This is a genomic window from Burkholderia sp. WAC0059, assembly GCF_002870125.1.
Classification (GTDB): domain Bacteria; phylum Pseudomonadota; class Gammaproteobacteria; order Burkholderiales; family Burkholderiaceae; genus Paraburkholderia.
Genome location: NZ_PNEO01000005.1, coordinates 114,866 through 172,536 on the forward strand (window position 1 = coordinate 114,866; position 57,671 = coordinate 172,536).

Sequence of the window (57,671 nt, forward strand, 5' to 3'; positions counted from 1 at the left end):
CGCGGCCGGCTCCCGATCGCCGTCGCCGGCTTCCGCCCTCTCTGGAACGACCATGCAGCGATCTCTGCAGCCGGCCTCGCGCGTGGCTCTGGTTCTTTCGCCCGCGCTCGGCGACTCCCTGTTGATGATGATCGTCGCGCGCAACCTGCACGCGAACGGCGTCGCGGTCACCGTGTTCGGACGGCAGGCGAACGAGCTCGCCGCCTGGTTCCCGGACGTCGACATCCGGCCCGATCTCTCGCACGCGACCGTGCAGGCCACCCTCGCCGGCTTCGACACCGTGATCCAGATGCACCTCGACCGGCCGTTCGCGCACCTGGAGCGGCTGCATCCCCGCGTCGTGCTGCTCGATTCGACCTATCGCGCCCGCTCGTCGAAGTCGATGGCGGAGCGGCTCGCGCAATTCTGCCGCGACGAACTCGGGCTCGCGTCGGTCGGCAAGAGCAACGGCATCATCGCGCCCGCCGCGCTGCAACATCGCCGGCATCTGAGCCGCGTGGCCATCCACCCGACCGCGAGCACGCTGGACAAGTGCTGGCTGCCGTCGCGCTTCATCCGGCTCGCGCTCAGGCTGCGCAAGCTCGGCTTCAGCCCGCAGTTCGTGGTGGCGCGCGAGGAGCGGCAAGCCTGGGCCTACGTCGAGCGCTACGGCATCGCCCTGCCCGAGCTCGACACGCTCGACAGCGTCGCCGCGTGGCTCTACGAATCGGGCTGGTTCATCGGCAACGATTCAGGCATCGGCCATCTCGCCTCGAACCTGCAGGTGCCGACGCTTTCGCTCTTCATGCGGCGCGGCCTCGCGCGCACCTGGCATCCCGGCTGGGGCGCCGGAAGCGTGGTGGTCGGCAGTGCCTATCTGCCGACAGGCCGCATGCGCGAACGCTACTGGAAATACACGCTTTCGGTTGCGCGCGTGGCCCGCGCGTTCGAGCAGTTGCGGGAAACGCTCGCATGACGGGGCCGCTGCGCAAGTGCCGGCGCGTCGTTCTCGTCTCGTCGAACGCGCTCGGCGACACGCTCGTCCTGATGGTGATCGTGCACAACCTGCTGAAAAGCGGCGCCCAGGTCGTCGTGTTCGGCTCGCACGCGTACGCGCTGCGGCCGTGGTTTCCCGGCGTCGACATCCGTCCGCTGCGCGGCGACGACGCGCGGCTGCGCGAAAGTCTCGCATCCTGCGATCTCGTGCTCCAGATGCATGGACACCAGCCGGTCCCGAACCTGACGGCCCTGCACGCGAACGTGCAGGTTCTCGCGCCCATGACGCTCAGCCGCACGGGCGGATCGATCGCCCGCCGCTTCGCCGAATTCTGCCGCGCCGAACTCGGCCTTGCCGACGCGGGCGCCGACAACGGAATCACGCCGCCGCCGGGCCTGCGGCACCGGCGTCATGCGCGGCGGGTCGCGATCCACCCCGAAGCCAGCACGCCGGACAAGCGCTGGTTGCCGCGCCGCTTCGCCGAACTCGCGCGCCGGCTGCAATTGCAAGGCTACGAAGTCGGATTCGTGGTGTCGCCGGGCGAGCGGGCTCGCTGGGAGTGGCTGACGCACCGGCACTTCGCCGTGCATACGTTCGACGACACCCATTCGCTGGCCGCCTGGCTCTACGAATGCGGATGGTTCATCGGCAACGATTCGGGCGTCGGGCACCTCGCCTCGAATCTCGGGATTCCGACGCTGAGCCTGTTTCGCCGCCGCGGCGTTTCGGAGCGCTGGCGTCCGGCCTGGGGAACCAACGAAGTGGTGCTGCCGTGGCAGTGGCTGCCGACGTCCTGGCTGAAGGAGCGCTGCTGGCGCGAGACGCTGACCTGCGCCCGCGTGCTGGGCGCGTTCGAGCGCATGGCGGCGGCCGATCTGCAACACTACGGCGCGACGCCCTCCCCCGCGCGCGACGGTGCCCGTACCGCGTAACGCCGCGCAAGCGGCCGGCACCGGACGCGTTCGCCCGCCCTTATTCGAGGTGACATTGGAGCCCAAACCCAGAGCCGTCTTTCTGCACACCGGATACCGCACCGCGGGCACGTGGCTATGGTCGTGCTTTCGCCGCCTCGAGAACGTCGTCGCCTATTACGAGCCGCTGCACGAAATGCTGGCGGGCATCGACGCGGCCACGCTCACGGCAAGCACCTCCGATAGCTGGCGCTCCGGGCATCCGCGGCTCGCCCAACCCTATTTCGCCGAGTTCGCGTCGCGGCTCCGGCAACCGGCGGGCGTGCGGGGCTACGACGAACGCTTCGCCGTCGACCGGCTCGACGCCGCGCCACAGCCCGAAGACGCGCCGCCGCTCGAAGCTTATCTGCGAGAACTGATCGAATCGGCCGAGCAGCGCGACGGCGTACCCGTCTTCAAGTTCTGCCGTTCGCTCGGCCGCCTGCCGTGGTTCACCCGGACCTTCGCCGACAGCGTGCACATCGCCGTGCTGAAAAACCCGGCCTCGCAATGGCGGTCGTGCTGGACGCTCATGGCGAAGCATCGGAACCCGCACTTCGTCGCGGTGCCGTTCGCCGTGCTCGCTGCCAATCGCGACGTGCCGGTCGTCGCCCGAACGCTCGACGCGCTGCAAATCGCCCTGCCGGCCGTGCCCGACGCGCCGCCGCAAGGCCGCGTCGGGCACGACCTCGCGTTCTTCAAGCGCCACGTCGCCGGCATCTCGCCGCTCGACGCCTATCGCGCGTTCGTCGCGCACTGGCTGCTGACGCTGCGCCACACGGCCGGCCACGTGGACGCCGTTTTCGACTGCGATCTGGCGGTCGAGTCGCCGGCCTGGCTGGCCGACGCGGAGCAATGGATGGCGCAACTGACCGGACTGCGCCCGTCGTTCGCGACGGTCGCGCAGGCGGACGGCGGGCGGCGCGACTACGGGTTCTCGCCGGCCGGCGGATTGCGCCTCCATCTCGACGCGCTGACGCTGGCCGAAGCCCTCGCGCGCGAGGGCGCGGCCGATGCCGGCACGCTGGCGCTATGGCGCTGCAAGCTCGCGCAGGCGATGCAGGTGCAGGCGCTCGGCGAGCCGGCGGACACGACCTGGATTCGTCGCTACGCAGGGCCCAAAGGCAATCGCGGTGTTCCGCCAACCACGCCGCAGCGGGACGCCGGGGCCGACGCCGTGCTGGCCCGCGCGCGACGACGCCTCGCGGAGCTGGAACGGCCCCCCGCCGTCAGGATGTTGGCCTTCGCCCGGCGGCTCCTCGGGCAGCGAGCCTGAGCCTTATAAGCCCGCGCCCCGCCGCATTCCGTCCCGCCGTCCCGCCTATTGGCCGATGCGGGGCTGATAGAGGAGATAGCAGTTCGCGCGGATGATCTGCACGGCAAGCATGCTGCGGGTATTGCGCGTCCGCCTGCGTGTGCAGGCTTCGCCCGAATGAAAGCGCGCGAACCACCCCGACTGTTTCCCGACGAGCCCCGTGTTGCCGAATGCCTGCCGGCACTGGCCGACGCGCTGCTGCGTGACCATGTCGTTCGGAGAGCCCGACAGTCTGTCGATGAGGCATTCCTGAAGGTTACTGGGCCCGAACAGCCCTGCCGCGGCATTCGTGGACTGCACCGTCAGCGCGATCAGCGCAAGACATGCAAGGACTGGCCTGGCTGAGCGCATCTGTCGTTTTCCTTTGTCCGGGTTCTCTGGTGTTTTCCGAAAGTCGTACCGTCGGCGAGTTCTAAAACCACGCGGCCATGGTACTGCCCTTCGACGCGCATCGAAGGGCTGTATCTTCGCAACGATCGACAGGCGTTCGCCTGTATCTCGCCCCGGCCCCGCGCGCCGCAGTCAAATAACGCCTACCTCAACCATCGAGCGAGAACCAGATCATGGGTGTTCCGATCTATCGTCCAGCGCCAGAACAGCGATATGCCTCCCGCGAGGATTCCGCGCACAACGCGGCGAATGGCGGCGCAAACCCGTCCGTCCGCCCCGACCGGACAACCACGCAGCAGAACGTCCCGGCTCACCTGGCCGCCCTGTCCCCGTCGAACCGGCGGCCTCTTCCCTATCCGGACGATCGACTCAATCCGCCTTCACTACGCTTCCCGGAGGCTCCCCCCCGATAACGCGACGCCCCCGGCCAGCCTGGACCGAGGGGCATGGCGTCAATGGCGTCGACCATGGGCGACGCCGCTGCGGGTGCGATACGTCCCGCCCCGCTTCGCGGCTCGCCCAATCACTGCGCCGCCAGCCAGTCGACGAGATCCTGCAGCGCCGACTCGTTGATTTCGTGCCTCATGTCCGGGTAGAGATGGAACGACGGGTGGATGCCTAGCTGCTGCAGCCGCTGGTCGGCCTCGATCGCATAGGCATGAGGAATCACCGGGTCGTCCTCGCCGTGGGAAATGAACACGCTCAGGTGCGAAAGCGCGAACGACGGCTTGATCTGCGGCACGAGCGAATCGAAGATCGCCCCGCTCATCACGCCGATGCCGCGCACTTCGCCGGGATCGGTCAGCGCCACCTCGTAGCTCATGATGGCGCCCTGGCTGAAGCCGACCAGATACACCGCCTGCGGATCGAATCCGTAGCGCTTCACGAGCTGGTCGATCAGGCGCTCGATCCTGGCCCTCGACGCGTCGAGTTCGTCGGGCTTGCCGTCGAGCCGGCCGCCCACGTCCGTGCCCGCGAACCACTGATAGCTGCCTTCGCCGAGCGTATAGGGCGCGCGCGCCGAGACGACGCCGTAGCGCGACGGGAAGTCGTCGCGCAGGCTGTAGAGGTCCTGCTCGTTGCTGCCCATGCCGTGCAACAGCACGATGAGCGGTGCGCCCGCCGCCCCGCGTTGCGGCAGGTGGATCAGGTACGGCAGCGCGAGATCCCGGTGCAGCACGCTGTCCGGGTCGGCCGGCTGTCCGTCGGCCAGCGCCAGCGCCGCGAACGCGAACAGCAGCGACGCGAGCAGGCATTTTCGTAGCAAATTCATAAAGTCTCCGGCCGCTGGCCTGTCGTCGTCGAGGTCATCCGTGGCCGTGCGAACGACGGACCATGACGGGCGCCCCATGCTGGGTAGCGCCGGGGTTCTCCTCGATGGCCGTATGCGCTTTCTGGCGAATCGACTTCAGCAACCCGAGACCGTGCTCGAGCAATTCGACGCCGCCGTTGCGCGCGAACGCGTCGTGCCCGGCTTTGGCCGCCGCATCGCCGGCAGGCGGCGTCCGGAACCCTTCGTAGGTGTGGATGTAACCCGCGCAGACGAAGACGATTTCGCGCGCGTCGCCGGCCGCGATCGCGGCGCCGAGCACCTCGAAGTTGTGCAGCGCCTCGGCGAGCCAGCGAATGTCCTCGGATGCGTGAGGCCGATGTTCGGCCGACGCGTCGTAGGCCGGGGTGTTGTTCCGGATATGCACGGCCACCTCGGCGACGAACTCCAGAAACGAGGCGAATTCCTGCTGGTAATCGATCATCGGCGCTCCATCGGTGGGTGGGGTTCGGCATCGCCCGCGATACCCGGCGAATCGAAACCAGTCGAGAGTCTAAAGGAATGTGAATGGCACCGCTCGCGGCGGCAACCGGCGCGGCACGCGCGGCATTCACGAATGCAGACGGCACCCGGCGCTTTTATCCCAATAAATATCAAAATGTGATATTTTTCGTTTCCCGATCCGAGCCGCCGCGCTGCGCCCCATGACCCGACGCCGTTCCCTTCTCGCGAAAGCCGATTTCGAACAGCTTTCGGAATTCCGCTATCAGATGCGCCGCTTCGAGCGCTTCTCCGAAGAGGCCGCGCAAAACGAGGGCCTCACGCCGTTGCAATACCTGTTGCTGCTGCACGTAAAAGGCTATCCGGGCCGCGCGTGGGCGACGATCGGCGAGCTGGCGGAGCGGCTGCAAGCCCGGCATCACGGCGTCGTCTCGCTCGTCTCGCGCTGCGAGGCGCTCGCGCTCGTCGAGCGCCGGCCGAGCGAGACGGACCGGCGCCAGGTCGAGGTCCATCTGCTCGAAGCGGGCGAAGCCCTGCTGTCGAAGCTGGCGCAAATCCATCGCGCCGAACTCCGCTCGCTCGCCGGCTCGTTCAGCGTCCCGCAAATCGATTCGTAGACCGCCATGTCCACCCTCCGCCACGCGCACCGGCGCGACTTCTCCGTCAACGACCGCCTGCCCGTCATCGGCGCGCTCGCGGCCGGCATCGGCGTGCTCAGCACGGTCGCCGCCTGGGTGCTCATGAATCTCATCCACCTGTTCACGAACCTGTTCTTTTTCGCGCGCTTCTCGTTCGCGGACCGCTCGCCGGCCCACAACGGCCTCGGCGCCTGGGTCGTGCTGGTGCCGGTCGCGGGCGGACTGATCGTCGGCCTGATCGCGCGCTACGGCTCGGAGCGCATTCGCGGCCACGGCATTCCCGAGGCCATCGAGGCCATCCTGTTCGGCAGAAGCCGCATGTCGGCAAAGGTCGCGCTCCTCAAGCCGCTTGCCTCGGGCATCGCGATCGGCAGCGGCGGGCCGTTCGGCGCGGAAGGGCCGATCATCATGACGGGCGGCGCGCTCGGCTCGCTCGTCGCCCAGCGCGTGAGAATGAGCGCCGCCGAGCGCAAGACGCTGCTCGTCGCCGGCGCGGCCGCGGGCATGACCGCCGTGTTCGGCACGCCGGTCGCGGCCGTGCTGCTCGCCGTCGAATTGCTGCTGTTCGAGTGGCGTCCGCGCAGCCTGATTCCGGTCGCGCTGGCCTGCGCGGTCGCGGGCTTCGTGCGCAGCGCGTTTTTCGGCACCGGCCCGCTGTTTCCGCTGCAGACGGCGCCGGCCTCGCCGCTCCTGATGCTCTCGTGCGTCGTCGCGGGCCTCGTCTCCGGCGCGCTCGCGGCCGGACTCTCGGCGGCGCTCTACCGGATCGAGGACGGGTTCGCGCGGCTGCGGCTGCACTGGATGTGGTGGCCCATGCTCGGCGGGCTCGCCGTCGGCGCGGGCGGACTGATCGAGCCGCACACGCTCGGCGTCGGCTACGACGTGATCGGCGGCCTGCTGCATCGGCAATTCGCGCTGCAGGTCGTCGTCGCGATCGTCTCCGTGAAGGCCGTCATCTGGCTGATCGCGCTCGGCTCGGGCACCTCGGGCGGCGTGCTCGCTCCGCTGCTGATGCTAGGCGCCGGCCTCGGCGTGCTGCTGGGCCACGCGCTGCCCGCCGACGAGGCGGCGCTGTGTCCGCTCCTCTGCATGGCGGCGACGCTGGGCGCCACGCTCGGCGCGCCGCTCACGGCCATCGTGTTCGCGTTCGGCCTCACGCACGACGGCAACGCGCTGCTGCCGCTGCTGGCCGCCACGCTGGTTGCGCACGCGTTCTCGACGGCGGCCATGCGCCGTTCGATCATGACCGAGAAAATCGCGCGGCGCGGCCGCCACATCTACCGCGAGTACGGCGTCGATCCGCTCGAGCGCCATCACGTCGAGGAGGTCATGTCGTGCGAAGTCGAGACGATCGACGCCACGCTGACGGCCCGCGAGGCGCTCGCCCGGTTCTTCGGCACCGACCAGCGGCATCGCGCCTATCCGGTCGTCGAGATGGGGCGCGTGCTCGGCATCGCCGATCGGGACTTGCTGAGGACGCTAAGCGAAACGCAGTCCGAAATAAAAATCGGCGCTTCGATACAGACGCATCAACCCGTCGTCGCGCTCGAGAGCGAGACCTGCCGACTCGTCGCGACGCGGCTCGCGGTGCACGACATCGAACGCATGCCGGTCGTCACGGACCGGCAGACCATGCGGCTCGTCGGCATCGTGTCGCGCAGCGATCTCGTCGGGTTGTCGCTCGCGCACTTCGACGAGGAGCATCGCCGCGAACGCTTCGGACGCCTGCTGCCGATCGGGCGCAGACTGCGCGCGCGACACGTGCCGCGTTGACCGGCCCCGGCGCTTCTCCCCGCGCCGTCTCTCCCCGCGCCGCCTCGCGGCCCAGCCCCGCGCTACGCCGCGAGCCGTTCCAGATACGCGCAGAGCATCTCGCCCATCTCGTCCGCCCACGCGTCCATTTCCGCCTTCGAGCGGGCGCGTCCTGAAACGCCCTCGCCGACCGTCGTTATCGTCGTCATGAGAACCTCGGCCGCGAATGCGCGCTTCGCTTTCGGCGCATGCGGCAGCACCTCGTCCACGAACGCGAGCGCGAGTTGCCGGGCCGCCTCCCGATGCCGGCTCGCCTCGGGCGCGTCGCGATAGAGCGGCGCTACGTCGCCGAGCGCGACGCGCAGCGCCGCCTCCTCGTATTCGCTCCGGAAGAACGCGCGCACCGCCGCGCGCAACCGTTCGAGCGGCGGCCGGTCCGTGTCGCCGAGCATCCCGGCGATCAATTCGCCCGTCTGCCGCCACTCGTCCGACTGGAGCCGGAACAGGATGGCCTCCTTGTTCGGAAAGTACTGATAGAACGAGCCGACGCTCACGCCGGCCTCCTCCGCGACGCGCGCCGTCGTGAAACGCCGCGCGCCCTCGCGGATCAAAACGCGAACAGCGGCCTCCAGAATGTCCGCGACGAGACGCGTGGAGCGCGCCTGGCTCGGGTGCTTGCGGGCCGAAACGACGGGACCTGGCCGTTTTTTCATGGGATATCTGACCGAATGCGAATAGAAAACGCGACGAATTATTCGTATTCTAGCTAGATGCGCAACGTTGCGCGATCCACGAGGAAAACCCCGATGAATACGCTCGCTTCTCCCCCGCTTTCGGCCCTGCTCGCGCAGCTCTTCGCCGATGCCGACGCCAGCGACGCGCGCCTGCGCGACGAACTGGCGAAGCTCTCCGACGACGAACGCGCGAAGCTGATGAGCCCCAGCGCCGACTATCGCGCGTTCTACTCGCGCGCGAAGGACTTCCATCTCGCGATCTCGCGCGAAACGGGCACGCTGCTCTACCTGCTCGCGCGCACGAATCGCGCGCGCTCGATCGTCGAGTTCGGCACGTCGTTCGGCATCTCCACGCTGCATCTGGCCGCCGCGCTGCGCGACAACGGCGGCGGCAGGCTCGTCACGACGGAGTTCGAGCCGTCGAAGGCCGCGCAGGCGCGCGAGCATTTCGCGCGCTCAGGGCTGGCCGACCTGATCGAGATTCGCGAAGGCGACGCGCTCGACACGCTCGCGCGCGCGCTGCCTGACACCATCGACCTCGTGCTGCTCGACGGCGCCAAACCGCTCTACGGCGACGTGCTCGCGCTGCTCGAACCGCGTCTGCGCACGGGCGCGCTCGTCGTCGCCGACAACGCGGACTGGAGCCCCGCCTACCTCGAACGCGTCCGCGGACCGCAGTCGCGCTACGTCTCGGTGCCGTTCGCGGCCGACGTCGAGCTCTCGATGAAGCTCTGATCCCCGTTCCACGGTCCCCTGGCGCGAGAACGCGCCAATCTGGCCGCAGAACGCCCCTCGCGGCGGTTCACAGGCAACGGCCCGGCATCCAGAATTTCGTCAGGCGCGCGGCATTCCGGCCCGCGCATCCAACGGAGAGTGGAAGATGAGCGAAATTCTTGCGACGGCCGAGCGCGTGGGCCCGGCCTTTTCCGTCGACGGCATGCTGCTGGCGCGCCAGAAAACCCGCGAGGCCATCCGTCGAATCGCGGCGCGCGTAACGCCCGGCATGGCCGAAGAAGAGGCGGTCGAAATGGCGAAAGGCATGCTCGTCGAGTCCGGCCTGGCGCTGAGCTGGCACCCGACGCGCGTGCGTTTCGGCGCGAACACCATCAAGCCGATGAAGCAGGCCTCGGTGCCCGGCGTCGTCCTACAGGAAAACGATATTTTCTTCATCGACATCGCGCCGCGCGTCGATGCCTGGGAAGGCGACGGCGGCGCGTCGTTCGTGGTCGGGCGGCACGCGGACTACGAGCGCTGCGCGCGCGACGCCGAACGGCTCTTTCACGAGGCCCGTGCGGTCTGGGAAAAGGAGCGGCTGAGCGGCCAGGCGCTCTACGCCTGGGCCGACAAGACGGCGCGCGCGATGGGCTGGGAGCTGAACTTCGACCTGCCCGGCCATCGCGTCTCGGACTTCCCGCACGCCACGATCTACACGGGCTCGCTCGCCGACCTCGACGCGACGCCTTCGGCGATGCGCTGGATTCTCGAGATCCACCTGCGCGACCCGCAACGGCGCTTCGGCGCATTCTTCGAGGACATGCTGCTCGACGACGCGTTCTACCGCTGAGCCCCGCGGGCGGCCGGCTGTGCCGCCCGACTCGTCCGACTTCATCCGACATCCGCCAGGAAACCCCAGACCCATGAAAACCAGCCGCATCGTCATCGTCGGCAGCGGAGTGGGCGGCTATTCGGTCGCCCAGGCGCTGCGCAAGCGGGACGGCGCCGTGGACCTCGTCCTCGTCACAGGAGAAGCCGGCGCCGGCTATTCGAAACCGCTGCTCTCAAACGCCATCGCGCAAAAGCGGTCCGCGGCGCAGTGGATCACGTCGCCGCCCGAAGCCATGGCGAGCCGCCTGAACCTCACGCTGAAATCGCGCGAGCCGGTCACGGCCATCGACGTCGCCAACCGCTGCGTCGACACGTCGGGGGGCCGTTACGGCTACGACGCGCTCGTCCTCGCAACGGGCGCCGAACCCGCGCGGCCGCCCATCGCCGGAGACCGCGCCCGCGAAGCGCTCGCCGTCAACGATCTCGACGACTACGCCCGGTTTCGCGCCGCCATCGAGGGCGCGCGGCGCGTGCTCGTGATCGGCGCGGGCCTGATCGGCTGCGAATTCGCCAACGATCTGCTGGGCGCGAACGTCGTGCCGTTCGTCGTGGACCCCGGGCCCCGGCCGCTCGCCTCGCTCGCGCCCGCCGGAACCGGCCTCGCGCTGCAGCGCGCGCTCGAAGCCGGCGGCGTGCAATGGCGGCTCGGGCGGACCGTGCGATCGATCCAGGCGGCCGGTACGGGTTACGCGGCGACGCTCGACGACGGCGAAGTCCTCCGCGTGGACGCCGTCCTCTGCGCGACAGGCCTGCGCCCGCGCACGCGGCTCGCCCGGGACGCCGGATTGCACGTAAACCGCGGCATCGTCGTGGACGACTACGGGCGCGCGAGCCGGCCCGGCATCCTCGCCGTCGGCGACTGCGCCGAATACCCGGACGGAGTGCATCCGTTCGTGCGTCCCGTCCTCATCGCGGCAAAGGCGATGGCGGCCACGCTGCTCGGCACGCCGACGCGCATCGCGTTCCCGCCGATGCCCGTCTCCGTGAAGACGCCGCTCTACCCGGTGACGGTGCTGCCGCCACCGGCGGACACGGCGGGCGACTGGACGCCGCTCGCCGAGGCCGGAAGCGACGGCTTCGTCTTCAGGGACAGCCGCGGCGCCGTGCGAGGCTTCTCGCTCGGCGGCGCGTCGGCCGCCTCGCGCGCCCAGGCACTGCTCGGGCAGATCGACACGCCGGCGACGACGCCGGGCCCGGCGACCGCCCCCTGAAATCCGTTCGCGCGCCGGCCGTGCTATATCTGTACGCCCGATCCGCCGACGGCCCGTCCCCGCCCTGTCCCGACCGATGCGCAGCGTTGCCCTACTCGTGTTCCCCGGCGTCCAGGCGCTCGACGTGTTCGGCCCGACCGACGTTTTCTCGGAAGCGAACCGCTTCCTGCTGCCCGACGCCCAGTACCGGCTCGAACTGATTTCGACCGGGCACGACGCGCTGCGCTGCTCGAGCGGCCTGCGGATTCAGGCCGACCGGCACTTCGGCGAGGCGGACGGCGACTACGACCTGCTGCTCGCCGCCGGCGGCCCGGCGCTCGTGCAGACGCCGCTCGGCGACGACGTGCACGCCTGGCTGCGCGACGCGAGCCGGCGCGCGCGGCGCTTCGGCTCGATCTGCAACGGCGCGCTGACGCTCGCGCGCGCCGGGCTGCTCGACGGCCGCGTCGTGACCACGCACTGGAACGACGCGGCCGCGCTGGCCGCGCTGTGTCCGACGGCCCGCGTCGAGTTCGACCGCATCTTCATCCAGGACGGCAATCTCTACACGTCGGCCGGCGTCACGGCCGGCATCGACCTCTCTCTGTACCTGCTCGCCCAGGATCACGGCCCCGAGGTCGCGCTGAACGTCGCCAAACGGCTCGTGGTCTTCGTCCAGCGCGCGGGCGGGCAGTCGCAGTTCAGCCCCTACCTGACGCCCTACGCCGAGGCCTCGTCGCCGATCGCCCAGGTGCAGCAATACGTGCTCGGGCATCTCGCCGACGACCTCGGCGTCGCCGTGCTCGCCTCGGTCGCGAAGATGAGCCCGCGTAACTTCTCGCGCGTGTTCGCGCGCGATACGCGCGTGACGCCGGCCGAATTCGTCGAACGCGCGCGCATCGACGCGGCGCGCGTCATGCTCGAAAACGGCACCGAGCCGCTCAAGACCGTCGCGTGGCGATGCGGGCTGCGCGACGCCCATCATCTGCGCGACGCCTTCCGGCGTCGGCTCGGCGTCACGCCGCAGCAATACCGCCTGCACTTCGGCGCGCGGCCGACGCCGCCGGATCGGGACATTCAGGGCATGACGGGCGGGTGATAGGTCAGCGTCGGCGCGAGCGCCCAGAGCATGAAGATGACGAGCGGAAAGTGCACGACGAGCTGGGTGAACGTGAAGCCGACCACGTCGCGCGCGCGCAGGCCCAGCACGCCGAGCAGTGGCAGCATCCAGAACGGATTGACGAGGTTGGGCAGCGCCTCCGCCGCGTTGTAGACCGTCACGGCCCATCCCAGATGCACGTGGAGCGCGTTGGCGGCCGCCATGACGTAGGGCGCCTCGACGACCCACTTCCCGCCGCCCGACGGCACGAAGAACCCGAGCACGGCCGAGTAGATGCCCATGAGCGCCGGAAACGAGGCGTGCGACGAGATCGCGACGAAGAAATGCGACAGATGCGTCGCCAGCGGCACGCCCGACGCCGGAGCCGCCTTCGTCAGGATGAACGCGATGCCGCCGTAGAGCGGAAACTGGATCAGCACGCCGGCCGTCGAGGGCACCGACTTCGCCACCGCGTCGAGAAACCGGCGCGGGCGCCAGCTCAGCAGCATGCCGATCATCAGGAAGACGAAGTTATAGGTGTTCAGGTCCGAGATCGCGACCGCCGGATTCTTCGTGCCGAATGTGTGGCCGATCCAGAGCGCGCCGAGCAGCACGAGCAGGACCGTCACGACGGGGCTGTATTCGAGCCAGTCGCCGGGGCGCTTCGGCTTCTCCAGCGCGCCGGCCGGCTCCTCCAGCGGTACGCCGAGCTCCTGCGCCGTGCGTGCGCGCGCCCCGGCCGGCGCCGAGAGCGCGGCGACCAGCACCGACGCCACGGTCAGCACCGCCAGCATCAGCATCGATTGCGGCAGGAAGATCGTCTCCGAGAACGGGATGACGCCCGTGATCGCGTACAGCGCCTTCGGCAGGCTGGCCGGATTCGCCTGCAACTGCGAGGCCGACGAGCTCAGGCCCAGCGCCCAGGTCGCGCCCATGCCCAGATAGGCCGCCGCGCCGGCGGCCCGGTAGTCCACCCGCAGGTCCGTGCGGCGCGCGAGCGCGCGCACGAGCAGCCCGCTGAAGATCAGGCTGATGGCCCAGTTGAACAGCGCGGCGAAGATGCTGACGAGCGCGACGAACGCGACCGCCGAACGCGGGCCGCGCGGCAGGCGCGCGAGCCAGACGATGACGCGCGCGGCCGGCGGCGAGACGGCGACCACGTAGCCGGAGATCGCCACGATCGCCATCTGCATCGTGAAGGGAATGAGGCTCCAGAAGCCGTCGCCGAACGCGATGCCCACCTGCTGGACCGGCGCGCCGGCCGCGAGCGAGCCGAGCGCGACGACGATCACGGCGATCGCGGCGAAGATGTAGGCGTCGGGAAACCATCGCTCCGACCAGCGCGTCACGCCCGCCGCCATGCGTTCGAGCGCGCCGGCCGGGCCCTGCGCCCGCTCCTCGATGCCCGCTTCACCCGTTTTGCCCGCTCCAGACAGTTGCTTCATTTCGATCTCCCTTTTTTCCGCCGACACAGAACCCTGATGAAATGCGCGTGAACGACACTTGCGGTCTTCCCTGCCCTGCCGCGAGACAGACACGGGCCGGCCGCCGGGCGATGCCTTGCCACCAACCCCGGTCAACCCGTTTCAGGCCCGACCCCGGGCCCCGAATCCAGATTGCCGTTCAGGCTTCTATCGCGACGTCGCTGGTCGGCACCGCCTGGCAGGCGAAGCAGACGTCCGGCTCGTCGGGACCGCGCTCGCAGAGGTGATCGACGGTTCCCCGGCTCACGCGCACGGCGCAGCTCTCGCACTGGCCGACGCGGCAGCCGCTCGGCATCGCAATGCCGAGCCCCTCGGCGAAGGCCAGCAGCGTGCCGTTCGCGGGCGTCCATGCCGCCTTGCGGTTCGAACGCGTGAACTCCACAAAAAAGCGCTGCGAGGCGTCGAGGCGCGGCTTCGACGGCGAGCGGAACGCCTCCCTGAACATGTCGAACGGCGGCACGCCGCGCGCGACCAGGCCGTCGGCGAGCGCGTTCATCATCGGTTCGGGGCCGCAGAAATAGAATCGCGCGCGCGCGCGGATCAGCGCGTCGGCGACGACGCCGGCCGTCAGTTGGCCGGCCATCGCGTAGTCGCGGCCGCGCACATCGAGGCCGTCGCGCGGCGCGCTGTAGCAGTTGACGACGGTAAGCGACGGCAGCCGCCGGCCCAGCTCCGCGATGCGCTCGCGAAACGCATGCGTCGCGCCGTTGCGATTCGCGTAGAAGAGCCAGAGCGGCGGCGCGGCGGCGGCATCGCGAATCGATTCGAGCTGCGCGACGAACGGCGTGATGCCGATGCCGCCGGCGAACATCACGACGGGCTGCCGCGACGCCGTCGGCACGACGAACGTGCCGGCCGGCGCGCGCAGCGACACGCGCCGGCCCACCTCGAACGCGCGATGGATGTAGCCCGACATCGCGCCCTCGAACGGCTCGCCGCCGGGCGCGACGCCGCGCTGATGGCGCACGGCGATCGTGTAGCTGCGGCGGTCCGCGACGACGGCCGGGCCCGTCAGCGAATAGGCCCGCGTCGTGCCGCCCTCGCCGAGTTCGGGAACGTGCAGGCTCACGTGCTGCCCCGGCAGATAGTCGGGCAACGGGCCGCCGTCGCGCGCGGCGAACATGACCGTGCGCACGCCCGCGGCCGCCTCTCCGACGGCCGCCACGACGAACTCGCGCCAGCCCGGCCAGGCCCGCCGGGCCGGATCGACGGACGGATCGCGCGCCACGTCGCAGGCGGACGAGCGCAGCGGCACGGAACCGCTCAGCGGATCGACGTCGCGCCCCGAAACCAGGTTGGCGAAGTTGCTGTTCTGTGCGCCGGACATCGGCAGCGCCGTCATGCCGACCTCGTCGCAGGCCTGCCACCAGCCGTACTCGGCGACGACGACGTCGCGCGCGAGCCCCTCGACGACGCGCGCCCGAAAGCGCGCCGAGCCGGCCGCCGAGCGGACGACGATCCAGTCGCCGTCCGCGATGCCTTTCTCGCCGGCCAGCGCGGGGCCGATCTCGGCCACGGGCCAGGGCGCGCGCCGGCGCAGGCTGGGCAGGCTGCGCTGCTGGCTATGGCAGTAGTAGCCGTTCTTGGCCGAGGTGAGAACGTACGGATAGCGCGTCGGGCCGGCCGTGCCTTCGCGCGTCGACGGCGCCGATAGCGCGGGCGGCACGTAGTGCGGCACGGGCGGATAGCCGTGACGCAGCAGCTTCTCCGAGTACAGCTCGACCTTGCCCGTCTCCGTGTCGAAGCCGCGCGCGCGGCCGTCCGGCGTCGGCGCGGCGTAGCCGCGCTCCCTCTGTTCGACGCCGCGGCGAATCCCCTCCGGCTGCGCGCGCAGCGTCGCGACGTCGAGCCCGAGCGGCGCGAGTACGTGGTTCCAGCCGGCCTCGACGCTGCCGCCGAAAAACGACTCGCCCATGCCGAGCCGCACAGCCAGATCGAACACGATGTCGTAATCGGCGCGGCTTTCCCCGCGCGGCGCGACCATCCGCTGACGCAACTGCACGAGCTCGATCGCCCGCTCGTCGATCTCGAACCCGAGGCGCAGCCCCTCGCGCTCCCACGGCGTGTTGATCGGCAAAAAGAGATCGGCGTAACGCGACGAGGGCGTCTCGAAGAGATCGCAATGGACGTGGAATTCCAGCCGGCCGAGCGCTTCGCGGGCCGCTTCGGCGTCGGCCTGCGAGACCATCATGTTCGTGCCGAACGCGACGAGCGCCCGCACGCGGTACGGCTGCGCCCCGGTTATCGCGCGATAGACGTCGCGCGCCGTCACCCAGCCGTGGGCCGGCGGTCCGAGCGGTCGCGCCTCGAGGCCGAGCGCCTTCGCGCGCTGCTGCGGGCTCGCGAGCGCATAGGTGCTCACGGCGTTGGCCGGCTGCTTCGCGAACACGCGGTTCGAGCCTCGCGTGTCGAACGCGCCCGTCAGCGCGTAGAGCGTCGCGATGGCGCGTTCGGTCTGCGTCGCGTTCGTGTGCTGGCCGACGCCCGACCAGGCGTGATAGGCGATGCGCCGGCCCGGCGCCAGCATCCGCGCGACCGTCACGACGTCGGCGGCGGGCACGCCCGTGATCGACTCGACGCGCGCCGGCGTGTAGTCCGCGAGCGCGTCGCGATAGAGCCGGAAAGCCGGCACGCAGACCACCGCGACGCGACCGCCGGCCCCGCGAACCGTCACCTCGTAGCGGCCGTCGAGCGCGAGATCGGCGGGTTGCGAGCCGGACTGCGTGCCGGACTCCTCGCCGGCCAGTTCGAGCCGGCCGCGCGACGCGTTCCAGACCGCGTGGCGGTTCTGCGTCGAATCGGGGTCGAGATCGCGCTCGCGCAGGAAGCGGCCCGTGTCGGCGCGCACGAGGAGCGGCGCGTTCGTCCAGGCCCGCACGAACGCCTCGTCGATCCCGCCGTCCTCGATCATCTGGCGCGCGATGCCCATGGCCAGCGCGCCGTCCGTGCCGGGCCGGACCGGCATCCAGACGTCGGCCTCCTTCGCCAGCGCCGTCGGGCGCGGGTCCACGACGACGAGCTTCGCGCCGTTGCGCCGGCCCTTGCCGATGGCGTCGGCCTGGGCGAGCCACGTGCTGGCCGGATTCGTGCCCCAGAGCAGGATCACGTCGGCGTGGCGGTAGTCGGCGGTGGGCATGCCGCAGCCGAACGTGAACGCGTGCGCGAAATCCTTGTGCCAGTTGCAGATCTCAGTGGCGTAGCAGATATTCGGACTGCCATAGAGCCAGACGAAGCGCTCCACCCAGTCGATGCTGTCGCTGATCGGCGTGCCGCTCGGCGTGGTCACGCCGAACGCGACCGACTCCGCGCCGCTCTCGCGCCGGAACCGGTCGAGCTTCCCGGCGATCTCGCCGAGCGCCTCGTCCCACGTGATGCGCTGCCAGCCCGGATCGTCGGCATCCTTCGGATTCGTGCGGCGCATCGGGTACAGCACGCGGTTCGGGCTATGGACGAGTTCGGGCGCGGCGCGCCCCTTCATGCACATGGCGTGCCCCGTCGGATGCCCGGGATCGGGCCGGACCTCGACGAGCAGGTCGCCGCGCACGACGTTCACCGTGCCGCAACGCGACCGGCACAACGTGCAGTAGCCCTTTTTCTCGTGCGTATCGATCACCGGCCCGCCCCTCCTCGAGACCCGATGCTATGCAGCCACAAATCCCGCGCCAAATTCATAATACCGATGCCGCGATATATAATTTTTCAATACCTTCGCCGTCTATCCTGTCGTTCCTTCGTCATCCTCAGGCAGACACCGACCGTCCGTGGCTACTCATCTCACGCTACGCCAAATCGAGTTCTTCGTCTCGGTCGCCGATACCGGGCAGATCTCCCGCTCGTCCAGCCTCTGCAACGTCTCGCAGTCGTCGATGACGATCGCGCTGCAGAACCTCGAGGACGCCGTGGGCGTGCCGCTGCTCGCCCGCCACGCGAAGGGCGTGCGGCTCACCGAGGCCGGCGAGCGCTTCCTGCGGCACGTCCAGCAGGCCACGCTGTCCGTCGACCAGGCCGTGACGGCCGCGCGCGAAGAGCCGGGGCAACTGGCCGGCCGGCTGCGCATCGGCGTCACCGAAACCATCTCGGCCTATCTGATCCCCACGCTGATGGCGACCCTGAGCCGGCGCTTCGCCGGCCTCGAGATCGAGATCGTCGAGCGCGAGCGCACCGCCGTCGAGGAAGGGCTCGTCGCGGGCGAACTCGACATCGCGCTGCTGCTCGTCTCCAACACGGCGCTCGTCGACGAGCTCAAGTGCGAGACGATGCTGCGCTCCGCGCGCCGCCTCTGGACGGCGCCCGACCACCCGCTTCAGGAGGCGCAGCGCGTGACGCTCGAAGACGTCGCGCGAGAAAACTACCTGCTGCTCGACATGGACGAGCACGTCGAAACCGTCGGCAAGTACTGGGGCAAATACGGCCTGAAGCCGCGCGTGCGGCTGCAGAGCAAATCGATCGAGGCCGTGCGCAGCCTCGTGGCGCAGGGCCACGGCGTGACGATCCTCTCCGATCTCGTCTATCGCCCCTGGTCGCTCGAAGGCAACCGCATCAGCCGCCGCGACCTCGGCGTGCCCGTTCCGACCATGGACGTCGGCGCCGTCTGGCGGCGCAACGGCGCGCTGTCGGATCAGGCGCGCGCGTTGCTGGAGTTGCTGCGTTCGTGGAAACGGGCAGCCCGGTAGGACGCCTCCGGTTGCTAACACGCTGAGCACGATGGGCGCCCGCCCGGGAACACGTCGGCCGCATCGCATCGCCGCGCGCGGCCGGCAGCGATGCCCGACGCGTTCCGCCGAACCGGCCGGCCCGACCCGACGAACGCCCCCGCGAATGCCCCCGGGCTCCCGGGCGGCACGTTATGATCCCGCCATATCTCCACCCTATCGCCGCCGAATCACACGGCGCCGCCGGCGCAGCGCGAGACCCATGGACATCCGTCAGCTCAAATACTTCATCGCGATCGTGGACTGCGGCAGCCTCTCGAAGGCGGCCGAGCAGCTCTGCGTCGCGCAGCCGTCGCTGAGCCAGCAGGTCGCCGGGCTCGAGGCCGAGCTCAAGACGGCCCTGCTGCTGCGCAGCCATCAGGGCGTGCAGCCCACCGAGGCCGGTCGCGCGCTCTATCTGCGCGCCCACGACGTGCTGCGCCAGGTCGCGCAGATTCCGCTCGCCGTGCGCGTGAACGGCACCGAGTCGGGCCAGGTCGCCATCGGCCTGCCCACGAGCGTCGCCGTCGTGCTCGCGCTGCCGCTCTTCGAGCACGTGCGCCGCCATTTCCCCGGCATCCGCCTGCAGATCGTCGAGGGCATGAGCGGCTACCTCGCCGAGCTGCTGGCCAACGGCCGCCTCGACATGGCCATCCTCTTTCGCGAAGCCGAGACGCGCGGCGTCTCGGTCCATCCGCTCTTCGAGGAAAACCTGTTCGTGTTCGGGCGCGTCGCCGGCGTCGGCCCCGCGAAGGACGTCCCGCTGCGGCGCCTGTCGGGCGTGCCGATGGTCCTGCCGAGCGCGGCGAACGGCCTGCGCGTGCTGATCGAGCGCGCGTTCGCGCGCGAGGGCATCGAGCCCGAGATCGTCGCCGACATCGACTCGCTGCCGACCATGCTGGCCATCGCGCGCCAGGGGCACGTCGTCACGATCGTCTCCCCGGACGCGCTCGGCCGCCACGCCGCCGATGCCCCGCTGATCCACCGCCTCGTCAAGCCGGACATCGCGCGCGCCGTCGCGCTGTGCATCCCCAACGCGCTGCCGACGAGCGCGGCCTCGCTCGCGATCCAGAAGACGGTCCGACAACTGGCCGCCGAGCTCGTCGACAGCGGCGCATGGGTCGGCGTTCTGCCGCGCACGGCGCACGAAGGGCACGAGGGACACGAGAACAGGGCAAACGAAGAAAGGAAATGGGTATAGAAACGGATATAGGCGCGACCTATACCCGGTAGCTCGAATCGGTATTTCACACCGGCTTCGCGTGCGTATAGATTGAGCTCCTCGCCGTCCGCCAGAGACGCGCCCGGACAACTCAAAGGAGACGCATGTACAGCCAGATTTTCGACCCCGTCGCGCATTCGATCGGGGCTTCCGCGGCCTTCGCCGCCCTTCCCCTGCTCACGCTCTTCGTCCTGCTCGGCGTACTGCGCCTGCAGGCGCGCTGGGCCGCGCTCGCCTCGCTCGTCGTCTCGATGGTCGTGGCGGCATTCGTCTACGGCATGCCGGCCGGCCAGACCGCGAGCGGCGCGCTCGAAGGCGCCGCGATCGGCTTCTTCCCCATCATCTGGATCGGCATCAACGCGATCTGGCTCTTCAAGCTCACGCAGGAAAGCGGCCACGCCGACGTGCTGCGGCGCGCGCTCGCCCACGTGAGCGCGGACCAGCGCGTGCAGGCCGTCCTCATCGCCTTCTGCTTCGGCGCGCTGCTCGAGGCGCTCGCGGGCGGCGGCGCGCCCGTCGCCATCTGCTCGGTGCTGCTCATCTCGCTCGGCATCGAGCCGCTGAAGGCGGCCACCGTCTGCCTGCTCGCCGACACGAGCCCCGTCGCGTTCGGCGCGCTCGGCCTGCCGATCACCGTGCTCGCCAAGATCACGCGCCTGCCCGTCCACGACATCAGCGTGATGGTCGGTCGCCAGGCGCCGCTGCTCTCGCTCTTCATCCCGCTCATGCTCGTGTTCATCGTGGACGGCAAGCGCGGGCTCAAGGAAGTCTGGCCGCTTGCCGTCGTCGCGGGCCTCGCGTTCGCCTTCGCGCAATGCGCCGGCTCGATGGTGCTGCCCGTCGAGCTCGTCGACATCGTCGCCGCGCTGATCTGCGCGGGCGTGTCGATCGCGTTCCTGCGCGTCTGGTCGCCCGATACGGTGCGCGCGGGCGTCCCCGTGGCGGACCCGGCCGCGCCGGCCGGCGACTTCCACGGCGCCCGGACGGCGGACGGCCAGGCGCATTTCGATGCCGCGTTCGCCGACGGCGCGACGCATCCCGTGGCCGCCGTGGGCCCCGCGCTCGCCATGCCGATGACGGGCGGCAGCGCGTCGTTCCATCTCGCCGCGGCCGGTGCGCAGGGCGCCCAGGTCGCGCCGGCAAAGCCTGCCGCGGCCCGCGATTCGCGCGCCGAAATCCTGCGCGCGCTCGCGCCCTACGCGGCCGTGATTCTCGTCGTCGCGCTCACGCAGATCGGCTTCGTCGGCCGCGCGATGGAGGCCGTCACGTCCTCGTTCGCCTGGCCGGGCCTGCACGTCGTCGATCCGAAGGGCATGCCGGTCTCGGCCGTCGGCGCGAAGTTCGAGTGGCTGCTCTCGGCGGGCTCGATCGTGCTGATCGCGGGCCTGCTCTCGGTGCCCGTGCTCCGGCTCGACGCGCGCGTCGCCGCCCGCACCTACGCGCAGAACCTGCACGAGCTGCGCTGGCCCGTGTTCACGGTCTGCTGCGTCGTCGGCGTCGCCTACGTGATGAACCTGTCCGGCCAGATCGTCACGCTCGGCATCTGGGCCGCCAACGCCGGTTCCGCGTTCGCGCCCGTGTCGCCGATTCTCGGCTGGTTCGCGACCGCGCTCACGGGCTCGGACACCTCGGCCAACGCGCTGTTCGGCATGCTGCAGCTCACGACCGCGCATCACACCGGCCTCTCCGACATCCTGCTGACGGCCGCGAACACCACGGGCGGCGTCGTCGGCAAGGCCATCTCGCCGCAGAACCTCGCGGTCGGCGCCGTGGCGGTCGGCATGATCGGCCAGGAAGGCACGCTGTTCCGGCGCGTGGCCGCCTGGACGCTGCTGATGATCGCTGCGCTGAGCCTGCTCGTCTGGCTGCAGTCCACGCCGGTCCTCGGCTGGATGGTGCCCTGACCGTCCGCGCCGTTCGACCTCCCCGTTTTATGCAAGGAAATTCGAGCTCATGAAGACGAACCTGCCCTTAAGCGACATCACCGTCGTTTCCCTCGAACAGGCCATCGCGGCGCCGCTCGCGAGCCGCCATCTCGCCGACTGGGGCGCGCGCGTCATCAAGATCGAGCGCCCCGAGGTGGGCGACTTCGCGCGCCACTACGACACCGTGGTGAACGGCCTGTCGAGCCAGTTCATCTGGACGAACCGCTCGAAGGAGAGCCTCGCGCTCGACATCAAGACCGACGAAGGCCAGACCACGCTCGAGGCGCTGCTCGAGAAGGCCGACGTGTTCATCCAGAACCTCGCGCCCGGTGCCGCCCAGCGCCAGGGACTCGACGCGAAGTCGCTCGTCGAGCGCTTTCCGCGCCTCGTCGCCTGCGACATCTCCGGCTACGGCAACGGCGGCCCCTACAGCGGCAAGAAGGCCTACGACCTGCTCGTGCAGTGCGAGACCGGCTTTCTCTCGATCAACGGCACGCCCGAATCGCCGGCCAAGTGCGGCATCGCGATCGCCGACATCGCGACCGGCATGTACGTGCTCAACGGCGTGCTGATGGGCCTCTACCAGCGCGCGAGCACGGGCCGCGGCATGGCCTTCGAGGTGTCGCTGTTCGACGCGCTGGCGGAATGGATGAGCTACCCCGCCTACTACACGCGCGGCGCCGGCCGCGCCATCCCGCGCAGCGGCGCGCGCCACGCCACGATCGCGCCGTACGGGCCGTTCGCGACGGGCGACGGCAAGACCGTGTTCTTCGGCATCCAGAACGAGCGCGAATGGCTCAACTTCTGCACCGTCGTGCTCGGCGACGCGTCGATCGCGGTCGAGCCGCGCTACGCGACGAACTCGCAGCGCCTCGCCAACCGCGACGCCCTGGAGCGCCTGATCGAGGAGCGCTTCTCCGCCTGGCCCGCCGACGAGGTGCTCGCGCGGCTCGACCGCGCCGCCATCGCGAACGGCCGCATGAACGACGTGGACGACCTGCTCGCGCATCCGCAACTGCTGGCGCGCCAGCGCTACCGCGACGTCGGGACCGAGCGCGGCCCCGAGGCGATGTTCCTGCCCGCCGTCACGATTCCGGGCGTTGAACCCGTGATGGGCCCCGTGCCCGCCGTCGGCCAGCACACCGAGGCCATTCTGGCCGAGCTCGCCGAAGAGGCCGGCGCGACGGCCGCGAGGAAGGCGTCATGAGCACGGCCACCTCTTCCGCCGCTTCCGCCGCGTCGTCCCTGCGCACCACGCGCACCGTCCTCGCCGTGCCGGGCCACCGGCAGCGCATGGTGCAGTCGGCGGCGGCCAGCGCCGCCGACGCCGTGTTCATCGACCTCGAAGACGCCGTGCCGCCCGAAAAGAAGGACGAAGCGCTGCGCACCGCCATCGAGTCGCTGAACGCGCTCGACTGGGGCAAGAAGACGGTGCTCGTCCGGATCAACGCGAGCGAGGCCGGCGTCGCGCAGCACGAGGTCCGCGCGCTCGTGCGCGAGGCCGCGCGCCTCGACGCCGTGCTCGTGCCGAAGGTCGAATCGGCCGATACCGTGCACGAGGTGGAACGGCTGCTCGACGAAGGCCGCGCGGGTACAGCGCGGCCGCTCGAAATCGAGGCGCTGATCGAGACGGCGCGCGGCGTCGTCAACGCCGACGCCATCGCCGCCTCGAGCCGGCGGCTCGGCGCGCTGCACTTCGGCGTCGGCGACTTCTCGGCCTCGCTCGGCGCGCGCACCGTCGAGATCGGCGGCACGCATCCAGGCTACGCGCTCACGCTGAAGAACGAAGTCGGCAACTACGCGACGACGCCGCTCGACCTCTGGACCTACCCGATGATGCGCATCCTCGTGGCCGCGCGCGCGTTCGGGCTGCGCGCCGTCGACGGCCCGTGCGGCGCGTTCCGCGACCCCGTGCTCACGCGCGCCTGGGCGCTGAAGGCCGCGGCGATGGGCTACGACGGCAAGCAGGTCATCCACCCGGACCAGATCGAGCCGACCCGTGCGGCGTTCATGCCGACCGAGGCCGAAGTCCGCGCCGCGCAGCGCACGCTCGACGCGCTCGCAGAAGCCGAGGCCGCCGGGCTCGCCGCGGTCTCGCTCGACGGCAAGCTCGTCGACTTCGCCAACGTCAGGATGGCGCAGCGCATTCTCGCGATGAGCGCGGCCGGCGAAACCGGCGCAACGTAAACGCCCGGGCGCTTCGCCGCGCGCGGCCGGCCCGGACAGCGCGTCACGGCCGCGCCGGGCTGCCGTGGCGCGTGATCGTCGCGACGAGCCGCCGGTGCGCCCGCGCATAGGCCTCGCTGTGCGGGCCGCCGTGCAGGGCGGCCGTCACGATCGCCTCGAGCCCGCGGTCGCACCGGCTGTCGCCCGGAAACACGCTCTCGAAGCCGATCAGCGAGCGGACCAGCGAGCCGGCCTCGCCGTCCGACTCGCCGTGCCGCGAGATCGTCTCGACCGCGCGCGTGATCGCCTCGGCCGTCGTCGGCGCGTCGAGATTCAACACCAGACGCTCCTCCCAGACCAGCAGCTTCGCGAGTTGCGGCAGCATCGCGCCGGCAGTCGGGCCCGGCCGGTACGAATACGCGCGGGCCCACGCGCTCACCGCATCGGCCGGCATCGGCTTCGCGACCGCATAGCCCTGCACGAGATCGACGCCGAGCATCGCGAGCGCGTCGAGCAATTCCGCCGACTCGATCCCCTCGGCCACCACGCGCTTGCCGAGCGCGTGCCCGAGGCGCGTGAGCTGATAGACGAAGCGCAGGACGTCGACGGCCTCGTCGCCGCCGATCCGCACCATGTCGCGATCGATCTTGATCCAGTCGAACGGCAACTGGCGCAGCCGGGTGAGCCCGCTATGCCCCGAGCCGAGGTCGTCCTGCGCGAGCATCACGCCGAGCGCCTTGAACCGCGCGAGGATGGCGTGCTGACCGTGGCCCAGCGAGACGGCCTCCGTCTCCAGCACCTCGAGCGTCAACTGGCCCGGCTCGCAGCCGTGCCGCGCCAGCGCGGCCTCGGTCGCCGCGAGATAGCGAATGTCGCTGAGCGCGGCCGGCGGGAGATTGACCGAGATGCCGAGCTCGAGCCCGTCCGCGAGCCAGCGCGCGCGGTCCGCCAGCGCATGCTCGAGGCCGCCCACGTAGATCGCCAGCAGATCGTCCGGCACGAGCGCCGGCAGGAACTGCCCGGGCGTGAGCACGTCCGTCCCGTCCGCGAGCCGCGCCAGCGCCTCGACCTTGGTCGCCCGGCCGACCCGCAAATCGAGCAGCGGCTGATAGTAGGTGCGCAGCGCGTCCGAGCGCACGAGCGCCGCGAGACGCTGGCGGTCCTTGATCGGAATCGCCTCGCGAATGCCCTCCTCGGTTCCGTCGAGCCGCGCGAGCGCGCAGCCGAGCAGTGTCTGCAGCATGTCGAGAAAGGACGTCTGGTGCGTGCCGACGAACCCGCCCGGCAAGGCGCTGTGCAGCAGCAGCACGGCGACGGGCGGCGCGCCCGTCACCCGCAGCGGGATCGCCGCGCACGAGCGCAGCCCGCGCTGCAGGGCGAGCTCGCGCCACGGCTCGGTCTGCGGATGGGTCCGGTAGTTGATGACGCGCTCGATGTGCCCGCTGCGCCAGGCCCGGCCGACCGGCCCCTGGCCGCGCGGGTCGTCGGCGTTGACGACGATCTGCGTGCGCGGAGAGCTGAGCAACTGCGCCAGATAATCAGCGACGTTGTCGCTCGCGGCGGCCTCGAAATGAAAGATGCCCGCCTCGTCGGGACGGCCGATCGAGCAGCCCGCGATCTCGTCGTGCCTCGCGAGAATCGCGATGACCTGATGAATGAGCGCGCTGTAGCTGGTGCTCTCCCAGGCGAGCCGCGTGATGTCGAGCAGGGCCGCGCGCTGCGCGTCCTCGATCTTCTGGTAGGCCTTCAGTTGCCCGGTCAGGTCGTCGTTCAGGCGTTGCGTGAAGAGCGACAGCGCCCGGCTGTCCACGCTCTCGCCGATGCGCCGGTAGACCGAGGAGGCGAGAATCCCGCGGCTCTGGACGAGCTCTTCCTTGTCGAGGCCGACGATGGCGTGGATGCGGCCCACGCGCAGGGCCGTCTCGACGTGGTCGCCCGGCTTGAGCTTCGACGAGGCGAGCGAGAGGAGGTTCTGGATCTGCCGCGCCTTCAGGTGTTCGAGCTCGGTCGCATCGAGCATTTCCAGAATCATGCGCGACTTCGGCAGCCGGGACAGCTTCCCGTAGAAATCGTCGACGGCCGCCGCCGCGCTGCCGCGCAACGCTTCAATCAGCGAAGTCACCTCACTCCCCCCTGACAGCAGTTCAGTTCTCCCGATGGTCGATCTTCGCGCCGTCGTTCCGCATTGCTCACCGCCACGCCGCGAAACTCGCTGACATCGCGGAAGGCCCGGCCCGGAACGCACGCCGCCTACTGTACCATCGCCGCCGGCCCGACCCTCTCCCGGGTGCCGCCGCGGGTTTTCCGGCGGTTTTCATGGGGTTTTCTCCGGATTTTCGCCGGAAGATTGTGGACGACGATTGCTAACATCGTCGCTGCGCCACGCCGTTTTCGGGCCCGGCTATGCGCGCTGAATCGAGCCGTCCCGCCGGCCCCGGACACGTTCGCTACATATTCTGCATACCCGAGTTATCTTCTTTCGAAATTTGATATCCTGACCTGAAGCAATCCAATAATTCTCGTAACACCGGCGCGATCCGGTCGTGAACCGCGCCGCTGGTTGGCAAACGTCCCGCAATACCCTGCATCCGTATACAGAGACTCTTGCGCCGCGCGCAAGACCAACGGGCGGCGCAGCGCCGGTGAAAAGGCGATGAGTGCCCAGGCCAAACATGGGGGCTTGCTTCGATGCGCGTATCGATCCACATCGGTCTTGTCGTACTGTGTACCAGCCTGTTCTTCGCGGCACGAATCGAGGCGGCCCCCGCGCCGGCCAATGCCGCCGCGCCCGATACCGCCGATGCTGCCGCACCGTCCGCCGCGCCGCCCTCGGCCCCGACCTTCACCCGCGTCCTGACGCTGAACCAGATGGGCAACTACGGGCCCATCGCGCTGCGCGGCCAGGACCCGAACGGCGCGCTGAGCATCGACATCCGCAACGACGAGGTCGTGACCGCCGCGCGGCTCAAGCTCGACTTCACCTACTCGCCGGCGCTGATCTTTCCGCTCTCGCACCTCAAGGTGCTGCTCAACGGCGAGGACATCGCCACGCTGCAGTTCGACAAGGACGACGCCGGCAAGGCAATCTCGCGCACGATCGATCTCGACCCGCGGCTCTTCACCGACTACAACCGGATCGCGCTGCAGATGGTCGCGCACTACACGACCGACAGTTGCGAGGACCCGTACAACACGTCGCTGTGGACCGACGTCAGCCCGACCACGTCGCTCACGCTGACGACGGCGAGCCTCGCGCTGCCCAATAACCTCGCGCTGCTGCCCACGCCGTTCTTCGACCGCCACGACAACCGGCTGCTGACGCTGCCGTTCCTGCTGCCGCCCCGCGCGCAGGCGCCGGCGCTGCAGGCGGCGGGCGTCGTCGCCTCGTGGTTCGGCGCGCTCGCCGACTACCGCCACGCGCGCTTCCCGGTGCTCGCCGCGCTGCCGGCCAACTCGCACGCCGTCGTGCTCGCGCTGCCCGGCGACGCGCCGGCCGGCGTCGCGCTGCCGGAGATCAAGGGGCCGACCGTCGCCGTGATGGCGAATCCGGCCAGCCCGCCGCAGTCGGGCCGCGAGCTGCTCGTCGTCGCGGGACGCAACGAGAAGGAGCTGCAAACCGCGGCCGAAGCGCTCGTGCTCGGCCAGGCCGGCATGACGGGCTCGAGCGTCGTGATCCAGTCGGTCGATCCCGGCGCGCGGCGGCGCCCCTACGACGCGCCGAAATGGGTGCCGGTGGACCGGCCGGTCCTGTTCCGCGACCTCGTCACGGACCCGCAACAACTGCAGGTGTCGGGCTACAGCCCCGACCCGATCCGCGTCAACCTGCGCGTGCCGCCCGACCTCTACGCCTGGGCGCGCCAGGGCATTCCGCTCGACGTGCGCTACCGCTACACGGCGCCGTCCGCCTATAACGACTCGGTCCTGAACGTCAGCGTCAACGACCAGTTGATCCGCTCCGAGCGCCTGCGCCCGCTCAGGACCACGTCGGACCGCGTCCGCCTGAACATCCCGCTCATCACAAGCACCGAGACGAGCGCCGAGGACGAACTGCGCGTGCCCGTGTTCCGCGTCGCCGCCAACAACCAGTTCCAGTTCCAGTTCCACATGGATTCGCAGAAGACGGGGCTCTGCGCCTCGGCGCCCGCCGACGTGGCGCGCGCGGCCATCGACCCCGACTCGACGATCGACTTCAGCGGCTTCGCGCATTTCACCGCGCTGCCCAACCTCGCGTTCTTCGCGACGAGCGGCTTCCCGTTCACGCGCATGGCCGACCTCTCCGACACCGCCGTCGTGATTCCCGACGCGCCGAACGCCGCCGACGAGGAAACCGTGCTGACGCTGCTCGGCTACATGGGCCAGTGGACCGGCCTGCCGACGCTGCGCGTCGCCGTCGTGCCCGCAAAGGACGTCGGCGCCGAGAGCGAGCGCAACCTGCTCGTGGTCGGCACCGGGTCCGCGGCCGGCCTGCTCGCGAAGTGGGGCAAGTCGCTGCCGATGCTGATCGGCCCCGGCACGACCGAGCTCACGCTGCGCGAGCAGCGCGCCGAGGGCGGGGGCGGCTGGCTGTCCGGCACGCGCCGCTTCCCGACGCCGACGGGCCGCGCGAGCATGAGCGCGTCGGGGCCGCTCGCCGCGCTGATCGGCTTCGAATCGCCGCTCGCGAGCGGGCGCAGCGTCGTCGCCGTCTCGGCCAGCTCGTCGGCGCAGCTCGGCGGCGTGCTCGACGTGCTCCAGGACGACAGCCGCGTCTCGCAGATCCACGGCGACCTCGCCGTGTTCCGCGGCACCCAGATCGACAGCCTGCGGCTCGGCGAGCGCTATTTCGTCGGCGACCTGCCGTGGTATGCGCGGCTGTGGGTCTTCGTCTCGAACTACCCCGCACTGCTCGCGATCGCCGGCATCCTCGCCGGTCTCGCGGTCGCATTGCTGGTGTTCTGGGCGCTCTCCCGCCTCGCCGTGCGACGCACCGGGAACTGACGATGCGCGCGAGCCCGTGGCATCCGGTTCTGCGGCGCGCAGCCGGCGCGCTCGCGTTCGCGCTGGCGGCCTTCGGCGCGCACGCGGCCGCGGCGACCCCGACGGCCGCGCCTGCGCCCGCGTGCGCCTGGCCCGACTGGGCCGCGTTCAAGCGCACGACGCTGAGCCCCGACGGACGCGTGATCGACGCGAGTTCGCCCGACGAGATCACGACGTCCGAGGGGCAAAGCTACGCACTCTTCTTCGCGCTCGTCGACAACGACCGCCCCACGTTCGACCGGGTGCTCGGCTGGACCGAGAACAACCTCGCGGGCGGCGATTTGACCAGCCATCTGCCGGCCTGGCTCTGGGGCCGGCTGCCGGCCGGTTCGTCCGCCGCCGGGGCATCGGGAGCATCGGGAACGGCAAGCGCATCGAACGCGTCGAGCGCGGCCGGGAGCGCCAGGCAGCCCGCCGCCGTGGCTTCCGGCGCGAGCGCAACCGGCGGCGGCAGAACCGGGCCGGGCGGACAGGCATGGGGCGTCCTCGACGCCAACCCCGCCAGCGACGCCGACCTCTGGATCGCCTACACGCTGATCGAGGCGGGCCGGCTCTGGAACGAGCGCCGCTACACGGCGCTCGGCACGACGCTCGCGCGCACCGTCGCGCGCGAGGAAACCGCGTCGCTGCCGGGGCTCGGACGCACCGTGCTGCCCGGCTCGGTCGGCTTTGCGCCCGCGCCCGGCGTCTGGCGCCTGAACCCGAGCTACGTGCCGCTGCAACTGATTCGCGGCCTCGAAACCGCCTTGCCCGACCAGCCCGAGTGGAAGAGCCTCGTCGGCACCTCGGCGCGGCTCGTCAACGAAACGGCCCCGCGCGGCTTCTCGCCCGACTGGGTCGAATACCACAGCGGCCGCGGCTTCGCGCCCGACGCGCAGACGAAGGCCGAAAGCGCCTACAACGCGATCCGCGTCTACCTGTGGGCCGGCATGCTGGCGCCGGCCGATCCGTTCCGCGCGGCCACGCTGCACACGTTCGTACCGCTCGCCGACTACGTCGCCGCGCATGGCTTCCCGCCCGAGCGGATCGACACGCAGACGGCGGCGCCGGGCCCGAACGCGGGCAACGCCGGCTTCTCGGCCGCCGTCGTGCCGTACCTCGCGGCGCTCGGGCGCGCCGACCTGGCGAGCGCCCAGGCCGCCCGCGCGCGCGCGATGGAAAAGGACGCGCCGCTCGGCTACTACAGCAGCGTGCTCGCGTTGTTCGGCCTCGGCTTCATGGACGGCCTGTACCGCTTCGACGCCGACGGCCGCCTCGTACCCGCGTGGACGACGACATGCCCCGCGCTCCGCTGACCGCGTCGGCCGCCCGCGCCGCGCTCGCGCCCATCCTGCCGCCGCTCGCGTTCGCGGGCTGGGTCGCCTGCGCGATGCCGGGCGTCGCCGAGGCGCAGAGCGCGGCGACGGCGGCGCCGCCCGCCGCGAACGCCCAGGCCGCGCCGCCGCTGAACCCGCAGATCGCGCAACTGCTCTCGGCCGCGCAGACGTGGGAGGACAAGAACCGTCCCGACATGGCGCGCGGCATCGTGCAGAAGGTTCTCGCGATCGTGCCGAATCAGCCCGAGGCGCTCGCGCTGATGGGCGAGATCGAATTGAAGTCCAACCATCCGGATGCCGCGGGCAAGATCCTGCAGCAATTGCGGCAGAGCGCGCCGAACCACCCGGCCACGCGGCAACTGGCCGACGCCTACCGCGCGTCGACGACCGACCGCGTCGAGCTCGCGAACATCCGCCTGCTGTCCTCCGCGGGCAAGAACGAGGAGGCGGCGCGACGCATGCAGGCGCTCTTTCCGAACGGCGCGCCGCGCGGCGATCTCGCGGACTTCTACTACAAGATCGTCGCCGGCACGCCCGACGGACGCACGCGCGCGCTCGACGAGCTGCGCGCGCGCATCCGGCAGAACCCCAACGACTACAGCCTGCAACTCATCCTCGGCGACCTGCTGACCGACCAGTGGCGGACCCGCATCGAGGGCTTGAACGTGATCTACGGCGCCTACCAGCATCCCGAGAGCAACCGCACGATGGCGCTCGACCTCTGGCACCGCACGCTCACCTACACGCAGCGCGGCGACCCGGCCTACTACATCTGGTGGAAGCGCTATCTGCAGCTCGTGCCCGGCGACCCGCAGGCCCAGGACGTGGTGGCCGACTACGAGAAGAACGGCATCAACGAAACGACGGCGGCCCGGCTTGCCGCCGCGAACGGCGGCTCAGGCGGCGCGACGAGCGCGCCCGAAACGCCGGAACAGCGCGCGCAGCGCGCCCGCGCCCAGCAGGGACAGGCGCTCGGCGCGCAGGGGCTCGAACGGCTGCGCGAGGGCCGGCACGACGAGGCGCGCGCGCTGTTCGCGCGCGCGCTCGCGCTCGATCCCGACAACGCCGGCAAGTGGCGCGGCCTGATCGCGACCGCGACGCTGTGGGGCACCATCGCGAAGGCCAACGCCGCGAACAGCCAGGGCAAGCCCGACCAGGGCGAGGCGCTCGCACGCGATGCGCTCCGGCTCGACCCAGGCAACGTCTACGCGGCGCACGCGCTGACCGACGCGCTCGTCGCGCAGCAGAAGTGGCCGGAGGCCGAGGCCGTCGCGCGCCCGCTCGCGACCGGTCCCAGGCCCGACATCGACGCGCTGCGCTCGCTCGTCGCGATCCTGCGCGCGACGCATCGCGAGAACGAGATCGACCCGCTGATCGCGAGCGTCTCGCCACGCATCGCGGGCTCGCAAACGCAGCTCGCGCAGATGCGCGCCGAAATCCTGTCGATGCAGGCCGACCAGGCGATCGCCGGGAAGAACAACAGCGCGGCGCTGACGAAACTCGAGGCGGCCGTGCAGCTCACGCCCGCCGACCCGTGGCTGCGCTACTCGCTCGCGCGCCTGTACACGAACCTGAAGCTGCCGGCGCTCGGCCGCGCGGTCATGGAGGACGGGCTGAAAGTCGCGCCGTCGCCGGACATGCGCTACGCGAGCGCGCTCTACTTCAACTACTCGCTCGACGACGTCGACGCCGCGAACGGGCAGATGCAGCAGATTCCCGACAGCGCGCGCACGCCGGGCATGCGCGAACTGGCGGGCAGCATCGCGGCGCAGCGCGCGGTGAACGCGGCCCGCCTGCTCGCCGCGCAGGGCAACGCCGACGCGGCGCGCGCGACGCTCACGGCGGCCGAGCAGGACGCGCAGGACGATCCGCAGATGCTCGCGACGATCGGCGGCGAATGGATCGCGCTCGGCGAACCCGACCACGGCCTCGCGATCGTGGAGCACTGGCTCGACGCGCATCCCGACGACTCCGCCGCCACCGGCGCGCGGCTGCGCTACGGCGAGCTGCTGGCCTCGGCCGACCGCGACGACGAGCTGCCCGGCTGGATCGCCGACGCACGCGCGAAACCCGGCGTGAGCGCCGAACAGCAGGCGAGCTTCGACGACCAGTTGCTGCGGCTTGCCGTGCGCCGCGTGGGCCGCCAGATCGACGCGGGCGACCTGGGCGGCGCGCGGCGCACGCTGGCCGCCGTGCCGGCGGCCCAGCACACGGACCGCCGCTGGCGGCTCGCGAAGGCCGATCTCGACGAGGCGGCCGGCGACTACCGGGCCGGCCTGCGCGACGCGCAGCAGGTGCTCGCGGCGCAGCCCGACGACGCCGACGCGCGCCTCACGCTCGCGCGCATGTACGAGCGGATGGGCCAGCGCGCGAAGGCGACGCAGATCGTCGACGAGGTGCTGGCCGACACGCGCGCCGACGACATCGACACGCGCCTCTCGATCGCGCGGCGCCTGACGGCCGAGGGCCACGAGGACGAGGCGCTCGCCGTCGTCGATCCGCTGCGCCAGCAGTATCCGCAGCGCTCCGACGTGACGGTGCAGTCCGGCCGGGTCCAGCAGTCGCTCGGCCATTACGACGAGGCGTCCGCGCTTTACCACGAGGCCAGCGCCCAGGAGCAGGCCGAGGGCGCGCAGCCGGGCCCCGACGGCCTCACCACGGTCGGCCGCGCGATCCAGCAGCTCGACGATCGCCGCCAGCCGGAGATATCGACCGAAGTGATCCAGTCGAACCTGACCGGCGACGCCGGGATCTCGCGGCTGAACTCGACGCAGGTGCCGCTCTACATCCGCATTCCCGACGGCTACACCGGCCACTACTTTTTCCACGTGGATTCGGTCACGCTCGACGCCGGCGCGCTGCCCGGCTACGACTACGACGACGCCTACCAGTACGGCAAGATCGCCGCGCTCGGCAACGCGGGGCTCGGCTCGATCCACGAGAACGCCACCGGCGTCGCGCTCGCCGCCGGCTACGAGTTCAGCGGCGCCGACAATAGCTGGCGCGCCGACGTCGGCACGACGCCGCTCGGCTTTCCGGTAACGAACGTCGTCGGCGGGCTCACCTACCGGCACGACTTTCCGGGCGCATCGATCTCGGGCGAGATCTCGCGCCGGCCCATCACGAGCAGCCTCGTCTCCTACGCCGGCGGCGTCGACCCCGTCACGGGCGAGAAGTGGGGCGGCGTGGTGCGCAACAGCATCACCGTGCGCGGCTCGCAGGACATCGGGCGCGGCGACGTCTTCGCGAGCGTCGGCTACGGTGTGCTGACGGGCGAGAACGTGCCGAGCGACGACGAGCTGCGCATCCGCGGCGGCTTCGACTGGCCGATCTTCCAGACGCCGAACCAGCGCGTGACGAGCGGCCTCGTCGGCAACTACTGGCAGTACTCGCGCAACGAGCACTTCTACACGTTCGGCAACGGCGGCTACTACAGCCCGCAGAGCTACACGTCGATCGGCATTCCGATCGACTGGACGGGGCGCTACCAGCGGCTGTCGTGGGAGCTCAGGACCTCGGTCGGCATCTCGTTCTCGCGCGAGGACGAGTCGCCCTATTTCCCGACCGATCCGGTGCTGCAGGAGCTGGCCGCCGAGCGCATGAGCGCGGCCTACCTCGGCGAGCCCATGTTCGGCAGCGGCACGGGCGGCGGCTTCAGCTACACGGTCGTCGCCGCGGCCGAGTACCGGCTCTCGCCGCACTGGGTGCTCGGCGGCCGGCTGCAGATCGACCGCTCGCGCGACTACGCGCCGAACGTCGCGATGCTCTGGCTGCGCTATCTGTTCACCGCGCAGCACGGCCCGGTGCCGTTCCCGCCGACGCCCGTGACGCCCTACTCCGACTACTGAGCGCCCCTTGACCGAATCGACCCGTCGACCCCTTGCTCCCTTGACCGGAAACCCTGCGAACCGAGTGCCGCGATGAATGCTCCTTCCCGTACTCCCGACCGGACCGCGCGCCCCTCGCTGCTGGCACGGCTGCAGCCGCGCCAGCCTCTCGCCATCGAGGGCCTGCCGCCGGCGCTCGCGACGCTCGCAGCCGGGCAGGTCCACGTGGTCTACGCGAACGCCTCGCCCGCGCGCGACGCGCTGTTCTGGAAAACCGCCGCCGCCGCGCTGCGCGGGCCGGCCACGGTGCTCTCGACGCGCACCGGCGAGGACGTCGCCGACATGCTGCGCAGCCACGGTCTCGACATCGACGTGCCCGGCGCGGTCCACGCGAAGGCCAACCTCTGCGCGCTGCGCCCGCTGCCCGGCCGCGACGGCGCGGAGGTGCTGATCGAGGCGCTGCAGGCGCTGGCCGACCAGTGCGCCGAGCCGGGCAGCGAATTCCTGATCGAGGGCGCCGAGGCGTTCTTCGCCTGGGCCGACGCCAACGCGCTCGCGCGCCAGGGCTCGCAACTGGCCGCCTGGTGCGCGCAGCACGGCTACGGCGTGCTGCTCGTCGCCGCGCTGCCCGACGAGGCCGAACCGGAGGGATCGGCTGAGTCGGCTGAGTCGGCTGAGTCGGCTGAGTCGGCTGAGTCGGCTGAGTCGGCTGAGTCGGCTGAGTCGGCTGAGTCGGCTGAGTCGGCTGAGTCGGCTGAGTCGGCTGAGTCGGCTGAGTCGGCTGAGTCGGCGGAATCCGGTGAATCAGGGGAATCGGGGCAATCGGGACAATCGGCAGAACCTGGCAAGCCTGAGGCATCGCCCCGCCCGGACGCGCGGCCCCAGGCCCTCGACACGGCGCTCGGCGCCTTCCAGGCGCGCTTCGGCGGCGCCGCGCAACTGCGGCAGGAACGCGGCCAGTACACGTGGGAAGTCGCCTTCTGGCGCGAGCGCGACACGGTGCTCGCGAACCAGTCGCTGCCGCTGCGCTTCTCCCCCGTCGACTACCGGCTCATGGTGGCGAGCGAGACGTTCGAGAAGGACGTCGGCGAGGCCGGCCTGCTGGCCCCCGACGAGACGCGCGTGGTCGTCTCGCGCGACGCGGTGGTGCGCGAGCGCACGATGCCGGAACACTGGCAGGTGGTCGACGACAACGACGCGGTCGTGGCCGCCGCCGAACACGCGGTCGCCGCGACGGTCGTGCTCGGCTACGGCGCCGGCACGCAGCTCGAGAAGCTCGCGGAGCAGGTCTACACGCTGCGCCGCCGCAGCGGGCCGGCGCTCAAGATCGCCGTGCGCGAGGACAACGTCGCGATGCGCTACGAGACGGTCATGCGCAACCTGGGCCTCAACTTCGTGATTCCGCGCAACACGCCGATCGCGCGCGTCGAGTCGATGCTCGACGGCCTCCAGGGGCAGGTTTTCTCGCGGCCGCTGCCGGCCGACCCGATGGCCGCGCTCTCGGCCGTGCTGCACAGCGCCGAGAGCGGCTACGTGAACGCGCAGCGTTTCGTCGAGCTGGTGCGCGAGTCCATCGACCGCGCCCGCGCCATCCATCTGCCGAACGTGCTGCTGCGTCTGCCGCTCCTGCCGGAAGTCGCGCACGTGGACGCGCTGCGGGCCTGCCACCTGAGCCGCGCGGGCGACCTCTGCACCGCCTGCGGCGACAGCGTCTACACGTTCTTTTTCTCGTGCCGCCTCGCCGACGCGACGGCCGTCTTCCAGCGCGTGTTCCGGCTGCCGCCCGGCGACCTGTTCCGCGGCGAACTGCGCTGCGGCGACTACGACTCGATCGGCGCGATGCTCGACGCGCTCGATCAGGAAATTGCCGAAACGCCTCCGCCCGACTACGCGAGCTGGCTCGAGCAGCACCGTCCGGCGAGGTCGCCGGCGGCAGCGGCCAGCGCCGCAGGCGCACCGGAGACGACGCGCGAAAACGGCGGTGAAGGCAGCGAAGGCGCTGGCCAACCCGCGCCGGCGACAAGCGCCGACACGGGTGCCGGTGCCGCGGAAACGACGGCGACAGCGGCGGCAACGGCCAGCGCGCCGCCGCCCGCCGCCGCGCCGCGCGCGGCCCCGAAACCCGCTCCTCTACCGCTCAAAGCCTTGGGATAAACTAGCCATGCAGATCTTCTTCGGTTACTTCGTCTGGGGTCTGATTCTGGCCGTGCCCGTTTCGTGGGTCATCTGGCGCTTCCGGCTGCATCGCTTCCTGCCGCGCTTTTCGGTGCCCGAGCGGCGCGGCGTGGTCCGTCTGCCCCCGCAGGTCAGCGCGCTCGTGATCCGCGGCGCGCGCCAGTACGGCAAGGCGGGGCATTGATGAAAACGATCGCGATCGTCTCCACCGTCGGCGGCGCCGGCCGCACGATGCTGACCGCCGAGCTGGCCGGCCTGCTCGCCGCGCGCGGTCACGCCGTGCTCGCGCTCGAATGCGATCCGCGCAACGTGCTCGCGCTGCATTTCGGCCTGCGCGAGCCGGCCCGCGCCGGCCTCGTCTCCTATCTGCGCGGCGCGCACGACGACACCGCGAACGCCGCGCTGCAAAGCGACGACAACGTGCTGCTCGTGCCGTGGGGCGGCGCGACCGACGACGCAAACGACACGAACGGCATAAACGACGCCGGCACGACCGACGCCACCGACACCGCCGACGCCACCGTCCACGCCCGCCTGCATGCCGAACCCGGCTGGCTGCGCGCCCTGCTCGCGCGCGTCGAGTTGCCCGCCGAAACCGTGGCATTGATCGACACGCCGACCTGGCCCTGCGTCGAGACGCGCCAGGCCATCGCCGCCGCCGACCTGACGCTTGCCGTGCTGCCGCCCGCGCCCGGCACGTGCGCGACGCTGCCGCGTTTTCGCGAAGTGCTCGGCGAAAAACCCTGCATCTACGTAGCGAACGCCGTCATCCCCGCGCGCCGGCTGCATCTGGACGTGATCGCCCTGCTGCGCGCGACGCTCGGCTCCGCGATGCTGCCCTACCAGATTCACGCCGATGCCGGCGTGCCCGAAGCGCTCGCGCGCGGCGAAAACTTCTGCAAGAGCACGCCCGGCTCGCAGGCGGCGCACGACCTGAACGGCATCGCGTCGTGGCTCTCGCGCTGGGCAGGCGGCACAGAGGAGGCTCCGCAATGATCGGCGCCGCGCTGCGCACCGTGCTCGCCCAATGGCGGCGGGCGTTCGCCGAGGCGCTCGGCGTCGGCGCCGACGCGTCCGGCCTCGCCTGGTTCGTGCGGCTCTTCTTCCGGCCGCCGCGCCCCGGCCAGCGCGACCTGCCGCTGCTCTGGTTCGGCGATCTCGAGAAGCATCTGGCCACGCAGATCGGCGTCGGCCGGGACCGCCGCGCGATCGTCTGGATCTGGCGGCTCTTTTTCCGCACGCGGCTGCGCCGTCGCCACCTCGCCGCCGACCTGCGCCAGGTGAACAAGCAGCGCGAGCGCGGACACCGGCGGCGGGCCGCCCTCGTCAGGCGCCTCGCGTTCGTTTTCGCGCCGCCCCTGCGCCTCGTGAGCTGGACCCTGCGCGCCGTCGCGAGCCGGCTGCCGTCCATCGACTGGGAAGCCGCGAGCCACCGGCTCGAAACCGCCGCGGAAAAGGCGGACCGCGTGCCCTATCTGCGCTACGTCGTGCTGATCGCGGCCTTCGCCGCCGGCATCGTGATCTGCACGACGCCGCTCTCGCTCGACCAGCAGTTCCGCCTCTTCATGCTCGTGGTGATCACGGTGATGGTCGTGCGCAAGGCGCCGGGGCGCCTCGTGACGCTGCTCATCGTCATGCTCTCGATGCTGATGACGGGCCGCTACGTCTGGTGGCGCACCACGCAGACGCTGCATCTGCCCGACCCGTGGGAAGGCGTGGTCGGCTACACGCTCTACGCCGCCGAGTTCTACACGTGGATCGTGCTGCTGCTCGGCTACATGCAGACGGCCTGGCCGCTGAACCGCAAGCCGGCCCCGCTGCCCGACGATCTGGCGGACTGGCCGAGCGTCGACGTCTTCATCCCGACCTACAACGAGCCGCTCGCCGTCGTGCAGCCGACCGTGCAGGCCGCCGCCGGCCTCGACTGGCCGCGCGACAAGCTCCACGTCTACCTGCTCGACGACGGCAGCCGCGAGGAATTCCGCCGCTTCGCCGAAGAGACCGGCGTCGGCTACATCGTCCGCGAGGAACACACGCACGCGAAGGCCGGCAACATCAACCACGCGCTGACGGTGACGAAGGGCGAGTACATCGCGATCTTCGACTGCGATCACATTCCGGTGCGTTCGTTCCTGCAGATGACGATGGGCGAATTCCTCGCCGACCCGAAATGCGCGGTCGTGCAAACGCCGCACCACTTCTTCTCGCCCGACCCGTTCGAACGCAACTTCGACACGTTCCACCGCGTGCCGAACGAAGGCAGCCTGTTCTACGGCCTGATCCAGGACGGCAACGACTTCTGGAACGCGACGTTCTTCTGCGGCTCGTGCGCCGTCATCAAGCGCGCGCCGCTCGAACAGATCGGCGGCATCGCCGTCGAGACCGTCACCGAGGACTGCCACACGTCGCTGCGGCTGCACCGGCTCGGCTACAACTCGGCCTACCTGCGCACCGTGCAGGCCGCCGGGCTCGCGACCGAGAGCCTCTCGGGCCACATCGGCCAGCGCATCCGCTGGGCGCGCGGCATGTCGCAGATCTTCCGCGTCGACAACCCGTGGTTCGGCCCCGGCCTCTCGCTCTTCCAGCGCATCTGCTACAGCAACGCGATGCTGCACTTCTTCTACGGCGTGCCGCGCATCGTCTTCCTGCTGATGCCCTGCTCGTTCCTGTTCTTCGGCCTGCACGTCATCAACACGCAGGCGACGATCATCCTCGCCTACGTGCTGCCCTACCTCGTCACCTCGAACCTCGCGAACTCGCGCATCCAGGGCCAGTATCGCCATTCGTTCTGGGCCGAGGTCTACGAATCGGTGCTCGCCTGGTACATCGTCCTGCCGACCACCATGGCGCTCATCAACCCGAAGCTCGGCAAGTTCAACGTGACGGCCAAGGGCGGGCAGATCGACGACGACTACCTCGACTGGACCATCTCGAAGCCGTACCTCGTGCTGCTCGGCATCAACGTCGTCGCGCTGCTGGCGGGCGTGGCCCGGATCGTGATCTGGCATAGCGCCGAGCCCGCGACCGTGCTCATGAACCTGCTGTGGGTCGTCATCAACATGATCGTGCTCGGGGCCGCCGTCGGCGTCGCGAAGGAGGCGCGCCAGGTGCGCGTCTCGCACCGCATTCCGCTGCGCGTGCCGGCCACGCTGATCCTGCCCGACGGCCGCACGCTCGCCTGCACAACGGAGAACTACTCGGTCAGCGGTCTCGGCCTCGTGCTGCCGCCGAAAAACCGCATCGAGGCCGGCACGCGCATCGGCGTGTGCCTCATGCGCGGCACGACCGAGCACTACTTCCCCGGCGTCGTCGCGCGCGGCGGCGAGAAGCGCATCGGCGTGCGGCTCGAACTCACGCGCGAGACGGAAACACAGCTCATCCAGTGCACGTTCGGTCGCGCCGACGCGTGGCTGCAGTGGGAGGACGAGCCGGCGGCGGACGCGCCGCTGCACGGGCTCAAGGAAGTGATCGACATGGGCTACCAGGGCTATCTGCGCCTGATCGACGCCTGCATGGACGCGCTCGAGCGCATCTTCACGCGGCGCAAGCCCCGCCCGCACTGAACCCACCGAGGCACCGACATCATGGGACTCTGGAACCTCTACTTCGCCGCCAAGCTGTACCTGTTCGCGGTCGGCAAGCTGCAGCCGGTCTGGTGGATGAACATCGCGTTCGCCCTCGCGCTGCTCGCGCCGATCCGCCAGCGCTGGCTGCGCGTCGGCTGGCGCGTGCTGTCGGTCTTCGCCGGCATCGCGCTGCTCTACCACGAGGCGAACGTCCCGACCATCGGCCGCGTGATCCAGCAGCTCCCGGCGCTCGCCTCGTTCACGCCGCGCTACATGCTGGAGCTGATGGGCCGCGTCATCCCGATGTCGACGGTCTACACGGTCGCGCTCGTCGTGGTGGCCTACTTCGTCATCAGCCGCTGGGTGCGCATCACCACCTTCGTGATGATCGCGCTCGTCGTCGCGCCGCTGTGGCAGGGCATCGGCACGCTCGCCGCGAACGCGGGCAGCGTGGCCGCGAACAACGCGGGCCAGGGCGGCGGCGGCAACTCCGCCGACGGCAACGCGACCGGCAACGGCACGGGCGGCAGCTTCGACGCGCAACTGGCCGCGTTCCGCAGCAGCGAGGCCGGCCGCACGGTGACGTTCGAGCCGCCGAAAACGCCGACGACGCCCGACACGCAGTACGACATCATCGTCATCCACGTCTGCTCGCTGTCGTGGGACGACCTCGACGTCGTCAACGCGCGCAACAACCCGCTCTTCTCGCGCTTCGATTACGTGTTCACGAACTTCAGCGGCGCCGCCAGCTACAGCGGCCCGGCCGCCATCCGCGTGCTGCGCGCGACCTGCGGACAGGAGGCGCACCGCGACCTCTACAGCCCGGCGCCCCAGCAGTGCCACCTGTTCGCCGACCTCGCGCAGCTCGGCTTCACACCCCAGGCGCTGCTGAACCACAACGGCCAGTTCGACGACTTCCGCGGCATCGTCGAGCGCGAGATCGGCGTGCCGGGCGTCAAGCTGCTGCCCAACGACGGCCTGCCCGTCACGATGCGCGAGTTCGACAACTCGCCGCTCGTCGGCGACTACGCCGTGCTCTCGCGCTGGTACCAGCAGCGACTCGCGGCCGGCGGCGGCCCCGTCGCGCTCTACTACAACACCGTGACGCTGCACGACGGCAACCGCATTCCCGGCAACAACATGAACAGCCTGCAGTCCTATCCGATCCGCCTGCAGATGCTGCTCGGCGACATCGACAAGCTCATCGATCTCGTCCAGAACTCGGGCCGCAAGGCCGTGCTGATCTTCGTGCCCGAGCACGGCGCGGCGCTGCGCGGCGACCCGAACCAGATCGCCGGCATGCGCGAGATTCCGACGCCGCGCATCGTCCACCTGCCCGTCGGCGTGACGCTGATCGGCCTGCCCAAGCCCGCCGGCGGCGCGCCCCACACGCCGATCACCATCGACACGCCGACGAGCTACCTCGCGCTCGCCCAGCTACTGGCCAACCTCGTGGCGAACAATCCGTTCGCGCCGAACGCGCCGCCGCTCGCGCAGTATGCGCAGAGCCTGCCGCAAACGCGCCTCGTCGGCGAGAACGAGTCGACCGTCACGCTGACGACGGCGAACGGCTACGAGATCCATACCGCGGACGGCGTCTGGGTGGAGGGCAAATGACGACGACGCCCGACACGCCGCGCGACGAGGCCGGCGGCCTCAACGACATCGCCAACCTCGCGAACTTCGTCGACGGCGTCGATCCGAAGCGCTATTTCGACCGCCAGGCCGAGGACGCCTGGCGCGACGCCGCGAAACGCTGGCCCGTGCTCGCCGCGCTGCTGGCGCTCGACGCGCGGGCCGAGCGGAACCGGTAGACCGCGCGGACCCGATAGCCGGCCAGCGGCGCAGCGGCGGATGTCAGGCCGCGTTCGCCTTCTGCACGAGCCGGCCGAGCGCGGCCTCGAGCGTGACGGTGCCCTTTCCCGTTTCGGCCTGCGAGCGCTCGAACGCGATCCAGCCTTCGTTGAAACCGTCCAGCATCCGGATGCGCAGCCCCGGGTTGGACGCGCCCTGGGCGCGAAACCGCGCGTCCCACGCGTCCTTCGGCACGGCCTCGACGCGCACCTCGCGCCCGAGCAGCGAGGCGAGCGCGGCGCCGATCTCGCCGGGCGACACGCGCTGCGGACCTTCAAGCTCGACGACGCGCCGGCCCGCCCAGTTCTCCAGCGAGAGCAGGTCCGCCGCGGCACGGCCGACGTCCTCGGTCGACACCATCGGGATGCGCCGGTCGAGCGGTTGCAGATAGCTCGAAATCACGCCCGTGTCGATGGCCGAGCACACGTCGCGCGCGGCGTTCTCCATGAACCAGGCCGCGCGCAAAAAGGCCACGGGCGAGGACACGGCGCCGAGGCGGGCCTCGACCTGCACGAATTTGCTCAACAGGTTCGGCTCCGCGACCTGCGCGCCGATGGTCGACAGGCAGACCACCTTCCCGGGACGCGCGGCTTCGAGCGCGCGATACAGCGATTCGACCGTGCGCAGCGTATCGGGAAAGCCGTCCTGCGGATCAAAATTGGACGGCAGCATGACGAACGCGCCGCGCGTGCCGGCGAACGCCGCCGCGAGCGCGTCGGCATCGTCCATGTCCGCGAAGGCCAATTCGCATCCCAGTGCGGCCCACGGCCTGCCCTTCTCTTCGTTGCGCACCACCGCGCGCACCGGCTCGCCGGCCTGCAACAACGTTCGCGCAACCGCGCCGCCCACCTGCCCCGTCACACCCAACACTGCAAACATCGCCTCTCTCCTTCAGTCAAACGGTTTCGCCGCCGGCGCGCGAAAGCGCGAACCGCGGCGGGTCACGAAGCCGGTGTTTCCGAGCGCGCCTTCAGCCGCCGGACCCAGAGCTCGTGCCCGTCGTGCAGGCCGGCGGGATCGGTACGGCGGGCAAACACGGCGGCCGGTCCCTTCGTCGCCTCCTCGGTCACGACGTGGCAGGCCTGCCCCTCGGGCAGCAGCAGCCACGTGTGATAGGCCGAGACGTGCGGGCCGTAGCCGAACCAGCCGAGCCGCGAATCGGGCACATATTCGGTGACGGTGCTGTCGATGGGAACGCCGAAGGTTCGCCACGTAAAGCGCGTATGCGGACCGAGCCGCGACGCGCCGCCGACGATCTTCACGTCGTGCGAGTTCGAATACCATGACGGCCAGCGCGTCGCGTCGACGAGATGGCCCCATACCGTGCTGCAAGGCGTGTCGATGGTGATCTCGTTGTACGAAAAGACGTTCGCGTCGGCCGGGTTCGGGCTGCCCGGCCAGTGGATCTGCGCGGAACGGCGGGCCAGATCCTGATCGACCTGGTCGGCATGGGCGACCTCTGCCTGCATGCCGAGCGAGACCGCCAGCGCCGCCAGCATGCCGCAGACGGGCGCGGGCCGGCGCCGCGCCCCACGCCCTGCACCGGCAACGCGAAGGCAGTCGGCCGGGTTCGGCAAGAAACGCATGATGTGCTCTCCTCGAAGGCTCCGAAACTATCAGGGCAGGCGAACGGCGTCATGCCCGCCGCGTTGAAACTGTTCGAAGCGCTGCTTGATAATCGGCCCGCCGTCGCCAACGGCCGATGCACCGCTCGATCAATGCGACTGCGCGGCCAGCACGCGCAGCGTCAGGTCGGCCAGTTGCGCGTCCGAGGCCGGGTTCTGGCCCGTCAGCAGCTCGCGGTCCTCGACGACGTCGGGCCCCCAGCCCTTGACCGTCCCGACCCGGGCGCCCGCAATCCGCAGGCCGTCCTCGGGCGTGAACGGCGGCTCACCGTGAAAGACGCTTTGCGCGGCGATTGCCTCCTCCTCGTCGCTGAACACCGTCATGCGGTAGCCGCGATACGGCCAGCCTCTCGCGAGCCGTCTCGCCCACGCGACGTCGCCCGCGCGCAGCGCCGCCTGGACGGCCGGCGCATCGTGCAGCGCGGCCAGCAGCGCCACCGGCGCGTGACAGAGAAACACGGTCGTGCGGCGATGCGCATGGAAGTCGCGCAGGATCGTGCCGAGATCGCGATCGGCCATCAGGTCGATCAGCGGCGCGGGGCCGCCGGGCACGAACACCGCTCGGTACTGGCTCAGGTCGCCGTGCGCCACGTCGCCGAGCCGAGCGGATGCCGCAGCCCGGTCAGGCTCGTCTCGTAACGCTGCGCGTCTTCGAGCGCCGCGCGGCTGCCGCCGAAGTAGTCGGGGCTGATCGACGCCTGGTCGACGACGGGCTCGTTGCCCTGCGGCGTCGCGAAGACGAGCGTGTAGCCGGCCTCGGCGAAACGGCGCGCGGGCACGACGAGCTCGTTCAGGTAATAGCCGGTATCGAACGTCTTGCCGTCTTTCAACGGCAGCACGTGCTCGCTCGACAGCACGATCAGGATCTTGCCCTTCGGGGCCTGCCGCGCCATCGCGGCAGGTTCGAGCGCAAGACCCAGGCATACGGCGAGCGCTGCCGCCGCAATTCGTCCGGACATGCTCATCGCAGCATCTCCAGCACGCGTTGCGCGGCGGGCACCGACGAGGCCGGGTTCTGCCCGGTGACGAGCCGGCCGTCGGCCACGACGTGCGGGCTCCAGTCGGCCGCGCTCGTGTAGGCGCCGCCGAGCCGGCGCAGTTCGTCTTCGATCAGGAACGGCACGAGGCCGGTGCCGTGCGCGGCGGTCTCCTCGCTGTTGGAAAAGGCCGTCACGGCGCGGCCGGCGACGAGCGGCCGGCCATCCGGACGCACGGCCTGGCGCAGCGCCGCTACGCCGTGGCAGACGGCGGCGACGGGCCGGCCGGCGCCGCTCATCTGCTCGATGAAGCCGATCGAGGTCGGGTCGTCGGTCAGGTCGAACACTGGGCAGAGACCGCCGCTGTAGAACAGCGCGTCGAAATCGGACCATGGCAGCGTCGACAGCGCGACGGTGTTCGCCAATGCGTGCTGAACCTGCCGATCGGCGACGAAACGGCGCGTTGCGTCAGTCTGCGCGAAGTCGGCCTCGCTCGCGGGATCGATCGGTGCAGCGCCTCCACGCACCGAGGCGAGCACGACCCCGGCACCCGCATCGACGAACGTGTAGTACGGGCCGGCCACTTCCTCGAGCCAGCTTCCGGTCTTGCGGTCCGAGCCGGGAATGCGCTCGCACGAGCTGAGAACCATGAGAATTTTCATCGTGTTTTCCGTTAACGGGTGAACGTTGCGATTCAGACGCCGCGGTCGGCGGCGTCCCGCTTGAGCTGTTCGATGCGCTCGCGATATGAGCCTTCGGCGATGTCGCGCAGCAGCGGCAGCACGGGCTGCGGGCGCCAGCCGAGCTGCTGCGCGGCGCGCGCGCCGGACGGACGGCTGCTCACCGAGAGGAAAGCCGTGACGAACGGCCCGAGCAGCGCCTCGACCTCCGCTCGACCCAGACTGCGCGCGGGCACGCCGGTCGCCGCGCCGATCGTTTCGGCCAGCGCGCGCAGCGGCACGTCGATCTCCGTCGTGGCGTTGAATACCGAGCCGGGCCGCGCCTTCTCCAGCGCCAGCAAGTACAACTTCGCGACCTCGTCGACGTCGACAGCACTCGTCATCGCGCTGCCCGCATCGACGTACGGAGAAAACCCGTTTTTGACCGCCGCCTTCAGCAGCGCCGGCACGAACGAGCTGCCGCCGTGGCCGTACACGAAAGGCGGCAGACGGATCGCGGAAACGCGTACGCCGTCCGCGGCCAGCGACCGCGCATCGACCTCGGCGTCGCCGCGCAGGCGCAGCAGCGGGTCGTCCCAGAGCGGCGCGTCCTCGTCCGTGACGCCGCCGTCCGCCGCCGGCGCGGCCACGCCCGTGCCGGACGTCGTGACGAGCCCCTTGCCCGTGCCTGCGAGGCCCGCTGCCAGCGCGCGGACGACCGCCTTGTCGGCAGCCATGATCTGCCCGAACGAGCCGACGCCGTAGTCCAGACCCAGATGGATCACGCCGCCCGCCTGCGAGGCCGCCTTTGCGAGCCGGTCGTGCTCGCGCAGGCTGCCGTCGAGCGGAATCACACCCGCCGTCGCCAGCCGTTTGCTCGCCTCGCGGCTGCGCGCGAGCCCGACAACCTCGTGGCCCTGCCCGATGGCCTGTTGCGCGACCGCGCGACCGACATAGCCGCTCGCTCCCGTCATGAAAATACGCATGGACTGCTCCGCACCGGAAAAATCAGGGGATTCGGGACGTCGCCGCCTGCTGTCGCTTCACGCGGATTCGCCCCACTTCGAATCGCACTTTAATTCCGTCGCCGAACTGGATAAATTGGCGAATAATTGAATTACTTAGAATCGTGGATTGATAATGGACCGACTGACGAGCATGGAAGTGTTTGTCCGCGTCGTGGACCTGGGCGGATTCACGGCGGCGGCCGACGCCAGCGACCTCTCGACGACGATGGTCAGCAACCACGTCCGGGCGCTGGAGCGGCGCCTCGGCGCGCGGCTGCTGAACCGCACGACGCGCCGGCAAAGCCTCACCGAAATCGGCGCGGCCTACTACGCCCAGTGCGTCGACATCCTCGCGCGCATCGAGGCCGCGGACAGCGACGCGCAGAACATGCACGCGCGGCCGGCCGGCAAGCTGCGCATCAGCGCGCCGATCACGCTCGGCTCGCATCTGCTTGTCCCCGCGCTGGCCGACTATCTGCGCGACTATCCGGACGTGAGCGTCGACCTGCAGCTCAACGACCGCGTCGTCGATCTCGTGGAGGAAGGATTCGATGCGGCGCTGCGGTTCGGCCGCCTGCCCGACAGCGGGCTCGTCGTGCGACCGCTGCGCAGCCTGAATCGCGTGATCTGCGCGTCGCCGGCCTATCTCGACGCGCACGGCGTGCCGGGCGCGCCCGGCGATCTGCGCGAGCACAATTGCCTCGCGTTCCACTACGTCACGCCGGAGCGCGAGTGGCAATTCAACGGCCCGCAGTCCGACGGATCGCGGCTCGACGGACCGCGGCCCGAGACCGTCGAAGTCTCGGGCCAACTGTCCGTCAACAATGGGCCGGCCCTGCTACAGGCCGCACTGAGCGGAATCGGCGTCGTCATGCTGCCGGACTACCTCGTAAGCGAGCACGTCGCCTCGGGCAGGCTCGTGCGCGTCCTCGCCGGCTACGACTTTCCGCGCGCGCCGCTGCAGCTCGTCTATCTGCCCGACCGTCACATGACGCCCAAGCTGCGCAGCTTCATCGACTTCGTGACGGCGCGACTCGGCCAGGACGGCCCATGAGGCGACGCGCCGGGACGCATCACACCGCATTCGCGATGAACTCGCGCAGCCACCGATGCGCGGGATCGCGATGGGCGCGCTCGTGCCAGAGCATCGACATCTCGTAGCCGGGCACCTCGACGGGCGGCTCGACCACCTGGAGCGCGTCCATCCCGCGCACGAGCCGCTCGGGCAGCATCGCGACGAGGTCCGTCCGCTCGACGACCGACCGGACGAACAGGAAATGCGGCACCGACAGCACGACGCGACGCGTCAGGTCCACCGCGGCCAGCACCTCGTCCGTGACGCCGCGAAAACCGCCGCCGTCGGGCGACACGATCACGTGCTCGAGCCGGCAGAACTGCGCGCGCGTCGGCTTGCGTTTGAGCCGCGGATGACCGGCGCGGCCGACCAGCACGTAGCGCTCGTCGAACAGCGCCTGGCGATGCAGGCCCGGCGGCACGCCCGCGGTCGTGTGAAACGCGAGGTCGATCTCGCCGTGCTCCGCCTGCTTCGCGATGGCCGACGGCGCGACGGCCACGACCGCGACGCGCGTGAGCGGCGCGGCCGCGCGCAGCCCGCCCAGCGCCGGCAGCAGGATCGTCGATTCGGCGTAGTCCGACGCCACGATGCGCCAGGTCCGTTCCGCCTGCGCGGGATCGAACGTGCCCGCCGGCAGGACCGCCTGCTCGAGCGCGTCGAGCGCCTCGCGCAGCGGCTCGCGCAATGCGTCGGCCTTCGCGGTCGGCTGCATCCCGCGCGGTCCCGGCAACAGCAGCGGGTCGCCGAACAGCGAACGCAGCCTGCCGAGCTGCACGCTGACCGACGGCTGCGACAGGTTCAGCCGTTCCGCCGCGCGCGTCACGTTGTGCTCGTCGAGCAGCACGTCGAGCGTGACGAGCAGGTTCAGGTCCAGCCGTCTGAGATTGTTCATCACAATACCTGGCATGTTGGAAATTCATTTCCAATATACCTCGCGCCATCCTATGCTGCGTAGACTCAAGTCATGGAGAGGCCATCGTGAAAGTTCTGCTCGTCTACGCGCACCCCGAGCCCCGCTCGCTGAACGGCTCGCTCAGGGACTTCGCCGTCAAACGCCTCGAAAGCGCGGGGCACGCCGTTCAGGTTTCGGACCTGTACGCGATGCGATGGAAGGCCGTCGTCGATGCCGACGACAGCACCGGCCACGACCCCGATGCGCCGTTCAACCCGTCGCTCGCCTCGAAGCAGGCGTACGCCGACGGCACGCAAAGCGAAGACATCGCGCGAGAGCAGGAAAAGCTGCGCTGGGCCGATGCCGTGATCCTGCAGTTCCCGCTGTGGTGGTTCTCGATGCCGGCGATCCTGAAAGGCTGGATCGACCGCGTCTACGCGTGCGGCTTCGCCTACGGCGTCGGCGAGCATTCGGACAGCCGCTGGGGCAACCGCTACGGCGAAGGCGCGATGGCCGGCAAGCGCGCGATGCTCGTCGTCACGACGGGCGGCTGGGATTCGCACTACGGCCCGCGCGGTATCAACGGCCCGATCGACGACGTACTGTTTCCGATCCAGCACGGCCTGCTCTATTACCCCGGCTTCGACGTGCTGCCACCGTTCGTGGTCTACCGGACGAGCCGCATGGACGACGCGCGGTTCAGCGAGGTAAGCGACGCACTCGGCCGGCGTCTCGATACGCTCTGGCAGACGACACCGATTCCGTTTCGACCGCAAAACAGTGGCGCTTACGAGATTCCCTCGCTGACGCTGCGCCCGGACCTTGCGCCGGGGCGCGAAGGGTTCGGGGTGCATCGGGAGTAGGCGCGCGTTGGCGAGGGGGTGGCGGAACGGGGCATTCGTCACGGTTCACCCTGACCGACCCGCCGAACCCCCACCCAATTCAGGCCGCGCGCACCGACGAAGCCCAGGTCAGAATTGCCCGGTCAACTGGAAACCGAGCGTCACGCTCGACGCCGGAAATCCGGACGGCGCGTAGATCGGCGTGCCGGCGAAGACGTCGTAGCGGTAGGTGGTCGAACGCGTCGGGACAGCCCCGCGCAAGCCGATTGCCGCGCCCGCGAGCTGCGTCCCGGCCAGCCATGCCGTCGACGGGCCCCATACGCGGCCGTAGTCGAGCCCGGCATAGACGGCATGGCCCGTTTTCCCGAAAGGCGTCTGCAGCTCGTTGCGCCAGTAGAAACCCCTCTCCGCCGCGAGCATCGTCTCGCCGTTGAACCCGCGCACCGTGTAGCGGCTGCCGACGGCCAGATCGTCGATATAGTTGAGTTCGTCGCCGGTGAATTGCCCGTGCACGGTCGCCACGTAACGGAACGGCTGCCGCCCGATGGCGAACGGCACTGAAAGATTCGCGTCGAGCAGCGCCATGTGAAAACGGTAAGTGGGGCCGCCCGACACGTCCGGCGCCGAGCCCAGCCAACCGATGCCCTGACGGTACGCGAGCAGGCCGTCGAACTGCGCCGTCCCGAAGTAATGCCGGTCGGTCAGCGCGCCCTCGACGAACGTGTTGTTACGCCGCTGCTGCGCAATCTCGATGTCTTCGATGAAGCTCGCGCCGAAACGCTTGACGAGCTGGAATGCCGCGCCGAACACATCGTCCTGGCCGCGACGCAGAACACGCTGCAGCTTGAGGCCCGCCGTCTGCGCATTGCCGCTCGTCGTGAAAGTCTGATTCACGCCCGCGATACGCTGATAGTACGTGTTCGTGTAGCCGAAGAACGTTGCGGTCCAGTAGCCCCACGGGATCGAATACGAACCGTCCCAGCCGTGCATGCCGAGACCGCGATCGCCGAACTGCAAATCCTGGGTATAGCCCGCCGTCAGGATGTCGTTGAGGCCCAGCGGATTGTCCAGACCCAGCGTCAGGCTACCGAGATAGCCGCCCGTCTCGCGCGTGCCGGAATTGTCCGCCGAAGCAACGATCGACCACGGTTTCGAGCGTTTCAGGCCGATCACGACGTCGCTTTCGCCGGGCAGGTCGGCCGGAACGATCTGCATCGTGGCGTCCTGACTGCGCACACGCCTCATCTGTTCGAGTCCCTGCTCGAGGTCGCGCAATTCGAGCACGTCGCCGTCGCGCGTCGGAAAGGCGGTTTTCCAAGTGCCGCGCGCGGACGAATCCGCGAAATTCAGGCGGCGAATAACGCCGGGCACGAGCGCTAACTTAAGCGTACCGGTCGAGAGATTCTGCGTCGGCAGCATGACGCGCGTAGTGAGGTAGCCGCGGCTCAGGATTGCGTGCTGCAGACCCTTCGTGAGCATGTCGAGACCCCGCCGGCCGATGCATCGGCCACGGTAGCGGTCGAGCCACTCGCGAGCAAACGCAAAGCGGTCTCGCGGAAGCGCGGACGCACCTTTGTCGCGAACGGCTTTGGGTAGCGCTGCGGGTACGTCGAGTGCGAAAGTCTCGATCGGGAAACAGGGTTGCTCGTCGGGTAATGCGGGCCAGCCTTTTGGGACGAGTGCCGTCGCGCGGACGACTGGTGCGGCAACAGTCGCCTCGCGTTGCTGGGCATCGCGCTGCTGATGAATCTGTTGTTGCTGTTCGGCGTTCGTGCGGGCTGCCGATGTATCGGGCGAGGTTTGTGCGGCGACTTCAAATGATACAAGCGATACCAATAGAACAAGAAGGAGAGGCCTGGGATAATTCATCGCTGCTTTTCTGTCGGCGAAACCGGTCGTGAGAATTGATATGTCCATGTCGCCATGGGTCGATAAATTAATCGCGCTTTGCTTTGGCAAACAATCTACCGACCAAATCATTTCTCTTTGTAAAGCCTCACCAGGATGCCGACAGACGGTACAAGCAGAAAGCCCGGCTCAGTCGGGTTTCCTGTCATCAGGACTCGTCCTGCTCGTCTTCTTTCACCTCGTAACTCTTGCGCGCTTTCTTGTAGCTGTTGTCGAATGGCTTGATGCGTAGCATCCTCGCCCGGCAAGTCGCTCCTCCAACGGCAGCCACACCGAATCCCAGCAATACTGGAACGACACTCCACGGAGAGGGCGGCACAAACTTGAGGGAAGCAAACATTATGGCTAAGCCGATGATGACTAGAGCGACGCCTGTTACCCACGTCAAATTTCCATCCTCAATAAGATTCATTTTCCATCACCCGTATTCCGCCCAGCACTTCACTGCATAACACGCCGCATGCGTGAGCTTCTGCTGTTCAATCTGGTCCCCATTAGCCTTGTCAGCGATCACCTTCTCTTCTTTCAGGCGAAGCTGCCGGTTGTAAAGATCCGCGTTTTTTGGCAAAGACCTCACGCGTCGTCATCCTTCTTTTCGTAGGTCTTGCGAACTTTTTTCCAGTTGGTGCCGAAGGGTTTTAAGCGAAGAAGATTTGCCCGTTCAGCATAGGTTCCTGTTGCCGTTATAAGCATGCCAACAACGACACCTATAAACATAATAATGTCGGAAAGTAGCTTACATGAGGCAACGACTATAACTATTCCGGTCAACCACAAGAAGATGCGGAAGACTGGGGTGAAATTACCGTTTTCTATTATTCTCATTTCCTCACCCCCAGTGCATTGTTCAGATCGTTGCCGGCCTTCTTCACCGAATTAATATCTTTTATTTGCGCACCAATTTCCGTGATAACGGGACCTGTCAAAGGATACTTATTTGCCAGCCCTCCTAATGTCACATCGACAACTCCGCTCGCAACATAAGCGCCAGGGTCAGGACGTGCCAGTTGAGAAACAAAGTCGGCAATCCACCCTGTGGTTGTGCCTGCAAATGCTGCAGCCTGAAGAGCCGATGAATACGGTGGAGGGACAAGCGTTGCCCCGGCGGCCGTGATTGCCCCAAACCGTCCCGCTGCCGTCGAGACGCCGCCCGCCACATTGGCCACCATCCCCCGTACATCCGTCGGAACCGGCGTCGGCAAATACGTGAACAAACTCGGCACCTGCCCCGGCGTGGCTGAGTTGTAGTTCTCCATGATGAACATCTGCAACGCCTGATTCGCCTCCGGCAGCGACTGGATAACCAGCGGATTCCCGTTTGCATTGGTCAAACCCGTATTTATCCACTGCGCGCCCGGATCGGTCGGGGTGCGCCCGTTCAGTTCCTCAGCCACGTCCAGCGACACGCAACCGCCACCCGCCGCGCACATCCCCATGATCCGCATCTGGTCCTCAACCTGCTCCTGCGTGTACTGGCCTGCGCTCTTCTGCGCGATATGTTTAGCCAGCGTCCGCTCGTCCGGATGCAGTTGTCTGTTGTACAGCTCATCATCAATCGCCGCTCCGGTCCCCGCCACCACGCCCGACGAGCTTTCCCCCGCAAGCCCCCCACCGGCGGCCCCACCTGCCGTCGCGACAATCTCATTGAGCGCATTGCGCAGAGCCACCTGATCCTCCAGCGGCACTTGCGCCACAGCCTGGTCAATGATCGGTCGCGCCAGCGACTGCAACGCGTCACCCGTCAGCGAACCACCGACTGCCCCGGCCATGTTCCCGCCCGACAACGCAGCCCCGATGGCGGCAACCGCCGCATGCATCGCATTACGCGCGACGCCGCCTTCGGCAAAGGCCGGGTTGCGTCCCTCAAGCTGGTCGGCCACCTGACCGGCCGCATACGTCGCCGCCCGGCCAAATGCCTGGGCAAAGGCCAGATCGCTCTGCACCCGCTGCAGGTCAAACGTATTCTTTACTGTCTGGTTCGCATTGGCCGTGTCCCTCGACAGGCCTTCCGTGCTATCGGTGCCGTCCTGCTGGTCCGGCCTCACCGTGATCGTCCCGGGACTGACCGCCGCCTGGGTGACGCCACCTGCATTGCCCCCCATCTGCGCGAAGCCCGGACCGCCCTGCAGCGAGAACCCTTCCGACGAACCCGAATACAACATCGAGTTCTCGATATTCGAGAAACCCAGACTTCCGGTCACGAGGCGGTTGCTTTCGGCGGGAGCAGCGCTCGCGATCTCCGCGCCGTTGAGCTGCGTATGGCCCGCCACGTTCACGTCAAAACCGCCCGCGCCCGCCACAATGCCGGTCTGCTGAGCCACAGACGCATAGCTGGAGTCGATGCCGGTGTGACCGACCGATACGTTCGCGCTACCGCCTGCCCCGTAAGTCAAGCTGCCGCCGATAGCGCTAACGTGCTGATTGTTTGCATAGTTCGACGTATCCTGGCGGCTCGTCATCGTCAGGTTGCCTCCCACGTTGACGAGGGCGGTGTTGCCCGACACCTGGGCGCCCGAGAGCGTCATGTCGCCGCCCGAACTCATCGCCAGCGTGTTGCCTGCCATGACGGTCGTATTGCCCTGCGTGACGCTGCTGCCGTTGCCCCGACCATGCGCGTTCGACATGCCGCCGAAGATGCCGAACCCGGCGCTCTTGTCCGTTACGCCGAACGCCGCTCCGGCACTCCATCCTCCCGAACGGTTCGAGCTGCTATCCTGCCCGGCACTCTGCGCGCTTTGCAGCGTAATCGTGTCGTTCGCGTCGAGTACAACGTTCTGGCCCATGACCGTCGCGCCGGTCATGGCGATGTCGCCCGTATCGGCCTGTGCGTTGCCGTTCGCATGGCCGTCGGGCGTCCCTGCGGAGTCGGGCTGGCCGGTGGCCGTCACCACGACATTGCCGTTACCGATAATGGACGAGCCTTTCGCGCTTGCCATCGATGTGGTTGCGTTGCTGCTGCTGTGACTCGACCCGATGCTCACCTGTACCTGGAGGTTCGACGCCGCCTGGCTGACATCGCCATTCGACACCACGTTTGCTGTTTCGCCGATAGCGCCGCGATTCTGGTAGGCCAATTCTGCCGCCTCGACACCCTGCACCGCGGCGAGGCGCGAATCACCCGACTGCACGCCCTGCCGCACGGTGCCGGCCATCGCCTGCCCGAGGCCCAGCAGACCGCCTCCCATCCCGATGCTCAGGCCCGACTGGCTGAACTGCTGCGCCTGCGACGCGTCGTAGGTGTCGTAGGCCGCATTGACCGTCACGTTCTGGCCGGTCAGCGCAACGTTGCGGCCCGCCACAACTTCGCTGCCGGTCAGCGCGAGATCATGGCCCGCCGTGACCGACACGTTGCCCGTTGACGAACCGATCACGCTCACATTGTTCGTGACTGTGGAAGTCTGGTCTGTGTCCGTCAGCGACTGATGGCCGATGGTGACACTCAGGCCGCTTGTCATCAGGCCCGAATGGGTCTGGTGGTCATAGCGGTCCTGCGTCGCCGCATCCTGCGAGGTCGTGATGTCGACGTTACCCGCCGCCGCGAGGTTCACGTCGTGGGTGCCGACCACGCTGCTGCCCTGTACCGTCAGATCGTTACCCGAACTGAGATTGACCGAATTGCCCGAGACCGTACTGCCGACGCCGACATTGGCGTGCGTATCCTGCATCGTGTCGGAGGTCGAACCGCTGACGAAGCTGCCGCGCCTCGATGCCACCGACTGGCCGCTGTCGTGCGCCTCGCGCGCCTCGCCGAGCGTCACGTTGCCGGTGGCGGCAATGTTCGCCGCGCCCGTGCCCATATCGACGCCGTTCACCATGCCCGCCGTCAGCGACGAGCCCGTCAGCGTCACGTTGCCCCTGCCGGCATCGGTGCCGATCGCCGCCAGCATCGCGTTGCCGCCCGCCGTCAAGGCCGTGCCGACCGCCTGTTCGTCGTAGGTGCGATCGGTTTCCTGCCGGGTTTGACTGTCCGCGGCGACGTTGTCGTACTTCGCCTTGTCCGTGACGGTCGTGGCCGTCAGATTGCCGCCCGCAACCGCGGCCAGGTCGCCGCCCGCCATGACCTGCGCGCCCCGCAGCGTCATATCGTTGCCGCTCTGCATCGCGAGACCGCCGCCCGCCGACAGGACGCTAGTCTCGTTCGCAACGCTGTGCGCCTCCCAATGACGGTCGGCGTTCTTCTCCATCGCCTGCGTCGTGGCGGCCTGCACCGCATCGACGATCAGGTCGTGTCCAGCACCGATCGATGCATTACCGCCCGCCGTGATGGTCGCGCCGTGCACATCCAGGTCGTTGCCCGCGCTCACGGTCAGGTCGCCCGTCGAGGCCATGGCGCCCTGCCGCCCGACCAGGCTTTCGCTGAATCGGCTCTCGCCTGCGTCCGAACTGATACCCGTTGTGTCGACCAGCGTGGCGTTCGTGATGTCGTTGCCGGCCAGCACCGCCACCCGGCTTCCGGTGATCAGGCCCGACGCGTTCGCGACATCATGGGTAGCAGACACCACGGTCGTACCGTCGATTGCGCTGCTGCCTATCGTGCCCGCCCGGTTCACGATGTCGGTACCGGTAACGGCCGTCTGCGTGCCGCCCCGGATGACCCCGCTGTGGGTGACGCTGCCGGTCGCGTGCAGCTCAACGTCGTCGGCTGCAATCAACGCCCCCGTCGGCTGCAGATCGTCCGCATGCGTGCGCGCGAGATAAACCACCGGCGTCAGGACCTGCTGCGTACTGCCATCCGGCAACGTCACGGTTTCGCTGACGAGCCACACGATATCGCTCGTCAGTGCGTCCATCTGGGCCGGCGTCAGCGCCGCGCCGACTTCGAGGTCGAACTGCTTCGCGACGTTGACGCCCGATGCCATCAGGGCCTGGTATTCGTCCAGGTTGTCCGGATATCCGTGCAGACGGACACCGCCCATCAGTTGCGTGATCTGGTTCCGGACGAGCTGCTCTTCGTAGAGCCCGTCGCCCAGACGTTTTGCCGCAGCCTGCGGATCGAGTCCGAGCTGCTGCAGCATGTAGTCGCTGGAAATGAAGGTCGCGTAACCCGTGAAGCGCGGATCGGTCTCGACCAGGTACGGTGCGTCCGGTACGGCGTGCAGCGAATACAGGTCGCTCGCCGGCAGCGTGATGTGCAGCAGGCCCGAGCTGTCCGCAGCCGTCTGCGGAGCGCCCGCCTTCTGGCCGGCCAGTAGCGCGTTCGCGCCGAGCGTGCCGCCGGTCGCGCCCGCCGCGGAATTCGCCGCTGCGACGTTCGTGTTGTGGATATCGGTGCCGCTGATGCCGACTGCACTGCCCGCGATGATCGTGCCGCCCGTCCCGCCGATGACGATCGGCGCCAGCACGACGGACGGCTCGACCACCTGGCCCACGTCCCGCGTGATGTCCTCGTTCCATGCATAGGTCGAAACGACGTCCTGCGTCTGGTACTGGTAGAGCGTCTGGCCGACGTTGTCGACGGTCGTATCGCCGTAATCGCCGCTGCCGGGCGCACCCTCCTGAGTCGTGCCGCCGATCCGGATCGAACCACCCGCCGCCATCGCGCTGTAGTCGTTGTCCAGCGTGCCGACGTTCGCGAGCGTCATGTTCCCGCCCGCGAGCAGTCGCCCCTGCTGCGCTTCCGGCCCCACCACCTGGTCCTGCTGCGTGGTCGTGATGGTGTCGCGCGCGATCTCGACGCGCTGGTAGCCGTTGTGCCCATCGCTGCGGGACGGATATTCGGTCGACGGCAGATAGTTGATGCCGGGGTCGTAATCGTCCCAGTAGTTGACGGTGACCGTGCCGTCGCCGTTGTCCGTGATCGCGTTGTACCAGATGGTCTGCCGCTGGCCGTTTACGTCGACGACGAGCCCGTCGGCGTCGGCCTGCGGTCCCGAAACCTCCGATACGATCTGCGACCGGGAGAACGTCGCATCGACCGGATTCCGGTAGCCGTCATCCCACACCGCCTGAGGGCAGGACGAATGGTTGTCGGCATTGCCGGTCGCGCATGCCATGTACTTCGGGCGTTTGGCCTCGTGCACCGTCGATACGCCGGTCGTGACCGTCTCGACGTCCGGCGCGGGCCGCGCGTTCGTCAGCGTCCGCGCGGCAATCTCGAGGTTGCCCTGCGCCTCGATGGTGGACTGGTCGTTCGTGACGGCATTCGCACGGTTCGCGAGCAGGCCGTCGGCATCGCGCGCGGCATCGGCGGCGATGTTCACGTCGCCGAGACTGAACACGTTCGCGCCGCCCATGTTCGAAATGCTGCCCGGCGAATAGAGATTCGCCTGCACCGCCGCGGCGATAACCGCCATTGCCCCCGCGTTCACGATGGACTGCGTGCCGGTCAGCGTGACCGTGTTGCCGATGAGGGTCCCGGTATTGGCCAGCGTCGCGCTGCGGGTGACGACCGTGTCACCCTCAATGCGGCCTTCGTTGGCGATCGCGCCGGCGGCGGTGACGATCGTGCTGGCCGAGTTCAGGTCCGCGCCGGCCTGGTTGTCGACATTCACCGCGTTGACGGTCAGGCTGCCGACCGCGGCCAGCGTGCCCTGGTTCGTCAGCTTGCCCGCCACCGTGAAGGTAAGGTCGCGGTTCGCCTGTATCAGGCCGGCCGCGCCGTTCGTGTCACTGCCGTTGAGCGTGAGCACGGCGTCGAGGCCCGCAATGAGGGTCCCGTCGCCGGCGAGCCGGTTTGCCGTCAGCGTCAGATTCCGGCCGCTGCCGATTGCGCCGCCCTGGTTCGTGAGTGTGCCGGTCGCGATCGAGAGGCTGCCCAGATCGCTACCGATACGGCCCGACGTGTTGTCGAGCGAAGCGGCATCGAGGCTGACTGCCCCGCCGCCATCGATCGCACCGCCGGCGTTCGAGACAGCCGCGCCGGAACCGTTGAGCGTGAGATCGTTCGCAGCGGACAGCGTGCCGCCCGCGTTGTTCACCGACCTCGACTCGTCCAGCGTCAGGTCGTGGCCCGCGACGATCCGGGCGCCGTCGGTATTCGAGAGCGACTGGCCCGATATCGTGACGTCGCCGTTGCCGCCAATCA

General features: G+C 69.3%; 44 protein-coding genes (1 of these 44 cut by a window edge). 26 read left to right on the forward strand and 18 right to left on the reverse strand.

Going from position 1 to position 57,671, the window contains the following annotated elements; all coding sequences use genetic code 11:
• Window positions 1-52: 52 nt before the first annotated feature.
• The 3 genes from CY652_RS07190 to CY652_RS07200 are packed head-to-tail and all read left to right on the forward strand — an operon-like array spanning window position 53 to window position 3,202.
• Window positions 53-955 (forward strand): glycosyltransferase family 9 protein, encoded by a 903-nt coding sequence (locus tag CY652_RS07190; RefSeq protein WP_102130017.1) that lies wholly within the window; start codon window positions 53-55, stop codon window positions 953-955.
• The gene (locus tag CY652_RS07195) at window positions 952-1,908 is read left to right on the forward strand and encodes a glycosyltransferase family 9 protein (RefSeq protein ID WP_102130018.1); all 957 of its coding nucleotides are present in this window, start codon (window positions 952-954) and stop codon (window positions 1,906-1,908) included. Before CY652_RS07190 ends, CY652_RS07195 begins: the two co-directional genes overlap by 4 nt.
• A gap of 55 nt (window positions 1,909-1,963) precedes the next feature.
• A complete protein-coding gene (locus tag CY652_RS07200; RefSeq protein ID WP_102130019.1) occupies window positions 1,964-3,202 on the forward strand; it encodes a hypothetical protein in 1,239 nt (412 codons plus the stop codon).
• A 45-nt stretch (window positions 3,203-3,247) separates the two neighbouring features.
• Here CY652_RS07200 and CY652_RS23860 read toward each other — a convergent pair whose 3' ends face one another.
• The 3 genes from CY652_RS23860 to CY652_RS07215 form a co-directional block, all read right to left on the reverse strand.
• Window positions 3,248-3,592, reverse strand: coding sequence for a hypothetical protein (locus CY652_RS23860; protein WP_146010036.1), 345 nt, complete (start codon window positions 3,590-3,592; stop codon window positions 3,248-3,250).
• A 562-nt stretch (window positions 3,593-4,154) separates the two neighbouring features.
• On the reverse strand, window positions 4,155-4,904 hold the full coding sequence (locus CY652_RS07210) for an alpha/beta hydrolase (protein WP_180970450.1): 750 nt from the start codon (window positions 4,902-4,904) through the stop codon (window positions 4,155-4,157).
• A 34-nt stretch (window positions 4,905-4,938) separates the two neighbouring features.
• On the reverse strand, window positions 4,939-5,385 hold the full coding sequence (locus CY652_RS07215; protein WP_102130022.1) for a hypothetical protein: 447 nt from the start codon (window positions 5,383-5,385) through the stop codon (window positions 4,939-4,941).
• Between the two features lie 83 nt (window positions 5,386-5,468).
• Here CY652_RS07215 and CY652_RS24390 point away from each other — a divergent pair, with 83 nt between their 5' ends.
• From CY652_RS24390 to CY652_RS07225, 3 genes are read left to right on the forward strand one after another with little or no spacing between them, the layout of a single operon-like run.
• On the forward strand, window positions 5,469-5,609 hold the full coding sequence (locus CY652_RS24390; RefSeq protein ID WP_180970451.1) for a hypothetical protein: 141 nt from the start codon (window positions 5,469-5,471) through the stop codon (window positions 5,607-5,609).
• Entirely contained in the window at window positions 5,606-6,019 is a 414-nt protein-coding gene (locus CY652_RS07220; RefSeq protein WP_180970453.1) for a MarR family winged helix-turn-helix transcriptional regulator, read from the forward strand. Before CY652_RS24390 ends, CY652_RS07220 begins: the two co-directional genes overlap by 4 nt.
• 6 nt (window positions 6,020-6,025) lie before the next feature.
• On the forward strand, window positions 6,026-7,813 hold the full coding sequence (locus tag CY652_RS07225; protein WP_102130024.1) for a chloride channel protein: 1,788 nt from the start codon (window positions 6,026-6,028) through the stop codon (window positions 7,811-7,813).
• Between the two features lie 62 nt (window positions 7,814-7,875).
• Here the strand turns inward: CY652_RS07225 and CY652_RS07230 are convergent, their stop codons facing one another.
• A complete protein-coding gene (locus CY652_RS07230) occupies window positions 7,876-8,505 on the reverse strand; it encodes a TetR family transcriptional regulator (protein ID WP_102130025.1) in 630 nt (209 codons plus the stop codon).
• A 93-nt stretch (window positions 8,506-8,598) separates the two neighbouring features.
• Between CY652_RS07230 and CY652_RS07235 the strand changes: the two genes are divergently transcribed.
• The 4 genes from CY652_RS07235 to CY652_RS07250 all read left to right on the forward strand — a co-directional run bounded on the left by CY652_RS07235 (window position 8,599) and on the right by CY652_RS07250 (window position 12,420).
• Window positions 8,599-9,261, forward strand: a complete 663-nt coding sequence (locus tag CY652_RS07235) for an O-methyltransferase (RefSeq protein WP_102130026.1) — start codon at window positions 8,599-8,601, stop codon at window positions 9,259-9,261.
• Window positions 9,262-9,406: 145 nt separating this feature from the next.
• The gene (locus CY652_RS07240; RefSeq protein ID WP_102130027.1) at window positions 9,407-10,090 is read left to right on the forward strand and encodes a M24 family metallopeptidase; all 684 of its coding nucleotides are present in this window, start codon (window positions 9,407-9,409) and stop codon (window positions 10,088-10,090) included.
• A gap of 73 nt (window positions 10,091-10,163) precedes the next feature.
• The gene (locus tag CY652_RS07245) at window positions 10,164-11,342 is read left to right on the forward strand and encodes an NAD(P)/FAD-dependent oxidoreductase (protein WP_102130028.1); all 1,179 of its coding nucleotides are present in this window, start codon (window positions 10,164-10,166) and stop codon (window positions 11,340-11,342) included.
• A 76-nt stretch (window positions 11,343-11,418) separates the two neighbouring features.
• Entirely contained in the window at window positions 11,419-12,420 is a 1,002-nt protein-coding gene (locus tag CY652_RS07250; protein ID WP_102130029.1) for a GlxA family transcriptional regulator, read from the forward strand.
• On the opposite strand, the gene CY652_RS07255 is transcribed toward CY652_RS07250, so the two are convergent.
• On the reverse strand, window positions 12,399-13,865 hold the full coding sequence (locus CY652_RS07255; RefSeq protein WP_102130130.1) for a short-chain fatty acid transporter: 1,467 nt from the start codon (window positions 13,863-13,865) through the stop codon (window positions 12,399-12,401). The genes CY652_RS07250 and CY652_RS07255 overlap by 22 nt on opposite strands.
• Before the next feature lie 178 nt (window positions 13,866-14,043).
• Complete coding sequence (locus tag CY652_RS07260; RefSeq protein WP_102130131.1) at window positions 14,044-17,514, reverse strand: molybdopterin-dependent oxidoreductase; 3,471 nt, start codon at window positions 17,512-17,514, stop codon at window positions 14,044-14,046.
• 151 nt (window positions 17,515-17,665) lie between these two features.
• Between CY652_RS07260 and CY652_RS07265 the strand changes: the two genes are divergently transcribed.
• From CY652_RS07265 to CY652_RS07285, 5 genes are all read left to right on the forward strand, one after another.
• The gene (locus tag CY652_RS07265; protein WP_102130030.1) at window positions 17,666-18,577 is read left to right on the forward strand and encodes a LysR family transcriptional regulator; all 912 of its coding nucleotides are present in this window, start codon (window positions 17,666-17,668) and stop codon (window positions 18,575-18,577) included.
• Window positions 18,578-18,818: 241 nt separating this feature from the next.
• Window positions 18,819-19,796, forward strand: coding sequence for a LysR substrate-binding domain-containing protein (locus tag CY652_RS07270; protein ID WP_102130031.1), 978 nt, complete (start codon window positions 18,819-18,821; stop codon window positions 19,794-19,796).
• A gap of 125 nt (window positions 19,797-19,921) precedes the next feature.
• Window positions 19,922-21,721 (forward strand): L-lactate permease, encoded by a 1,800-nt coding sequence (locus CY652_RS07275; protein WP_102130032.1) that lies wholly within the window; start codon window positions 19,922-19,924, stop codon window positions 21,719-21,721.
• 49 nt (window positions 21,722-21,770) lie between these two features.
• Window positions 21,771-22,949 (forward strand): CaiB/BaiF CoA transferase family protein, encoded by a 1,179-nt coding sequence (locus tag CY652_RS07280; RefSeq protein ID WP_102130033.1) that lies wholly within the window; start codon window positions 21,771-21,773, stop codon window positions 22,947-22,949.
• On the forward strand, window positions 22,946-23,929 hold the full coding sequence (locus tag CY652_RS07285; protein WP_102130034.1) for an HpcH/HpaI aldolase/citrate lyase family protein: 984 nt from the start codon (window positions 22,946-22,948) through the stop codon (window positions 23,927-23,929). Before CY652_RS07280 ends, CY652_RS07285 begins: the two co-directional genes overlap by 4 nt.
• Before the next feature lie 43 nt (window positions 23,930-23,972).
• On the opposite strand, the gene CY652_RS07290 is transcribed toward CY652_RS07285, so the two are convergent.
• Window positions 23,973-26,030 (reverse strand): EAL domain-containing protein, encoded by a 2,058-nt coding sequence (locus tag CY652_RS07290; RefSeq protein WP_102130035.1) that lies wholly within the window; start codon window positions 26,028-26,030, stop codon window positions 23,973-23,975.
• Window positions 26,031-26,596: 566 nt separating this feature from the next.
• On the opposite strand from CY652_RS07290, the gene bcsB reads away from it, so the two are divergent.
• The 9 genes from bcsB (at window position 26,597) to CY652_RS07335 (ending at window position 41,622) form a co-directional block, all read left to right on the forward strand.
• Window positions 26,597-28,885 (forward strand): cellulose biosynthesis cyclic di-GMP-binding regulatory protein BcsB, encoded by a 2,289-nt coding sequence (gene bcsB / locus CY652_RS07295; RefSeq protein WP_102130036.1) that lies wholly within the window; start codon window positions 26,597-26,599, stop codon window positions 28,883-28,885.
• A 2-nt stretch (window positions 28,886-28,887) separates the two neighbouring features.
• Window positions 28,888-30,219 (forward strand): cellulose synthase complex periplasmic endoglucanase BcsZ, encoded by a 1,332-nt coding sequence (gene bcsZ / locus CY652_RS07300; RefSeq protein WP_102130037.1) that lies wholly within the window; start codon window positions 28,888-28,890, stop codon window positions 30,217-30,219.
• Entirely contained in the window at window positions 30,201-34,088 is a 3,888-nt protein-coding gene (locus CY652_RS07305) for a cellulose biosynthesis protein BcsC (RefSeq protein WP_258002219.1), read from the forward strand. The genes bcsZ and CY652_RS07305 overlap by 19 nt, the downstream gene beginning before the upstream one ends.
• Window positions 34,089-34,160: 72 nt before the next feature.
• Window positions 34,161-36,221, forward strand: a complete 2,061-nt coding sequence (bcsE, locus tag CY652_RS07310; RefSeq protein ID WP_102130038.1) for a cellulose biosynthesis protein BcsE — start codon at window positions 34,161-34,163, stop codon at window positions 36,219-36,221.
• 7 nt (window positions 36,222-36,228) lie between these two features.
• Window positions 36,229-36,426: a hypothetical protein gene (locus tag CY652_RS07315; protein ID WP_102130039.1), complete on the forward strand. Its 198-nt coding sequence runs from the start codon at window positions 36,229-36,231 to the stop codon at window positions 36,424-36,426.
• Window positions 36,426-37,238, forward strand: a complete 813-nt coding sequence (gene bcsQ / locus CY652_RS07320) for a cellulose biosynthesis protein BcsQ (RefSeq protein ID WP_102130040.1) — start codon at window positions 36,426-36,428, stop codon at window positions 37,236-37,238. Before CY652_RS07315 ends, bcsQ begins: the two co-directional genes overlap by 1 nt.
• On the forward strand, window positions 37,235-39,805 hold the full coding sequence (bcsA, locus tag CY652_RS07325; protein WP_102130041.1) for a UDP-forming cellulose synthase catalytic subunit: 2,571 nt from the start codon (window positions 37,235-37,237) through the stop codon (window positions 39,803-39,805). The genes bcsQ and bcsA overlap by 4 nt, the downstream gene beginning before the upstream one ends.
• Before the next feature lie 21 nt (window positions 39,806-39,826).
• Complete coding sequence (gene bcsG, locus CY652_RS07330) at window positions 39,827-41,425, forward strand: cellulose biosynthesis protein BcsG (protein ID WP_102130042.1); 1,599 nt, start codon at window positions 39,827-39,829, stop codon at window positions 41,423-41,425.
• Window positions 41,422-41,622: a hypothetical protein gene (locus CY652_RS07335; protein WP_102130043.1), complete on the forward strand. Its 201-nt coding sequence runs from the start codon at window positions 41,422-41,424 to the stop codon at window positions 41,620-41,622. The genes bcsG and CY652_RS07335 overlap by 4 nt, the downstream gene beginning before the upstream one ends.
• A gap of 43 nt (window positions 41,623-41,665) precedes the next feature.
• Here the strand turns inward: CY652_RS07335 and CY652_RS07340 are convergent, their stop codons facing one another.
• From CY652_RS07340 to CY652_RS07360, 6 genes are all read right to left on the reverse strand, one after another.
• Window positions 41,666-42,541 (reverse strand): NmrA family NAD(P)-binding protein, encoded by an 876-nt coding sequence (locus tag CY652_RS07340; RefSeq protein WP_102130044.1) that lies wholly within the window; start codon window positions 42,539-42,541, stop codon window positions 41,666-41,668.
• Window positions 42,542-42,603: 62 nt separating this feature from the next.
• Entirely contained in the window at window positions 42,604-43,248 is a 645-nt protein-coding gene (locus CY652_RS07345) for an SRPBCC domain-containing protein (protein ID WP_102130045.1), read from the reverse strand.
• Between the two features lie 129 nt (window positions 43,249-43,377).
• Window positions 43,378-43,878, reverse strand: coding sequence for a hypothetical protein (locus tag CY652_RS24640; RefSeq protein WP_146010037.1), 501 nt, complete (start codon window positions 43,876-43,878; stop codon window positions 43,378-43,380).
• Window positions 43,860-44,246 carry a hypothetical protein gene (locus CY652_RS24645; RefSeq protein ID WP_146010038.1) on the reverse strand — a complete coding sequence of 129 codons (387 nt, stop codon included), beginning with the start codon at window positions 44,244-44,246 and terminating at the stop codon, window positions 43,860-43,862. The genes CY652_RS24640 and CY652_RS24645 overlap by 19 nt, the downstream gene beginning before the upstream one ends.
• A gap of 2 nt (window positions 44,247-44,248) precedes the next feature.
• Window positions 44,249-44,926 (reverse strand): type 1 glutamine amidotransferase domain-containing protein, encoded by a 678-nt coding sequence (locus tag CY652_RS07355; protein ID WP_102130046.1) that lies wholly within the window; start codon window positions 44,924-44,926, stop codon window positions 44,249-44,251.
• A gap of 32 nt (window positions 44,927-44,958) precedes the next feature.
• On the reverse strand, window positions 44,959-45,909 hold the full coding sequence (locus CY652_RS07360) for an NAD-dependent epimerase/dehydratase family protein (protein ID WP_102130047.1): 951 nt from the start codon (window positions 45,907-45,909) through the stop codon (window positions 44,959-44,961).
• Window positions 45,910-46,081: 172 nt separating this feature from the next.
• Between CY652_RS07360 and CY652_RS07365 the strand changes: the two genes are divergently transcribed.
• Window positions 46,082-46,984: a LysR family transcriptional regulator gene (locus tag CY652_RS07365; protein WP_308410377.1), complete on the forward strand. Its 903-nt coding sequence runs from the start codon at window positions 46,082-46,084 to the stop codon at window positions 46,982-46,984.
• Window positions 46,985-47,003: 19 nt separating this feature from the next.
• Here the strand turns inward: CY652_RS07365 and CY652_RS07370 are convergent, their stop codons facing one another.
• Entirely contained in the window at window positions 47,004-47,897 is an 894-nt protein-coding gene (locus tag CY652_RS07370) for a LysR family transcriptional regulator (protein WP_102130049.1), read from the reverse strand.
• 86 nt (window positions 47,898-47,983) lie between these two features.
• On the opposite strand from CY652_RS07370, the gene CY652_RS07375 reads away from it, so the two are divergent.
• Window positions 47,984-48,760, forward strand: coding sequence for an NAD(P)H-dependent oxidoreductase (locus CY652_RS07375; protein WP_102130050.1), 777 nt, complete (start codon window positions 47,984-47,986; stop codon window positions 48,758-48,760).
• Window positions 48,761-48,868: 108 nt separating this feature from the next.
• Here the strand turns inward: CY652_RS07375 and CY652_RS07380 are convergent, their stop codons facing one another.
• The 4 genes from CY652_RS07380 to CY652_RS07395 all read right to left on the reverse strand — a co-directional run.
• Window positions 48,869-50,608, reverse strand: a complete 1,740-nt coding sequence (locus tag CY652_RS07380; protein WP_102130051.1) for a ShlB/FhaC/HecB family hemolysin secretion/activation protein — start codon at window positions 50,606-50,608, stop codon at window positions 48,869-48,871.
• A 187-nt stretch (window positions 50,609-50,795) separates the two neighbouring features.
• Window positions 50,796-51,059: a hypothetical protein gene (locus CY652_RS07385; RefSeq protein WP_258002220.1), complete on the reverse strand. Its 264-nt coding sequence runs from the start codon at window positions 51,057-51,059 to the stop codon at window positions 50,796-50,798.
• 161 nt (window positions 51,060-51,220) lie between these two features.
• A complete protein-coding gene (locus tag CY652_RS07390) occupies window positions 51,221-51,472 on the reverse strand; it encodes a hypothetical protein (protein WP_102130052.1) in 252 nt (83 codons plus the stop codon).
• Window positions 51,469-57,671 carry the 3' portion of a two-partner secretion domain-containing protein gene (locus tag CY652_RS07395; protein WP_258002221.1) on the reverse strand. Its footprint extends 1,591 nt past the window's final position, so 6,203 of the gene's 7,794 nt are visible here — the last part of the coding sequence; its start codon lies off the right edge, out of view; it ends in the stop codon at window positions 51,469-51,471. The genes CY652_RS07390 and CY652_RS07395 overlap by 4 nt, the downstream gene beginning before the upstream one ends.

Bases quoted from the DNA above. Each gene is read 5' to 3' on its own strand.
- CY652_RS07190 (WP_102130017.1), top strand. From the start codon at position 53: ATGCAGCGATCTCTGCAGCCGGCCTCGCGCGTGGCTCTGGTTCTTTCG.
- CY652_RS07195 (WP_102130018.1), top strand. From the start codon at position 952: ATGACGGGGCCGCTGCGCAAGTGCCGGCGCGTCGTTCTCGTCTCGTCG.
- CY652_RS23860 (WP_146010036.1), bottom strand. From the start codon at position 3,592: ATGCGCTCAGCCAGGCCAGTCCTTGCATGTCTTGCGCTGATCGCGCTG.
- CY652_RS07210 (WP_180970450.1), bottom strand. From the start codon at position 4,904: ATGAATTTGCTACGAAAATGCCTGCTCGCGTCGCTGCTGTTCGCGTTC.
- CY652_RS07215 (WP_102130022.1), bottom strand. From the start codon at position 5,385: ATGATCGATTACCAGCAGGAATTCGCCTCGTTTCTGGAGTTCGTCGCC.
- CY652_RS24390 (WP_180970451.1), top strand. From the start codon at position 5,469: ATGGCACCGCTCGCGGCGGCAACCGGCGCGGCACGCGCGGCATTCACG.
- CY652_RS07220 (WP_180970453.1), top strand. From the start codon at position 5,606: ATGACCCGACGCCGTTCCCTTCTCGCGAAAGCCGATTTCGAACAGCTT.
- CY652_RS07225 (WP_102130024.1), top strand. From the start codon at position 6,026: ATGTCCACCCTCCGCCACGCGCACCGGCGCGACTTCTCCGTCAACGAC.
- CY652_RS07230 (WP_102130025.1), bottom strand. From the start codon at position 8,505: ATGAAAAAACGGCCAGGTCCCGTCGTTTCGGCCCGCAAGCACCCGAGC.
- CY652_RS07235 (WP_102130026.1), top strand. From the start codon at position 8,599: ATGAATACGCTCGCTTCTCCCCCGCTTTCGGCCCTGCTCGCGCAGCTC.
- CY652_RS07240 (WP_102130027.1), top strand. From the start codon at position 9,407: ATGAGCGAAATTCTTGCGACGGCCGAGCGCGTGGGCCCGGCCTTTTCC.
- CY652_RS07245 (WP_102130028.1), top strand. From the start codon at position 10,164: ATGAAAACCAGCCGCATCGTCATCGTCGGCAGCGGAGTGGGCGGCTAT.
- CY652_RS07250 (WP_102130029.1), top strand. From the start codon at position 11,419: ATGCGCAGCGTTGCCCTACTCGTGTTCCCCGGCGTCCAGGCGCTCGAC.
- CY652_RS07255 (WP_102130130.1), bottom strand. From the start codon at position 13,865: ATGAAGCAACTGTCTGGAGCGGGCAAAACGGGTGAAGCGGGCATCGAG.
- CY652_RS07270 (WP_102130031.1), top strand. From the start codon at position 18,819: ATGGACATCCGTCAGCTCAAATACTTCATCGCGATCGTGGACTGCGGC.
- CY652_RS07275 (WP_102130032.1), top strand. From the start codon at position 19,922: ATGTACAGCCAGATTTTCGACCCCGTCGCGCATTCGATCGGGGCTTCC.
- CY652_RS07280 (WP_102130033.1), top strand. From the start codon at position 21,771: ATGAAGACGAACCTGCCCTTAAGCGACATCACCGTCGTTTCCCTCGAA.
- CY652_RS07285 (WP_102130034.1), top strand. From the start codon at position 22,946: ATGAGCACGGCCACCTCTTCCGCCGCTTCCGCCGCGTCGTCCCTGCGC.
- bcsB (WP_102130036.1), top strand. From the start codon at position 26,597: ATGCGCGTATCGATCCACATCGGTCTTGTCGTACTGTGTACCAGCCTG.
- bcsZ (WP_102130037.1), top strand. From the start codon at position 28,888: ATGCGCGCGAGCCCGTGGCATCCGGTTCTGCGGCGCGCAGCCGGCGCG.
- CY652_RS07305 (WP_258002219.1), top strand. From the start codon at position 30,201: ATGCCCCGCGCTCCGCTGACCGCGTCGGCCGCCCGCGCCGCGCTCGCG.
- bcsE (WP_102130038.1), top strand. From the start codon at position 34,161: ATGAATGCTCCTTCCCGTACTCCCGACCGGACCGCGCGCCCCTCGCTG.
- CY652_RS07315 (WP_102130039.1), top strand. From the start codon at position 36,229: ATGCAGATCTTCTTCGGTTACTTCGTCTGGGGTCTGATTCTGGCCGTG.
- bcsQ (WP_102130040.1), top strand. From the start codon at position 36,426: ATGAAAACGATCGCGATCGTCTCCACCGTCGGCGGCGCCGGCCGCACG.
- bcsA (WP_102130041.1), top strand. From the start codon at position 37,235: ATGATCGGCGCCGCGCTGCGCACCGTGCTCGCCCAATGGCGGCGGGCG.
- bcsG (WP_102130042.1), top strand. From the start codon at position 39,827: ATGGGACTCTGGAACCTCTACTTCGCCGCCAAGCTGTACCTGTTCGCG.
- CY652_RS07335 (WP_102130043.1), top strand. From the start codon at position 41,422: ATGACGACGACGCCCGACACGCCGCGCGACGAGGCCGGCGGCCTCAAC.
- CY652_RS07340 (WP_102130044.1), bottom strand. From the start codon at position 42,541: ATGTTTGCAGTGTTGGGTGTGACGGGGCAGGTGGGCGGCGCGGTTGCG.
- CY652_RS07345 (WP_102130045.1), bottom strand. From the start codon at position 43,248: ATGCGTTTCTTGCCGAACCCGGCCGACTGCCTTCGCGTTGCCGGTGCA.
- CY652_RS24645 (WP_146010038.1), bottom strand. From the start codon at position 44,246: ATGTCCGGACGAATTGCGGCGGCAGCGCTCGCCGTATGCCTGGGTCTT.
- CY652_RS07355 (WP_102130046.1), bottom strand. From the start codon at position 44,926: ATGAAAATTCTCATGGTTCTCAGCTCGTGCGAGCGCATTCCCGGCTCG.
- CY652_RS07360 (WP_102130047.1), bottom strand. From the start codon at position 45,909: ATGCGTATTTTCATGACGGGAGCGAGCGGCTATGTCGGTCGCGCGGTC.
- CY652_RS07365 (WP_308410377.1), top strand. From the start codon at position 46,082: ATGGAAGTGTTTGTCCGCGTCGTGGACCTGGGCGGATTCACGGCGGCG.
- CY652_RS07370 (WP_102130049.1), bottom strand. From the start codon at position 47,897: ATGAACAATCTCAGACGGCTGGACCTGAACCTGCTCGTCACGCTCGAC.
- CY652_RS07380 (WP_102130051.1), bottom strand. From the start codon at position 50,608: ATGAATTATCCCAGGCCTCTCCTTCTTGTTCTATTGGTATCGCTTGTA.
- CY652_RS07385 (WP_258002220.1), bottom strand. From the start codon at position 51,059: ATGAATCTTATTGAGGATGGAAATTTGACGTGGGTAACAGGCGTCGCT.
- CY652_RS07390 (WP_102130052.1), bottom strand. From the start codon at position 51,472: ATGAGAATAATAGAAAACGGTAATTTCACCCCAGTCTTCCGCATCTTC.